This is a genomic window from Vibrio hepatarius, assembly GCF_018860525.1.
Taxonomy (GTDB): Bacteria; Pseudomonadota; Gammaproteobacteria; order Enterobacterales; family Vibrionaceae; genus Vibrio; species Vibrio hepatarius_B.
On the sequence record NZ_JAHKPM010000041.1, the window covers coordinates 1 to 44,704 of the forward strand.

A 44,704-nucleotide genomic window follows, 5' to 3' on the forward strand; every position below is an offset into this window, starting at 1 on the left:
AATTAACCCCACCAGTGGCGCCATCAGCTTAACCGCCGCGGGGGTCACAGCCTTTACCAATAATTTTGAGGCTCTTTCAAATATCCATAATATTGTAGTGACAGCAACAGAAGCTACTGGGTTTGGTGCTCAAAAATCTACAGATGTTAACGTTATGTTGTCAGAGGACAACGTTAATGAGTTACCCATTGCCGAAAGTTTTAGTATTGATGCTGACAATTTAATAACAGTACCTGTTATTTTCGATTCAAATGACGTTGCTTTGGACCGTATTTCGGACGAAGATGATGACTTTAATAGTGTTAAATTGAATGTGATGATCACATCGTTACCAACCAATGGCACTTTGCTTTACACAGAACAATCAGGTGATACTAGAGTGCTGACTGCGTCAGATCTTCACACAATTGGTCAGTCAGTTGATAATGAAAAATTATTGAATCCAGATAACATCAGCTATATCCCCGGTGCTGGTCCTTCATTTGAAATAGGCTATAGTGGTGATCCTGCTAATATTATGCTTAATAATGGTTTTTTCGGTTGGGGTGTTTATGTCAGTGATACAGAAAGACTGATAACTTTAGATAATGGTAATACTGTTGGAGTGAGTATTACTGGTAATAATGGCAAGCCGCTGAAACAGTACACAGGTAACGGTGGACATGTTGGTTGGGGGATTGGTGATACAGATGGTTCAGGTATGAATAAACAAGAAACCCTGATCATTGATTTGTCAGGTAATCCTCTTGATGTTGTGACATTTGGTTTGGATGGGTTAGGCGGAGCATTTACGGCCAATAGTAACGTTTATGTCGAAGTGACTTATACTTTTGTTGATAATACGACTCACGTTGAGCAATACCAAAAAGATCCAGGCCATACGGGCAACAGTCAAATTTTGTATGATTTTACCTATTCATCACCAAACAACCCTATAGTGTCTATGGAGCTTACATCTACAGGTGGTAGTTGGGAGCTTAGGTATCTTTCAGGAAGCCAACAAATAACAGAAGATGTAACTTTTGATTACATAGCAGTAGATTCTAATTCTTCAGTGAGTAGTGAAGCTACAGTAACTATTGATGTTAATGATTCTCCTCAATACGGAGTGATACCAGCTGTTAATGAGATAACTGCACAACTCGGGAATCAAATTTTGTTAGGTGATAGTAGTGATAATGTATTTAAGTGGCTAGACTCTACGTTAGATAGTGGTACTGACGTGATTAAAAACTTTGATCTTGGAACTGATTTGCTTGATTTTAGAGACATCTTAAATGATAACGATGTTGAAGTTGCAGACTTGATTAATAATATTGAACTTTCTGTTGATGAAAATGATGTAGTCTTAACAGTCAGTGATGACGGTACAGATCAAACTGTTATTCTAGAGGGGGTAATATCTTCATTTGAAGCTGCAGGTTTGATTGTCAATGATACTATTGTGAATGAACTCAATACGCTTACTCAAATTTTGAAAGTTGACAGTTGATTTAGCGTCTAGGGCTCTACACATTTACCATTTTTGAATAAAGCGCATAATTTTTTTGTTCGAATGTAACAAAAATCTTGCTTAGAGTTTTTAATATATGGTATTTTCGCGCGCAATCTCGGATCTGTCTTAACTTTGATACACTGGGGGATACGCGTGGTAAATATTCAGGCTGAGTGTTTCTCACGTAGGGTAGGTATCGACAAGTTCTTTTGTCGATAGACGGGATACTATTGTCGCCAACGCGGCATGTTGATGGGAAACCCAACATTGAACACACATAAAAAACACGCACTAATCAGCTTTGTTCTTCCTCAATGCCCTGTATTACAAAACAGTAGCATTACTGAACCTTGATTGTCTCTCGATAAACTACAGCCCATCTAAACGATGGAATACATTCGCATTTTCGTCATTTGATGGATCTGATGCGAAGGGATCACTGTATCTGTTATTCCGCTCTATGATTATAGAGGATATACAGAATATCGAAGGAGCTAGTCATGAGCACTGCCTTTGAAGTCGATAATTCGTTGAATGATAACAATATCGCAACCCCATTTTTGTCACAAATTCCAGCTGTTAACGGAGTCTACGATCTCACTCTAGATACTGTTTTACAGGAGCAAGAGGATCATGAATCTGCGGTACGTTCATATCCTCGCCGTCTGCCTATTGCAATTAGGCAAGCCTATGGCGCACTTGTTGAAGATACTCGAGGACAGATCTTCTTAGATTGTTTAGCGGGTGCTGGTACGCTTGCTCTTGGCTACAACCATCCAGAGATTAATCAAGCACTAAAACATCAGCTTGATTCAGGCCTTCCTTATCAGACTCTGGATATTACTACCCAAGTAAAGACACATTTTATCCAGTCAGTAAAACGCTTTCTTCCTCAAAAATTGGGAGAAAATTGTGTTATTCAGTTCTGTGGCCCTTCAGGTGCCGATGCTGTTGAAGCGGCGATTAAACTGGCTAAACAAACGACGGGAAGAAATACCATGTTTGCTTTCCGTGGTGCATATCATGGGATGACGAATGGTACTATGGGAATGATGGGCAATTTAGGTACCAAAGCTCGCCGAACAGGTTTGATGTCTGATGTCCACTTTATGCCATTTCCATATGATTTGCGCTGCCCATTTGGCTTGGGAGGTGATGAGGGTGCGCGAGCTGGTATTCGTTATATTGAACGTTTATTGAGCGATGATGAGGCTGGGATTATGAAGCCTGCAGCTATAATTGTCGAACCTGTTCAAGGTGAAGGTGGCGTTATTCCAGCTCCTGTATTCTGGCTACAAGAGCTTCGTCGAGTTTGTGACGAGCATAATATTCTATTGATTTTTGATGAAATCCAATGCGGAGTTGGTAAATCTGGTTACAATTTTGCTTTTGAAGAGGCAGAGATAGTCCCTGATATTCTGTGTTTATCGAAAGCAATTGGTGGCGGTTTACCCATGTCTTTGCTTGTAATAAATAAAAAATATGATACTTGGCTGCCCGGTGAACATACGGGGACTTTCCGTGGCAATCAATTAGCTATGGTATCAGGATCTAAAGCGCTTGAAATTATTGAACGAGATAACCTTGTTGAGCATGCCAATATTGCAGGTCAATATTTACGTTTAGGCTTGGAACATATCCAAAAGCGTGTTAGTTGTATTGCCGATGTACGCGGTAAAGGTTTAATGTTGGGTGTTGAAATTTGCAAACCCAATCAAGAGCGAAACAAATTTGGTGAACCCGCATCAGATGGAGATCTCACTTTAGCTATTCAGCGAGCTGCACTTGAAAGAGGGTTAATGGTTGAAAAAGGTGGACGCGATGGCTCAGTCATCCGCTTCCTGCCTCCATTAATCATTACTTTTGAACAGATTGACTTTGCTTTGCGTGTTCTTGAGGAAGCTATTCTCGCATCTGGCGGTAAAAATCAGCATACGAAAGAGTTCAATCAAAGCTGGAAGAAATACTTTATTCAGACTGGTTCTGGCGAATTAGAGAATGACGAATTTACTAAAGTCATGAATCATACTAATGCGACGATGAAAAAAGTGTTTGAGAAGGTTAGTGCGCCATATTCTGGTATCGATCCCCAGCGACTTGAGCAAGAGATCAACGCTGTTGATCTTAATAACCAACAATCAACTTTGATTGATGTAATTGGCCATACTGCTGAACTTGTTGCTAAGAATTCAATTTTTACTCAGCACCCCAATTGTATTGCTCACCTTCATACTCCTCCATTAATGTCTTCAGTAGTGGCGGAAACGATCATTGCCTCATTGAATCAGTCTATGGACTCGTGGGATCAGGCTTCAGCTGCAACTTATGTCGAACAGAAAGTGATTAGCTGGCTTTGTGATAAATATGAATTGGGTGAAGAGTCTGATGGTGTTTTCACCAGTGGTGGGACTCAGAGCAATCAAATGGGCTTAATGTTGGCTCGTGACTGGATTGCGGACAAAGTATCTGGCCATTCAGTTCGTCAACTTGGGCTTCCTGATTATGCAGACAAACTGAGAATTATTTGTTCGGATAAATCGCATTTTACCGTACATAAGTCAGCATCTTGGATGGGGCTTGGCGAGCAATCTATTTTGACCGTAGTAACAACTCCAGATGGCACCATGGATATCACCCAACTAGAAAAAGTAGTTTTAGAGGCAAAATCGGATGGCCTGATCCCATTTGCTATTGTGGGTACGGCGGGTACGACTGATCATGGTGCAATTGATGATTTGAATGCCATTGCAGATATAGCTGAAAATCACCAAATGTGGATGCATGTTGATGGTGCTTATGGAGGGGCTCTTATTTTAAGTAGTCACAAAGAGCGCTTATCAGGCATTGAACGAGCACATTCTGTAAGTGTTGATTTTCATAAACTATTCTATCAAACCATAAGCTGTGGTTCTTTATTGGTTAAAGATAAGGCTAATTTTAAGTACTTACTTCATCATGCTGACTACCTTAATCGAGAACACGACGACTTACCAAATTTGGTCGACAAATCAATTGCAACGACTAAACGATTTGATGCGCTGAAAGTATTTATGACGATGCAAAATGTTGGCCCTGACACGCTAGGAGCTATGTATGACCATCTTCTAGAGCAAACTCAGATGGTTGCAGAGTTAATTAACCGAGAAGAAAACTTAGAACTTTTATCTAAGCCATTATTGTCGACCGTGTTATTTAGAGTCAGTAATAAAAGCTCCGCAAATTTAAATGAGTTGAATAAAGTTGTACGACTAGAGGCTTTAACTCGTGGTGTCGCTGTATTGGGTGAAACTATTGTTGATGACAAAGTAGCACTCAAGTTTACGATTCTAAATCCGTGTTTAGTTATGTCCGACTTTGAATCTTTAATTTCAAAAATTAATAAACTAGCTAATGAACTAGTATAACTTAGGTAATAGAAAATTATGGCAATTTTACAGATTGGTGCAGGTGGTGTTGGCTGGGTAATAGCACACAAAGCAGCGCAAAATAATAAGGTGTTGGGCGATATTACGATTGCCTCACGAACGGTGAGTAAGTGTGAAAAAATCATTGCTTCAATTGATAAGAAAAATAACTTACAAGATCCAAATAAAAAACTTACAGCGCGTACAGTCAATGCAGACGACGTAGATGCTCTCGTTACTTTAATTCAAGAAGTCAATCCAGACTTGGTTATTAATGCTGGTCCTCCTTGGGTTAATATGACGATTATGGAGGCTTGTTATCAAGCAAAGGTGTCTTACCTAGATACATCTGTTGCCGTAGATTTATGTTCTGAAGGGCAGCAAGTACCGCAAGCTTATGATTGGCAGTGGGGTTACCGTGAGAAGTTTGTTGAGGCAGGAATCACTGGGATTTTGGGGGCAGGTTTTGACCCAGGTGTTGTTTCGGTGTTTGCAGCATATGCAATGAAGCATTTGTTTGATGAGATCGATACGATTGATGTTATGGACGTAAATGCTGGCGATCATGGTAAAAAGTTTGCTACTAACTTCGATCCAGAAACTAACATGCTGGAAATTCAAGGTGACTCTTTCTATTGGGAAAATGAACAGTGGAAGCAAGTTCCTTGTCACTCTCGAATGTTAGAGTTTGATTTCCCATTAGTTGGTAAGCATAAAGTTTACTCTATGGCTCATGATGAAGTGAGATCAATGCAAGAGTTCATACCCGCTAAGCGGATTGAGTTCTGGATGGGCTTTGGTGATCAATACCTTAATTATTTTAACTGTATGCGAGATATTGGGTTGCTAAGCCCTGAGCCACTGACCTTACATGATGGGACTAGTGTTCAGCCGTTACATGTTCTAAAAGCACTGCTACCAGATCCGACATCTCTTGCTCCTGGATATATAGGCAAGACGTGTATCGGGACTTGGGTACAAGGTAATAAGGATGGTAAAGAACGTAGCGTGTTCATCTACAACAATGCTGACCATCAAGTGGCGTATGAGGATGTAGAACATCAGGCCATCTCTTATACGACAGGTGTGCCTGCTATTACAGCCGCATTACAGTTTTTTAGTGGAAAATGGGCGGACAAAGGTGTATTCAATATGGAGCAACTTGATCCGGATCCATTTTTGGAAACCATGCCTGAAATTGGCCTTGATTGGCATGTTCAGGAATTGGACGTTGGGCAACCAGATATTCAAATTTTGAAATAATTCTAAGTCCAATTATTTACCCCAAAGCCGGTACTGAGTTATCGGCTTTATTCGATTTTATGGTAATTAGAAATGCAAAAAAGTGAATTAAAAACACCTTATTTTATGATCAATGAAGCCAAATTGATTGAGAATTTAGAACAGGCGAAGAAACTAAAAGAGATATCAGGCGCTAAATTGGTATTGGCTCTTAAATGTTTTTCAACTTGGGGGGTTTTTAATATCATTAAACCTTACTTGGATGGTACTACCAGCTCAGGTCCGTATGAAGTCAAACTTGGATATGAAACGTTTGGTGGAGAAACTCATGCTTACAGTGTGGGTTACAGCGAAGACGATGTTCGCGAGGTGGCAGACATTTGTGATAAGCTGATTTTTAATTCGCATAGTCAGTTAGCAGCTTATCATCATATTGTTGAAAGTAAGGCGTCAATTGGTCTTCGAATCAATCCAGGTGTTAGTTATGCAGGTCAGGACTTGGCAAACCCAGCAAGGCAGTTTTCTCGTTTAGGTGTGCAGTCGGATCATATAAATCCAGAAGCATTTAAAAGTATAGATGGTGTAATGTTCCACATGAATTGTGAGAACAAGGACGTGGATGCTTTCGTTGATTTGTTAGACTCAGTCTCTGAAACGTTTGGCCAATATCTAGATAAGCTATCTTGGGTTAGTTTAGGAGGTGGGGTATTCTTTACATGGCCGGGTTATGATATTGAAAAGTTAGGTTTGGCTCTTAAAGCTTTTGCACAAAGGCATGACATACAGGTTTATTTAGAGCCAGGCGAGGCGATAATTACCAATACAACTGATTTAGTCGTGACTGTGGTTGATGTTGTTGAGAATGGTATGAAAACGGCTATCGTTGACTCAGCAACAGAAGCACACCGCTTAGATACCCTGATTTATAATGAACCTGCATCTGTGCGAGAAGCTTCAAAGAGTGGTATTTATGAATATGTGATTGGGTCATGCTCGTGTCTTGCAGGCGATCAGTTTTGTATTGCCAATTTTGATCAGCCACTTAACGTTGGCCAGCGGTTACACATTGTAGATAGTGCTGGATACACCATGGTAAAGCTTAACTGGTTTAATGGCTTGAGAATGCCCACCGTGTATTGTGAGCGTTCAAATGGCCAGCTCCAAAAACTTAATGAGTTTGATTACTCAGACTTTAAGCGCTCTCTATCACAATGGAGTGTAAAATAAAGCTTAAGTATAATGGGTAGCAGTATAGAGCTACCCTAGTTATGACTCAACAATGACACGAATTTCGACACTAAGGGCTTCCAAATCTTTTACCACATCATCGATGATAATATTTTTAGGAATGCGAATAGCCATAGTAGAGGTGAACAAGCTTGAACTTATTCCACCGCCATCTGCAATAAAAACCCGCTGACAATCCATATCCAATATATTGATACCTTGTTGATCAAGCGTATGACTAATTTCGTTGACGATACCAGGTCGGTCGGTAGAGTCTAAACGTAGTTTATAGGTGGTTTCAATATTGTGGTCGTGGTTTTTAGATTCACTAAACTTAACAAGCAGGTCCTTGTTACTACAAAAAGCATTTTTAACTAACTCTTCGTTTTCCTGTGGTAATTCTACTTTTATTACAGCAGCAACTTGATTTTCAATAAAGTTCACTTTACTTACAAGCCACTTTCCGCCCTGTTCATGGGTAATACTAGCGAGCTGCCTGATTATTGCAGGTGTTGCCTTCCCTGAAAAACTGACGATAAAGATACTGTTCATAAAACCACCTGAGTAAAAACCTATCTCATCTATATAGTGTGATTGTAGAATTCGCTCGCAAGTGGGGGTTGATTTAGGTCAATATTTGAAGTCGAATTTATCTTATTTGACAAAAACGCCGTCTAATAAAGATATATATCACACCACTTAACTAGATAAATGATTGATCTGATTTTGGTAAGAATTTTCATGATTTTTCTGGTGATATTTACATTGGAATTGGCAATGTGAATTAATTGTTAAATTCCAATTAAGGATGATGATATGAAGTTGTCGGCACTAGGAAGAGTTTTTATTTCGCCACTCTATAATAAGGACTTAGCTGAGAGAAAACTTGAGGTTTTGTCTGTTTCACAAGCATCGGAGCACGGCAAAAGCCGCTCTGTTTCTCTACCATCCTTCAAGTTAGAGATTTTGCCTGAGAGTTGCCATAAACCTGTACAGCCAGAATTATTGAACATGACTTCGCCCGATAAATCAGCTTCAAAGAGCCAAGCGTATGAACTTGCGATACATGATCATCAAGAAACAGCAGCGCTTAAAAAACAAGCTGAAAGTAAATCATTAGATGGTATAAAGCGCTTATTGGTTATCGGTGATAGTCTATCGGATTCAGATGGACGTATGAAGTCAAAGACGTTGGGTATTATGCTGTCTTCGAGGCAGTACCATGAAGGGCGCTTTACGAATGGGTTTGTTTGGCCAGATTTTATATCCTCAGATGCTTACTTAAAAAAACATATCAAAGATAAAAATGTGCGCGATAACTTCAAATTATTCAATTATGCAGAGGGTGGGGCAGTCACAGCACGTTATTCAAAGCTGGACCCTACGTTTATTCTTATTTCCCATATGAGTCGGCAAATCCGAAAGCATGAAAAAAAGGAAGGATTTAAGGAAGGAGATATGGTGGTGCTATCGCTCAGTGCTAATGACTATATGACTTTTTCCAAGCGGGACATTAGAAAGGTTATGAACTGCTACCGAAATCAAATAACCAAATTGGTGGAGTCAAAAGGAGTAAAGCATATTCTTGTTACTGGTGTACCTGACTTGTCAACGACAGCCTTAGCGCAGAGAAAAGGGCAAGATTACCAACAGAAGATGGCAAAAATATCTCATGAGCATAATACGGAGATGCAAGCCATGTTAAATGAGATGAATGAGAAATATAAAGAAAAGAGAGTAGCAATAAAGTTTTTTGATTTTGGTGGAGAACTGAACAAGTTGATGGCAATGGCAAATAAAGTGGGGTATGACACAGTGACAGAAGAGCAAGCTGGTTATGTTGATTTACGGCGTTACTTTGGATTTAAAGGGAGTAGCCAGACATTTGATCCGGCACATCGGCGTGTATTTCATGATCAAGTTCATCCTAGCCAAGAAGTTCACCAAATCCTTGCTTCACGTATGTGTGACTTCATTGTCAAAGAATTTGGACAATGAAGTCACAGAGTCTTATCTAATATTTTATTTTATCTGGCTTAAATGCCCAATGGTTATTTCTTAGATGAGTTGAAGGGTAATTTACTATTCAGCTTAACTAGGATACATATCAAAGCTCGCAATATTGATGGTTTTTATTGAGTCTAAATTGTTGTGGTGTGAGATCAAAATAGGACTTAAATGCTTTAATATAGGAAGAATCATTCTTGTATCCAATGTTGTCTGCAATAACTTGAATGGGTAGCTTTTCGTCTAATAATGGCAGAGAGTATATAAGCCTTAAGTGTTGTCGCCAGCGTGGAAATGAGGTGTTGAACTCCTTAAAAAATAGCCGAGACAAGGTTCGCTCTGAAGCGCCAACTTTATCTCCCCAAATTTTCAGGGACCAGTCTAAGGTCGGTTTTTCTGAGAGTTGGTTAAAGATAAACCTTAGCCGTCTATCTTGGGGTAATAGCAACTGAAACGTCATCACTTCATCTGTATAAACCTGATCGTGCAATACATCGAGTAAACGAAGTATATTCTCGTGCATATTTTTATATGAGTATGTCCTACGTATTTCTTGTAGAAGCTGTTTAAGGAAGGGCGTTAGATATAAGGTCCTTAATCTGTTTTTATAGTCTCTGCTAAACGCAGGGTTGATATAAATGCCAATAAAAGTTGTGTCAGATAAAGCAATAGATTCATGCTCTAGAGTAGCCGGTACGAATAAAGCTGAAGTATGAGGCAGCAGGTATTGATAGTTATCGGACTGTGTTTGCAGTAACCCTTTAATCGGAAAAATAATTTGATGCCAGCTATGGTGGTGCATTTTGTCTACATATCCTTTAGGCATTTCTATCGTTTTAACTAATACTGGACAGTTAGGCTCCCTAGCGATGATTTCATTGGCAGGCAATAGACTTATATTCTGTAATTCTTGGCGGCTTGGCACGATAAGATGTCCTAATATCTCTATCTCGTCATTAGTTGAAGAGGTTAGCATAGTATTGTTAAACATCACAGGGGCGGACTATGCATATTCAATTTGTTATTCACGAGGCTTTTGAGGGACCTGGCTATTTCGAATACTGGGCGCTTAGGAACGGTTTTAAGACCAGTTATACTCGTCTTTATTGTGGGGATAGATTACCCGAAAATGTTCTAGGATTTGATATTTTGATTGTATTGGGAGGCCCTCAAAATCCATCAACGTCTAGAGATAAAAGTCCTCATTTTGATGCGATTGGAGAGAAGAAACTGATCAGTGAGGCAATCGCGCACAACAAAACGGTTATTGGAGTTTGCTTGGGCGCTCAGCTTATCGGAGAAGCTTTAGGGGCTGATTATACTACAAGCCCTGAGCCTGAAATTGGGTCATTTCCTATAACACTTACGGATCATGGGATAAATGACCCCCTACTTAGTAAGTTTAATGCTGAAGAAATGGTCGGTCACTGGCATAGTGACATGCCAGGCTTAACTAAAAATGCTGAAATACTGGCGTTTAGCCAGGGCTGCCCTAGACAAATTGTTCGTTATTCTCCATTAGTTTATGGTTTTCAGTGTCACCTCGAACTGACACCTTTTGAACTTCCTGATCTCTTAGAAAACAGTCGTGAATTGTTCAAAAATCGTAATGACCACAAGTTTATTCAATCTGAGCATGAAATTCTCGATATGCAAACTTCCCGGATGAATCATCTGCTCGAAAGTTTTCTCGATGGATTGGTTGAAAAATATTTGCAGAAGGGGATAAAGTGAGAAGAGTTTAATACTTATGTGATCTAAATATTCTCCTGAAGATGAGTATCAAACACAAATTTTTTATTCAGGTCGTGAAACTAGGTAGCTAAAGAGCACAGAAGGCAGTGTAGAAGTCCTCGCTGTCTTACCCAACTATGAGGCTGTTATCAATCGTTGAGCAACGAATTTTATTGAGGGAATCATGCGAGAGTTAGGTAGAGTAAACTCGGTACATATTGGCAAGGCTGTAGACTTTGCTTATGGAGCACGGAGCGCAATTGACAAGCAGATAGTTGATGGGCGTCATTACGTATCTTTCTTAGGACTCAGAGGTGATGAACAAGGAGATTTACGTGTTCATGGTGGAGTGGAAAAAGCGCTTCATATTTATCCCAGCGAACACTATGTGCAATGGATTAAAGAACTTGGCGAACGGGCTATTTTTCATCATATTGGGGCATTTGGCGAAAACATCAGTTCTACAGGCATCACTGAGAAAGACATATGCTTAGGTGATAAAATATGTATTGGTTCGGCAGTATTAGAAGTTTCTCAAGGCAGAATGCCTTGTTGGAAGCTAAATGTCCGTTTTGATCAGAAAAATATGGCAAAGCGGTTACAGGATTCTTTAAGAACTGGGTGGTATTTTAGAGTTATTCAAGAAGGTGAAATTGGTCAAGGTGATAAAGTGATTTTGTGTGAAAGGCCTTACCCAGATTGGCCACTCTCTAGAATTATGGGGTTGATATTCGAGGGCTGTCTTGAGGTTACTGAGTTACGAAAACTTGCTCAATTACCTTTGGTAGAGTCGTGGAAAAAACTTGTCCTTCGTAGGGTTAATGACCATGAACTTGAAGACTGGTCACCTAGATTAGAAGGGCCAAGTGTCAAACGAAAATAATTATGAAGCTAGTATGCCTATTAGTAGGCATACCTTACAATTGAATCAGTATCTAGAAAGTGATTTTCATTTCTACACCATAAAAGATGTCGTCATAACTAGCGCCTGAGTCGATTGCAAATTTAGCCGCATCTTGATTACCAAACCAAGGTTTACTATTAAACTGGAATTCTGCTGACCCCCCCCATGCGCTGCTTACCCAACCATGGATATGACCAACAGGATTAAGGAAGAACAAAGTCACACCGCCCATTGTTTCAGAACCCCAGACTTCACCACCACTGGCGACAATATCTTGCTCGGCACCAAACATCATCTCACCTACGACGGCCCCAAAGAAAGGTGTAATAAAAATATCTTGCCATGATGGGACTTCAGCAAATGCTTCAACACCGTATTCCCAAAAGAAAGTGGATAATGTCGCGGAGTAAAGGAAAGATTCGAATTCATTAAAACCAGCATGACGAGCTGCAGTGTAGTAAACGCCACCAAAGTATGGGTGCATGACATAGTTAAGAAAGTGGTCATCTCTGTCCCATTTAGGCCCTGAAGTGACATTATCTTTCCATTTAGAACCTAGACCACTTAAATCCCGATCTTCTTCATCCCACTTGGTAATTGATTCAGGAAGTAACGTCATTAAGCCTACAGTCGCAACACTGAGACCCAAAATAGTGTATGTTTGACCTTTAAGATAGTCCCAGTCTTTTTCATTTTGTACTGTGAGGTACTTGGGTAACTCAGGCTCTTCAAGCTTTAATTTACTTTCAGTCAGGCCTAAGTTATAGGTGCTAAGGGTTTTGTATGAATATGGGCTGTCGAAAAGGCTATAGTCTTGTGTGCTTTCTGTTGTGTATGAGAACTCGATACCCTTGGGAGTTTCGTAGATATCGGCATTTGTATAAGCAGAAGCCGATAACATCAAAAGTGTGATGCATTTTTTGTACACGGATAAACTCCACAGTATCGTTCTTAAAATGTCCTAGTTCATGATTATCCAACAAAGTAACTGGAATGAAAACCGTAACTTGTGCTAATTAAGTAAGTAATACTCTTAGCTACACTCAAACTATGACGGTGGTCGTCTATTATTGTTGTCAACTATGAGTAGAGACTCTGAATTTAGATATCATAGTCTGTATGCTTTCAGAACTAACATCAACATAGATAAGAAATACTCTGTGGAGTTGATGGGTTACCAAAGTGGTTCAAGATTTCCAAGAAGGAAAATAATTATGTTGAAAATAGCGATGTTAAGCACTGGTGAAGAGATACTCCATGGGGATATCGTTGATACTAATGCGGCTTGGTTATCTGGACAGTTTTTCAAGTATGGATTTTCTTTGTCGAAGCGTTCGACTGTCGGTGACAGTATGTCGGCATTGGTAGAAGAGTTGATGATGCTGAGTTTCAACTGTGACATCGTGGTGGTTAATGGTGGGCTGGGGCCTACAACGGATGATATGAGTGCTGAGGCAGTAGCACAGGCAGCAGGTTTAGATTTGGAACTTTATTCACAATGGATGGATAAACTAGAGAAGTTTTTTGCAGATCGCGGCATGGACATGCCTGAGAGTAATCGTAAACAAGCCATGTTACCTAAAGGAGCCGTTATTATAGATAACCCAATCGGTACTGCCTGTGGGTTCTCACTTAGCTTTAATGACTGCGACTTCTATTTTACACCGGGCGTTCCAAGTGAATTTCAACTGATGGTTGAGTCGCAAATTTTACCTCAACTGACTGAGCGTCATAGTGATATTGTCGGGTATGATTGTAGTAAATTATATACCTTTGGTCTGTCGGAATCTTATCTGTCGGATACGCTAGATAAAATTGATATGCCAGAAGGCTATGTATTAGGTTATCGCTCTCACTTGCCTTATATCGAAGTAAAACTATTTGGTCCCAAAGGCGATATTGATAATAGGGTTAAATTTCTAAAAATGATCCATAGCCTTATAGAAGCTAATGTTGTCAGTGTTGATGAGTCGATGGAAGAGTATGTTGCCCACCTAATTGTCGATAGGGCTCAATCCATTTCTACGGCAGAACAATCAACCTATGGACATCTTGCTAGGTGGTTAAATTCTAGTTATGAGGCGGCCTATTATTGCGAACACGGATGGGTTTTGGGGGAAAGTATAGATGTGGGTGACAATAACAATGATGCCTTGGCTGCCATACTAGCGCTTGCGGGAGCCACTAAAGAGAAATGCCACACTGGTATTGCACTTGCTACTGGGAAAATGAGAGAACAAACATTCTCTGTGGCTATTGCTACTCAAGAGGGAGAATGGGGACAAACATTAACCTTCAATCGGTCGTTAACTCGAGATGATCAAGTGACAATTATCACTACAGTTACCGCTGATATGCTTAGACGTTATTTTCTTGGTAAAGATATGTTTCCAAACTACGGTTCACTTCTCCGGAATAAAGAGATCTACGTCCCTAGAGAGTTTATCGGTGATACATAACCTTATATGTATCCGATAGTCTAATCTGATTATTCTGTCAAACGGCTACTGTATAGCATACAATGATAAGTGAATGAATATGTTTCTTATTTCATGAGTGCGTTGGTAAATATTTCTTAGAATAAAATCGTCTATAGCTTAAAGTGATGATTTTAAATAAATGGCAGAAGAGCGCCTCAATTGATACGTGCATTTGCTGGGATAGTGCTTAAAATGAAAGTTCGTCAGAGGTTTTACCTAGAGAGGTTAGCATGAGCCAGCATTCGCGGATTGTAGTGTGGTATCAAGTTGCGGGCCAAAAAGTTGTGCTAGGAGAATCACTTAGTGAAGGTGGGCAAGATGTCATCTCGATTTGGCTCAGTGTTCCGGAGGAGGAAAATCAAGGGAATTCATTGGGCTATCGCTTGTCCCTATTTGATGATGGTGGAAGAGAAATTGCTAGCAAATCAGTGTCTATGCTGACTGCAGATGAATTTCTAGCTCGTATTAAAATTCGAGTTTAACTCAAACCATTCAAAAAACCCGGCATGGTTAGCCGGGTTTTTGTTTTGAATAACTATGCACTTTTGTCTTTTAAAGTATAGGTGACATCTTCAATTTCTATATCTGTTTTTGCTTTGCAAATACAAGGCAAAATCTCATCATCTTGAGTATATGCCATAGCAAAACCAACGTACTCTATCTCCCCCTTGGCTAACTTGCAGCGGCAAGACCCACAGTGTCCATCTCGGCAGTTATACTCAGGTATTATTCCTGCCTTTTCCATTGTTTCAAGAATGGTATTGGATGGATTTGACTGGATAGAAGTAATACCGTTGATTTTAATATTGGGCATTATAGTTCGAAGTCCTTAAAGTCATCAGCTTGAACATCGCTATCGATTTGGCCAACTAGATAAGAAGATATTTCTGCTTCTTGTGGTGCAACCTGGACATTGTCTGACGACAACCATGCATTAATCCATGGGATTGGGTTAGATGTTGCTTCAGGATAAGCTATGCCTAAACCAACGGCTTGCATGCGAATATTAGTGATATATTCTACGTATTGGCAAAGGATGTCTTTATTAAGGCCTATCATAGAACCATCTTTAAACAGGTACTCAGCCCATTCTTTCTCTTGTTCAGCGGCTGCTTTAAACAAGTCGAAGCATTCTTGCCTACATTCTTCCGCAATCTGCATAAATGAGAAGTCATCTTGACCATTACGTAAGATATTGATCATATGCTGAGTACCCGTAAGATGAAGAGCTTCATCACGAGCGATCAGTTTAATGATTTTTGCATTGCCTTCCATGAGCTCTCGTTCGGCAAAGGCAAAAGAACATGCAAAGCTGACGTAAAATCGAATCGCTTCTAGTGCGTTTACCGACATAAGACAGACGTACAGCTTTTTCTTTAGATCGTGCAACTTAACTGTGATTTGTTCACCATTCACAGAATGAGTGCCCTCACCATAGCGATGGAAGTCATTTGTTAACTGAATCAAGTCATCGTAATATTGCGAGATATCTTCAGCACGCTTAAGGATATGCTCATTCTCAACGATATCATCGAAAACAATCGCAGGATCGTTGATAATGTTACGTATGATATGAGTGTATGAACGCGAGTGAATAGTTTCAGAGAATGCCCAAGTTTCTATCCAAGTCTCGACTTCCGGCAGTGAAACCAAGGGTAGTAAGGCTACATTTGGGCTACGCCCTTGAATTGAATCAAGCAGAGTCTGATATTTTAGATTAGATATGAAAATATGCTTCTCGTGTTCAGGTAGCTTGTTGTAGTCGATACGGTCACTAGACACGTCTACTTCTTCTGGACGCCAGAAAAATGAGAGCTGTTTCTCAATGAGCTTTTCAAATATTTCAAATTTTTGTTGGTCATAACGAGCAACATTAACGGATTGACCTAAGAACATTGGTTCTTTTAATTGGTCATTTTTATTTCGGTTAAAAGTACTGTAAGCCATGATGCCTCAATCCCTTTTAAGCCCCTCGTTAGAAGGGCAGATAATCTGTTAATTCTTTCTAATCACAAAGGCGATTAGAGGTTATATTTTACAACCACCGCCAGCGCAATCATCATCTTGCTCTTGAATAGCGTCTTTTTGGTCATCACTCGCACCATCACGAGTGTTGTGATAATAAAGCGTCTTTACACCATACTTATACGCAGTTAGCAGGTCTTGTAGTAGTTTTTTCATCGGGACCTTACCTTTATCAAAACGAGTCGGGTCATAGTTAGTGTTTGCAGAGATGGCTTGGTCAACAAATTTCTGCATAATTCCAACTAAGTGTAAATAACCATCATTAGAACCGATGTCCCAAAGCAGTTCATAGTTTTCCTTGTATTTTGTATATTCAGGCACCACCTGTTTTAGGATGCCGTCCTTAGATGCTTTAATTGAAACATAGCCTCTAGGCGGCTCAATTCCGTTGGTCGCGTTGGAAATCTGAGAAGAAGTTTCTGATGGCATTAAGGCTGTGAGTGTTGAGTTACGAAGTCCATGTAACATGATTTCTTCGCGTAATGTATCCCAATCGTAGTGTAGTGGCTCATCACAGACAGAATCGACGTCTTTTTTGTAAGTATCTATTGGTAACAAGCCTTTCGCATAGTTAGTTTCACCAAATGCAGGGCACTTACCTTGCTCTTTCGCTAACTCCACAGAAGCTTTTAATAGGTAATATTGCATTGCTTCAAAAGTGCGGTGAGTCAAACCACTTGCACTACCATCAGAGTATTTGACCCCATTTTTAGCTAAATAATACGCATAATTTATGACACCGACACCTAGGGTTCGTCGATTCATGGTCGACCTTTTCGCGGCTGGCAGAGGGTAATTTTGGTAATCAAGTAGGGCGTCGAGCGCTCTTACTACCAAATCCGACAGCTCTTCAAAATCATCAAGAGACTGAATTGCACCAAGATTAAATGCAGAAAGAGTACACAATGCAATTTCGCCAGATTCATCCTCAACATTAGTCAATGGCTTAGTAGGTAGTGCAATTTCTAAACATAAATTTGACTGACGTACTGGAGCGACTTTAGGATCAAAAGGACTATGAGTATTACAATGATCTACATTTTGAATATAGATACGACCAGTTGAAGCTCTTTCCTGCATTAGAATAGAGAAGAGTTCAATAGCTTTTACGGTTTCTTTTTTAATCGACGAATCGTTTTCATATTGAGTATATAAACGCTCAAATTCATCTTGATCTTCAAAGAAAGCGTCATACAAGTTCGGAACGTCTGAAGGTGAGAATAGAGTAATGTTTCCGCCTTCAACCAGACGCTGATACATAAGTCGATTTAGTTGAACCCCATAGTCCATGTGGCGTACACGGTTTTCTTCTACTCCTCGGTTGTTTTTCAATACCATTAAGGCTTGAGATTCACCGTGCCATAGCGGGTAGAAAACGGTTGCTGCACCACCCCGGACACCACCTTGAGAGCAGCATTTAACCGCTGTTTGGAAGTATTTATAGAATGGAATACAGCCAGTATGAAAAGCTTCTCCTCGTCGGATCTCTGAGCCTAGAGCACGGATCCGTCCAGCATTAACACCAATACCAGCTCGTTGAGAGACATAGCGAACTATGGAGCTTGCTGTGGCATTGATAGAGTCTAAGCTATCACCACATTCAATTAATACACATGAGCTAAATTGACGCGTTGGGGTGCGCACACCGGACATAATTGGTGTCGGCAAGGAAATTTTGAATGTTGATGTTGCGTCGTAAAAACGTTTTATATAGCTAAGACGCGTCGATTGCGGGTATTTTGCAAACAGACAGGCTGCAACGAGAATGTAAAGGAATTGAGCACTTTCGTATATCTCACCTGAGACGCGATTTTGAACAAAGTACTTACCCTCAAGCTGTTTAACGGCTGCATAGGAAAAATTTAGGTCACGTTTATGATCGATATAAGTATTGAGTTCGTCTAATTCTGATTTGGTATAATCTTGCAATATATTCTGATCATATTTACCCAAATCGACTAGACGAGCGGCATGATCGTATAGCTTCGGCGGTTCGTATTGACCATATGCTTTTTTACGCAAATGGAAAACAGCGAGTCGTGCAGCAAGATATTGATAATCTGGTGTTTCTTCTGAGATTAAATCGGCTGCTGACTTGATAATTGTTTCATGAATATCTGACGTCGTGATTCCATCATAAAACTGAATGTGAGCGCGAAGTTCCACTTGAGATACAGAGACATTGTCTAAGCCTTCTGCAGCCCAGGTGATTACTCTGTGGATCTTGTCCAGATCAATACTTTCTTTGCGTCCATCACGTTTAGTAACGGTGAGTTGTTGGTTCATTCTGCTTAATTTCCCTAACAAAACTGATAAAAGCCGTGTTTCTATGCAAATTGCTTCAAAAACGTTACAGCTTTGTGATCAAAGTCTATCTACATATTGTAGTGCAAACACAACATATAGGGGTACATTGCTATTCGACTTACAAGATAGTGCTATCTAGAAAGCTTTTCAAGTTGAAGAACTTGGATGACTTGTGGATAACTAACAAAATTGAAAATTTCAGTAAGTGGGTACTAACCGATGGAGATAGGAACCAATTGATTGTAAAAAATTGCTATTTTGGGATTGGTTTATTAGTAACCATATTTAAAAAAAAATTCCTTGATCTTTCGAACATTCTGAGCGTGAATTCTAAGTGCTCATTTTGGAACCAAAACAGTAAAAATAACCTTGAAATAAAAACAAAAACGGCAGCATGTGTGTGCTACCGCTGTGAGCATATCGTATTGGCGCTTGATGGAGACTTGGTTAAAACTTACTGGTACAGACTATGTAGTTGACGTCCACGTTTGTTCCAAGTTTGTAAGTGTCAGTGATGGGGTTGTACCTTAAGCCAGTTATTCCCACCTCAGTTAAGTCAGTAGTATCGATCATTTTAAGCAGTTCAGCAGGCCGAATAAATCTATCGTGATCATGAGTGCCTTCAGGCACAATACGCAGCAATTTTTCAGCTCCCACTATCGCAAATAAATACGATTTAAAATTACGATTGAGTGTTGAAAAAAACACATTCCCGCCTGGTTTAACTAATGCAGAGCAAGCAGTAATAACAGAATGGGGGTCAGGCACATGCTCTAGCATTTCCATGCAGGTAACAACATCATATTTACCTTGGTTTTCTTGTGCATGATCTTCAATAGTGCTTTGAATATAAGTGAGCTCTGTTCCTGTTTCGATCGCATGTAGCCTAGCCACGTCCAAAGGTTCTTTACCCATGTCTAAGCCCGTAACTATGGCACCTTCTTTCGCCATACTTTCAGCTAAAATACCGCCACCGCACCCTACATCAAGAACTTTCTTACCAAACAAGCCACCAACATTATCCAAGACATAATTCAAGCGTAGCGGATTGATTTGGTGAAGAGGTTTGAATTCTCCTTCCTTATCCCACCAGCGCGAGGCCATATCTTCAAATTTTTTAATTTCATTTGGATCGACATTTTTTGCAAGAGTCATAAGTGGTGTCTTTTCTCAGTAACTTCCATGAATAGGATAATATTATACTCTCTAACTGACTACACTCCATAGCTTGGGAGACTTTTCTGATGGAGTGGTGAAAATCTAGCCACTAAATCAGCGAGATAAAATAACAGTGTTTAATTTCTCAGCGTTTGATTCACTACCAAGCTCACAACCTGATAAAAGGTGAGGGAAAGTAATGCCGAACTTGGCATTTGTGTGTTATATTTTTGCGACTTAAACGTATTGTACATACGATCTATAAATAGAGGGATATTGGCTCTATGAGCGATCTAGCTAAAGAGATCACGCCCGTAAACATTGAAGATGAGCTAAGAGGTTCATACCTTGACTATGCGATGTCCGTTATCGTTGGTCGTGCTCTTCCAGATGTGCGTGATGGCCTAAAGCCTGTGCACCGTCGCGTATTGTTCGCGATGAATGTATTGGGCAATGACTGGAATAAACCATATAAAAAATCTGCCCGTGTTGTGGGCGACGTTATCGGTAAATATCACCCCCATGGTGATAGTGCAGTATACGATACGATTGTACGTATGGCTCAGCCGTTTTCACTGCGTTATATGCTTGTTGATGGTCAAGGTAACTTTGGTTCCATTGATGGTGATTCAGCAGCGGCAATGCGTTATACCGAAGTTCGAATGTCAAAAATTGCTCATGAGCTTTTGGCTGACCTCGAAAAGGAAACCGTTGATTACGTACCAAACTATGATGGCACTGAGCAAATCCCTGCGGTTTTGCCAACCAAGGTTCCTAATCTACTAGTCAATGGTGCTTCCGGTATTGCGGTAGGTATGGCAACCAACATCCCTCCACATAACCTTAGTGAAGTGATTGATGGCTGTTTTGCCTATATCAATAATGAAGATATCACTATTGATGAGTTGATGGATTATATTCCAGGCCCTGACTTCCCAACGGCTGCGCTAATCAGCGGTCGTAAAGGTATAGTTGATGCGTATAAAACGGGTCGCGGTAAAGTTTACATGCGCTCCAAAGCCAGTGTTGAAGCTGACAAAAACGGTAAAGAAACGATCATCGTTACTGAGATCCCTTACCAAGTTAACAAAGCTCGACTGGTTGAAAAAATTGCTGAGTTAGTTAAAGACAAGAAAGTTGAAGGTATTAGTGCACTGCGTGATGAGTCTGACAAAGACGGTATGCGCATTGTTGTTGAATGTAAACGTGATGCTGTCGGTGAGGTTGTGCTAAACAACCTTTATACGCATACTCAATTGCAGACTACTTTTGGTATTAATATGGTTGCGCTGAACAATGGTCAGCCACAACTGTTTAATCTCAAAGAGATGATCAAGTGCTTTGTTGATCATCGCCGCGAAGTGGTGACTCGTCGTACTATCTTTGAACTGCGTAAAGCTCGTGATCGCGCTCATATCCTTGAAGGCCTTGCTCTTGCACTGGCCAATATTGACGAAATTATCGAGCTTATTCGGCGTGCACCTTCACCTGCTGAAGCGAAAGCAGGCTTAGTTGCCCGTGGTTGGGATTTAGGTAATGTTACGACCATGCTTGAGCGTGCTGGTACAGATGCCGCTCGTCCTGATTGGCTAGAGCCTCAATTCGGTATTCGTAACAACCAATATTTTTTAACTGAGCAGCAAGCACAAGCTATTTTAGATCTACGCCTTCAAAAATTGACAGGCCTAGAGCATGAGAAAATTCTTGATGAATACAAACAGCTTCTAGAAGAAATTGCTGAGTTGATGCATATTCTGGCGAGCACTGAACGCTTGATGGAAGTGATTCGTGAAGAACTAGAAGCGGTTCGCAATGCCTTTGGTGATACACGTCGTACTGAGATTACTGCGGCTATCCATGATATCGATATGGAAGAGCTTATTGCTCGTGAAGATGTTGTTGTGACACTGTCTCATGAAGGCTACGTTAAGTATCAGCTGCTTCGTGACTATGAGTCTCAACGTCGTGGAGGAAAAGGTAAGAGTGCAACTAGGATGAAAGATGAAGACTACATTGAACGTCTTTTAGTTGCTAATACTCACGATAACATTTTATGCTTCTCCACTCGTGGTAAGACTTACCGCCTTAAAGTTTATCAACTGCCACAAGCATCGCGTACTGCTCGTGGTAAGCCCATTGTCAATGTGTTGCCTTTGGAAGAGAATGAACGCATTACGGCCATTTTGCCCGTGAGTGAATTTTCCCCTGACAAGTTTATCTTTATGGCAACAGGTGATGGTACCGTTAAGAAAACCTCTTTAGATCAATTTTCTAATGTTCGTTCAAATGGCCTTATTGCAGTAAACTTGCGTGATGATGATTCGCTGATCGGCGTTGATATTACAAACGGTGAGAGTGATATCATGTTGTTCTCGAAAGCGGGTAAAGTGGTCCGCTTCACCGAAGACAAGGTTAGAGCAATGGGACGTACCGCTGCTGGTGTACGCGGTATGAAGTTAGCTAATGACGATCAAGTCGTATCACTGATTGTTCCTTCTAATGAAGGTGATATTTTGACGGTGACACAAAACGGCTACGGTAAACGTACTGAGTTGGCTGAATATCCAACTAAAGGACGTGCAACTCAAGGTGTTGTCTCAATTAAGGTTTCTGAGAGAAATGGCAGTGTTGTTGGTGCTGTTCAAGTCGAAGAAGGTGATGAGATGATGATGATCACTGACGCAGGAACCTTAGTCCGTACTCGAGTTGCAGAAGTGAGTCAAGTTGGACGTAATACCTTAGGTGTGACCTTGATTCGAACTGCTGCCGATGAAAATGTTGTTGGCCTTCAGCGAATTGATGAGATTGAAGAATCTGAATTGCTTCAGGATGAAGGAGAGGAGGCGAGTGCTAGCGTAGAGCTGACTGAGTCAGAATCAAATTCAGATAGTGAAGAACAGCAGTAATATATTTGCTTTATTAGAAAAAAGCCGAGCATTAAGCTCGGCTTTTTGTTTTCTATCATTCAATAGATTAGTTAATATACCCCTTCCGCTGGCAATCAGAAAAAATATTTAAGTGATCAGGAAAATCGGTCGCTTATATATAAAAGTTGCTAAGAAATGTAGCCATTATAGCGGCTCAAAAAATACTTTATTACAAATAGTTACAAGCAAGTGATATTTTAATAATATTACGTGCAACGAGAAAAATTTGTCGATAAAATTAAAGACTTCAGTCTATTCCTATATGAATATAAAAATCATGAAATTGTCTCTAAAACAAAAACTCATAGGTGCCAGCTTATTAGCTGTATTGCTAATGGCTGGAGTACTTACTTGGCTTTCCGCTGATCAGCTTTTTAAACAAACTCGTAATGGCGTTATTGCTAGGGCAGATAGCTTGACCAAAACCGCCTCAGAAGGTATTTCGGATTGGATTAAAATTCGTAAAGATATCGCCCAAGCATTTAATGGCAATGCCCAACAAAGTGATGTGGTACCTTTTTTACAACAAGCGCGCCAGGCTGGTGGGTTTGATGACATTTTCCTAGGCACGCCCAGGGGAGAGATGCTCCGTTCACATCCTGAGAGAAATCGTGCAGATTATGATCCTCGAGTTCGTCCTTGGTATCAAGATGCGAATAATGCCGGCCACCAGATTATTACTACAGCTTATCAAGACGCCATAACTAATGCATTGCTTGTCACTATTGCCGAACCCGTTCGTCAAAATGGCGCCTTTATTGGCGTAGTTGGGGCTGATGTGCTGATTGATCAGTTGATCAATGATGTGATTAATCTTGATGCAGGTGATAACTCTTATGCAATGCTTATTGATACCCAAGATGGAACATTTTTAGCGCACCCCAATAAAGAGCTGTTACTAAAACCCGTCTCAACTCTTGCAGGCGAGTTAACCATGGCTTCAATTACGCGATCGGCTAAAGAAGGTTCAATGAGTATTGTTGAACGTAATGGCCAAGACAAGTTTTACTTCTTCAAAAGGGTGCCAGGTACTGAATGGATTTTCGCTCTAGAAATGGACCGTCAAACAGAAGAAGCCAGTCATTCAGCATTACTTCAAGACTTGATACTAACAGCGCTTATCGTCACTCTTTTGGTTTTTGCTGTTGTCTCTTGGTTAGTAAACTTCTTATTTCGCGATCTTGGGCGGGTATCTAAGGCTCTTGAAGAGATTGCTTCAGGTGAAGGGGATTTAACGCAACGTCTTGAACCGAGAAGTGATGATGAAGTGGGTCAATTGGCAGAAAACTTTAACACCTTCGTTGGTCACATGCATGCTATGGTCTCAAAATTGAGCAAGGTCTCAGCATCCCTGTCTGATCAGTCGAAGCAAACGGCTTCACAAGCAGAAGAACGTAGTGCGCGGATTCGTTTGCAACAGGATGAAATCAACATGGTTGCGACAGCTATCAATGAAATGGCTGCTGCGACTCAAGAAATTGCGGGCAATGCAGATAACACCGCTCAGAATTCGACAGAAGCTGTGACGGCGTGTGTTCATGGTGGACAGAAGGTGGTACAAACGCAGAGTTCGATTCAGAATCTAGCGCAGGAAGTCGAAGTTGCCACTGAAGTGATTCAGGAACTTGAAGTGCATGGCAATAGCATCAGCACCATTCTTTCTACCATTCAAAACATTGCTGAACAAACAAACTTACTCGCATTGAATGCAGCAATTGAAGCCGCACGTGCAGGAGAGCAAGGACGTGGATTCGCAGTGGTTGCCGATGAGGTTAGAGTACTGAGTCAACGCACTCATGCCTCAACCAAAGAAATCCAGCAAATGATTGAAACATTACAAAGTACAACAGGCAAAGCAGTCACTATCATGAGTGATAGCCGCCAGTTGGCTGATACTAGTGTTAGCGATGCGGACTCTGCGGCAATTAGTCTTAATCAAATTCAGTCGGCCGTAGAGCAAATTAGTGATATGGCGACGCAAATAGCCTCTGCTGCGGAAGAGCAAGCCTCTGTGACCTCGGAAGTTACTCGCAATACCGTTGGTATACGAGATGTTTCTGATGAGTTAGCAGGTGAAGCGCACGACGCTGCTGCGCAAGCAGCCCAGCTTTCTGAGCTTTCTTACCAACTGGAGCAAGAAATTGGTCGCTTTAAGCTTTAACAACTTAGCTAAATAAAGCGATTAACTCAGAGTGTCTATATAAAGTGGCTTAACTAAGGGTAAGTTATGCCACTTTAGCTTTAACCTAAAATGGACTATGAGTCTCTTTTTTTACATTGAACTAACACTATTGAAAGGGCTTGTACTGTATTGTTAGAGCGATCGTAAGAATGAATGAAGTTTATGTTTAAAATTACTTTAGCGTTTTTAAGTGCTGCTATCAGCTTTCATGCTTTTGCATCGGATGATGTAGTAAAACCTCTCCAATTTAAAAAAATTACTAATAATGTTTTTTTAGTAAAATCTTTCCGTGAATTTAAAAATCTACAGGATCCAGATAAACCAATTTTAATGGACGCTAACTCATTATTGTATGTTGATGGAAAGGATGCGTATTTAATTGATACACCATGGAATGCATCCAATATGCCCCAACTGATGACGTGGATTGAAAACAAAGGTCTAGAGCTAAAGAAAACAGTATTTTCTCACTTTCATGAAGATCGAACCGGTGGTTTAGAATACCTACAAGCGCATAACTTTGAGACATATGCTTCTGTATTAACGAATACATTTTTACGATCTGATCATAAAAAAGCCACTAATCATCAATTTTCAGATGATAACTTTGTGCTGCTAGAAAATAAGATTGAAGTATTTTACCCAGGGGCTGGCCATACCAAAGACAATACGGTTATTTGGCTGCCAAAAGAGCAGGTTTTACTTGGTGGGTGTTTAATTCGAGCCGGTGAAGTTAACACTATCGGATGGACTGGTGATGCTGTTAAAAAAGAATGGGCAAACTCGGCTAAAAAAGTACTAAGTAAGTACCCTGAGGCTCGATTCGTTGTTCCTGGGCATGGCAGTGTTGGTGAGGGGACAGACAGTATTACCCATACTATCGGTATCGCAGAAGGTTTATAAATTCACTCCCATAGGTGCCCCCAATGGGGGGCTGTCATGTTTTCTGCCAAGGAATAAAAGCTAACCAGTACCGATTGGTTGACATAACAATTGACGTAACCCCTTAGCTGTGAAAATAATCTTATATTTGATGGGAGTGAAGCGTAATTTTATCTTTAATTGTTTGTTAATGATGCTGATTCTTTAGCCTGTGAGTAAATCTTTGATTTTGAGATCCTCAATTGACGCCCTAAGATATATTCTAATGCTTTATCAGCATTGACCAATCCTAATCCCGTATTGAATGAACTTAAATAAGAAGGGCGTGTACTTATTTTGAGTGCTTGGGCTACCTTATTGGCTGCATGTGGAACTTGTTGAGGATGGTGCTCTAGATAAGCTTGCCATAATAGAGCACTTATAGCTGCTAATTGCGGGGCAGCAAAAGAGCTTCCTGATTCGAAATTACCAGTGGACCAAGAGTATACCGCATCCGCTGGCGTACTCAGACTTCTTGATATTGCCAAAGTATTATGGCCAGGAATTGTGGCACTTATTGCTATTTGTTGAGCAAAAGTATCTATATTAATAGCCAGTAATAAGTGATCGGTATAAGCGTTAATAGTTGGCAAAAACTCTTTAATTAATGCTAAGTCATAGGAGAATAAATTTCCGGTAGCCTCTAACCCAAGACTTTGCCTTAATGGTGTCACATTCTCATCTAAGTCAGTTCCTGTATTACCAAGAGATTTGGTGACGATTGTACGACTGAGTATATTTGTTAGTTGTTGTGAAAACAGTGGATCTAACTCGTTATCTACAGCAAGGAATGCTCGACTCATATTGATGATGTTGATATCGATTCTACTTTCAAGGTAAGCCATGGCTTGATGGTAGGTATTTGATTCCGCGCTTATGGGTATAATTGTGGCCTGAGGAGCAATAGCAAGAATAACATCAATCACCGAGTTGCCATGGTTAAGTTCTACCGGATCGCCAAAGTTCTGTATTGCTCGTATATTGGCATTAGAATAGTGCTCTATTTGTTTGGCAAGTAACACAGGATCAAATAAGTCAAATACTGCTATTTTTATATTTGATCCTTTATATATATTTGTAAGAGAGTGATAGTTTAAATTAAAACTCGGATGCACGCTGAGTACGATCTGATTGATAGTGTACCTAAGATTATTAATGATGGATTTAGCTTGCTCGAATTCAAGTTGATTGCTTTTCTGGTACTCTTCTGATTGAAATGATAGTAACAATGTTGCCAAGTCTAAAAATTCTGTTATTTCTTGTCCCCAACGATGCATGTTAATCTCATTAATAACATAATTTGCACTTATGTTTTCGTAGTCGATGTTATTATAGTCTTGTAATAATGCAGAGACCTCTTCTTCCCACGTCCAAAATGTAATACGCTTTAATGTATCTAGAGCTACTTGATTTTCAAGATGATTATTTGAAGACGGATATTCAGCTGCCGATAAGGGAAACATATTAAATAACAAAAATGATACTAATATTTTAATGATATTATTAATTTTATTATTCTTTGATTTATAGTTCATGCACTTTATCCTTGTGTTTTATAAGTTAAAGTATATTATACATTTGTGTTAAGTTTTAAAAATAAAATATGAAATATTAACTATATCCTGCAATCAGACTTTTAAAATTAACATTATATATTTAGTTGCTCCCTGCTCTAATTTGATCTGTCACTTAAAAATTGGCATCATATTTAAAAGGATTGTGCAATGAATATAAATTATAATACAAGATATGCTGTTAGGAATCAGTCTGAAATGTCTTGTATCTATAGTGTTAGACAACGGCCAAGACGATACTTTAATTTCATATCAGTCAATAACGACAACCAAGTACAGTAACACTTTAGCCCTTGGAATGTAGGTGAAGTGAGTCGCCCAAACTTAGTGAGGGTAGGTGACTTCAACATTACGCAACAAGTCAATTTTTAAGGGTAAACACGCTATATCAACATGTTTAAAAGTAGTCGCTGTCACTTCAAGTGAGTATTTATCCTGTTAGTTGACAATCGCTAACCTGAAGTAATATAAGTGATTTATTGAAAGAACCAGACATATAGGATAGCAAAATGTACTTTGCAAACTTGAAGTATAAGTCTTCGTTTAGTTTCTGATTTGTACCTTTGTTCCTCGCTCATTTTGCAAGGGGTACTTTTTCAGGTTCTTAAACTGGGTTCTCTATCCAGTGAGACAGTTGTTTAGCTTGCTTAAACGAGTTAAAACTCTGCTCTATTCTTGTTCTTGACCTGATTCCCAATTCTGTTTTGTCTTGTCTGCTCAATTTCGCAAAATGTTCAATGGCTTCTCTTAATTCTTTGACGCTTTTTTCGTTGACCAAAAATCCGGTATCTGGAGTGACGATTTCCTTACAACCCATTATGTTGGTGGTAATGACGGGAGTTCCAACGGCCATTGCTTCTTTAAGTACCAGTGGGCCTGTGTCCACACAACCAGTATTCGAGAAACAGAATGGTGCGATCAAACTATCGTAGTTCGGTAGATTATCTTTTACCCACTCATGTGACTTTGCTCCCATAAAGGTGACGTGTCGAGTTAAACCTTGTTGCTCAACTTGCAACTTTAGTTGCTGCTCTAACTCTCCTGTTCCGATGACATCTAAATGAATATTAAGTGGCTTAGCAATCGGTGCCAGCGCATCTATCAGGTAGTGAAGTCCTTTTTGTTCGACGAGTCGACCAAGGAAAGCGAAATGTAGGTGTTTCACTTTTTTTTGTGGGTACAATTGAAATTGTTGGGTATTGACACCGCAATGAAGGAGCTTAACGTTGCCTTTTGCTATGCGATTGAAATCTGTGAGCATGTCTTTGCAGACGGCGACTACAAAGTCACTCGATGAAATCTTATGTTCAAGATCGTAAGCGAACTCGTAAACATCATGGCCATGTGCGACGAATGAGCAGGTAATGTTTAGAAGCTTTGCAGCGACAATCGCATGGGAGGCGGTATGTTGGCAGAAATGTGCATGAACATGGTCAATGTCTTTTTCAGCGAGTTGCAGAGCCAGTTTTACTCCATAAGCGAATAACGATTTCCTAGGTAGGCCAGTTTGCTTAGAAATAAAGGAGATTGCCGTGAAAAAACCGAGCCAATTAACTTTGGCTATCTGACTTAATTTAGCATTCTGGCCAATCTTGATAATGTCATATTCAAACGACTTATCACTGTTTTCTATCTCAAATGCCAACACGCAGACATCATGTCCGCAGGCTTTAACAGAGTCTACTTCTGTTTGGATAAATGTCTCACTAAGTACAGGATAAGTTGGTGCTATAAACGCTACTTTTTTCATTTTTTGATTCTTTGACCAAGACAATTAGAGTCTATTAAGCAAAATATGAACCAGAATTATATGGTGTTTCAAATCTACTATTTTGCTTAATTTCTCATGTTTATCATTTTGTTTTCTCAAAATGACAATCAAATTTGTGTTTTGATCTTATCTATCGAGCCGGTTAATCGTCATTTTGCGAATTAAATATGTAGGTAGCTGAAAATAAAACTAATCTCCTAGAACAAATTATCGGCATAGAACATGCTTAGCTAGGTTACAGAGTATAATATTGAGAACATTATTATGGCTAGAGTCAGTGCGATTATCCCGACGTACAATTGTTTGAAATACCTACCGAAGGCAATAAACAGCGTGCTTAAGCAAACTCATCAAGATATTGAGCTAATCATTATTAATGATAATAGTGATGATGGAACGTCGGCTTACCTAGAAACGATAGATGACGAACGCATTGTTACGATATCGACCTCGGGCGTAGGCGCTCCACAAGCAAGGAACCTGGGTATTGAAAAAGCCACAGGAGAATATATCGCTTTTTTAGATGCAGATGACTTTTGGTTTCCAGAAAAAATCCAGCACCAGCTCGAGTTTCATCAGCGTAATCCAAATCTTGCGATGAGTTTTACTAACTATGACCATCTGACAGAAGACTACAAAGTGATTATTGACTGCTTTAGTTATTGGTCGCAGTTTCAAGATCAGGATGGAATGTTCATCAACATTGAAAATCCGCTAGAATTTATTATTGCAAATAACGTTATTGGTACTTCGACAGTCATGGTGAAAACCGATGTTTTTTCTCAAGTAGGTAGTTTTAACGCGGATATCAAGTATGGGGAAGATTGGGAGTTGTGGCTCCGTCTTAGCGAATCCCATCAGGTTGGTGTAATGAATTCGGTGCAGGTTGGGTACCTCATGAGAGCGAGCTCAGTGACTCAAACTGAAAGCCTAAAATTACGCAATTTACAATCCATAGAATCCATTCTTCAATATTATCAAAATGAGAGAGAACGTTGGAATTTGTCGCCAACCACGTTCAAAATAGCTAAGGCGAGAATCTTAGAAGGGTATGCTGATTACTACCGAGGTTTACAACAAAACCGATTAGCCATCACTTACAATATGCACTCTTTAGTTCTGGCTCCGCAAAAGCGCACACTAAGACACTTAATTGGGGACTGTAAAAACCTCCTAAATCCGATTTTTTAAGAGATAGGCAACTATATGGGCTCATTAAAACAGTCGGTTTATTACGCTATTGGCATATTGATGATGAAAGGAATCTCACTGGTGATGATTCCATATATTACTCACAAAATGACGTTAGCAGAGTACGGTTCTCTAGAGGTGATTGTGCTGTTGGCCGATATCGGTACGATATTATTTAGCTTTGGTATCGTAGACGCAATGTATCGTTATGTGGGTGTCGCCGGTGATGATAACAAGAAAAAACTCGTGTCGAACTGCTTCACGTTAAGCGTTTTAGTGTGTGTGGTTGGAGGTTTATTAATGGCACTTAGCATGCCCTTAATAATACTCATGTTGCCCGTTGAGTTCCAGCCTTATCAAATATTACTTCTGCTTTTGCCTACGATGCTCGACGGGGTTATTTCCATCCCACTCACCTTAATGCGAATGAATGCGATGGCGAAGCGTTTTTGCCTGCTTAATGTGATGAAGGCTGGTGTTCAGGCCATTATGACTTTCGTGTTGCTTGAAGCCGGATATGGCATTGATGGGGTATTAATCTCAGCTGCGGTGTCTAGTGTGTTACTCATGGTTTGTATAGTGCGCTATCAATGGCAAGAGATGGGAACATTTGGTTGTTTCAAATACTCAGCAAAAATCCTGAAATTTGGGCTACCTACATTGGTGGGTGGAGCTTCAATATACATGATTACAGGACTAGACCGCTGGGTGATGGCGAACTTTATTGGTGTCGAAGAGCTAGCGATTTATGCTGTCAGTGGTAAGTTTGCTTTAATTCTTGGTTTGCTGCTACAACCTTACGCGCTTTGGTGGTTTCCGAATCGGGTTGCTATGCTTCAGCAACCCGATGGACATAAAGTGTGCGCCGATAGAGCACTTATCGGCGTAATCCTTGCTATTGTTTTGGGCGCGTTGATGATTCTTACCGTACCTGGTTTTATCGCTTTGATTCTGCCAAGTAGTTATCAATATGCGGGTACTATTGTTGTTGCATTGCTTGCAATTGGCGTTATTAAGAGCGCAGGCGATTATTTGAATTTGGGTTGTTTTAGTGGCGATTCAAGTCAATCACAAATGTGGATGCAAGGTGGATGTGCGATTTTTGCTGCTATTGGTTACTTTTCAGTAGCACCAATCTATGGAGTATGGGGGGTTGTTGGGGTACTTTCTATTACGTATGTTCTTCGATTAATGCTGCTCTATTTCGTCAGTCAAAAGATGGAATATCTTCCTTATGACCACAGTAAGTGGATAACCGCTGTCAGCATTGCTGCCGTTGCAATTGTTTGTGATCATCTTTTGGGTTTGGTGTTCGTTAACGTCCATGAGTTTGTTTTAGGTACGTGTGTTTCTTTAATGATGCTGTTGGCTTTCTTAAAATACTCAGTGATCGGACTGACAGGACAAGCAGGACAGGCTAGGACAGGCAACGTATCACTATAGGCAACTATATAGCTGCTCTGATAAAATTTAGGGCAAATATTGATAACAGAAAAATGACAATTACTGACAGGGGTTATATATAAAACTAATCACTTTAAAAATAAGATGCTCCTAGTATCTATATATTGTGGAGTTACCTTGAAATCTTTATTACCAGTCTTTATGTCAGTGGTGGCCTTAGCGGGTTGTCAGTCTAGACCTGAATATCAAAAACCTTACGTATTTCAATCAGATTGTGCAGAGGCGAGAGAGGCCAGTGTGATGCCACTGACTTTTGTTGTCGATAAAAACCTATCTCAAGCAAGTGTCAACGGTGAGATTTGTTCGGGGTCGTATCAAGCGTTTCAGTCAATGACGGAATTTTATCCTGATATAAAACTTCTCCGTTTGCAAAATGTGCCAGGCTCACTGGATGATGAAACCAATTTGCGTTTGGCAACCAAAATTCATGATATGGGTATAAGTACTCAGCTCGAAAGCGATAGTAAAGTCGAATCCGGTGGTACAGACTTATTTTTGTCAGGTGTTGAACGTAAAGTGGAACAAGGCGCAAAAGTTGGGGTTCATTCATGGGCGAGGGATGACGGAAATGGCAAGATTGTAGAGGGCGCAGATGTCCCAGCTGAGGCCCCACAGCACCAAAAATACATTGATTATTATCATAAAGTTGAGTTAAGCAAGCCAGAAGAGTTTTATTGGTTTACTATTTACTCTGCGTCTTCTGATGACATGCACTATTTATCTCAAGATGAGTTGAAGTATTTTGGTGTTAATACACCTACTTTCGCTTTCTAAGTCATTTTTTAATAGGTAAAAAATTAATGTTGATAGAGTGCTATTAACAAAAAAGGGCATACATCCATAGATGCCCTTTATTTTTGTATTTAAATTAAGAATGGAGCTGAAAATTCTAATGGTTCTTTAGTGTGGATATGTAATATGAATGGAGTGTAGACAGTAATGAACCAGGAAGTCGGCATGCAGTTTACAATAATTAGTCTTATGATTGGAAGAAAGGTGCCCGTTCAGAAACAGAAAGTGCTTATGCTTTTTGCGTACCTCACTCATGTTCCTTAAATAGAGTCTTGCCCTATAGAAAATACCGCGAATTTTAAACACTGTTTTTATAAAAAATGATGTAGACCACAGGGCCGACATCAATTTTGTTTAAAACGTAGTAAAGGCTTTGAACCCAATATTAAATATTTAGTCTATTAGACCGTAAGCGTTGCTTAGTATATTAATAATTTCTTGCTTTGGATTGTTAGATAATGAAATGGCTTTACCGGTTATTTTTTCTGCAATATTAATATAAGTTCTAGAGATATCCATTAGAGCTTCAGATGGTAGTTCGTTATCTCTTGCTAGAGCTTCTCGTTCAGCCATTCGTTCTTTGTTGAGCAAAATATCTGGGTCAGGGAAGTAGCTGAGTAGAAATTGACGGAAATCTTCTTTGGAATTTTCAACAATACGACCACTTTGGTACTCGTATTTATCCCAGATACGTGATGAATCAGGAGTACCGACCTCATCCATGTAAATGAGCTTCTCGTTACCTGACGCATCGTGAACGTAACCAAATTCAAACTTGGTATCAACGAAAATTTGGTTAACTTCCGATAGAGCTTTGTTGATTACACTAAATCCTTCACTGAGTAATTTTTCATAGAGTCTAATATCTCTAATGCTAGAAAAATTGAACGCTGCAAAGTTATCTTCGATATTTTTCCGGGTAATATTCACATCGTCAGCTTCTGGTACTCCTGGAATGTTTTTTAAGATCCCCTTTGTTGAAGGTGTCATCAGTAGTTCTGGTAAGCGAGAATCTTTTTTTAGCCCTTCTGGCAACTCTATCCCACAGAAATGACGTTCGCCTTTCTCATATGCGCGCCACATTGATCCGGTAATGTATTGACGACATATAGCTTCAATCTTAATGGGCTTAGCTTTTTGAACGATCCACACTAGCGGATGAGGGATATCTAGTATGTGGCTGTCAGCTAGATTATTTTGTTGAAACAGGCTAAACCAGTGGTTTGATATAGCATTAAGTGCTGCACCTTTGCCCGGTACACCTTTCAAGCCATCTTGTCCGTGCCAAATACAGTCAAATGCAGAAATGCGATCGCTGATCACCATGATAGCAAGTGGGGCATCCGGTGCGACATCATAGCTTTTCTCTTCAATGAGGCGTCGACTATCTTGCTCTGTTAACCAGTAAACGGAACGAACTTTACCATTATGAACTGGTTGATTTGTACGAATGGGGAGGTCATCATTTATAGCAAGAACTTGATCAGCAAGCGTCATCGGGATAATCCTATCTGAGTCAGAAACCTAAGGTCGTAATAATAGATACAACCGTTTGGGGTTGAATCATACCAGAAAAAATTCTGGGTGCCACCAAAAGCAAACGTTTGCATTGCGAGGGAAGATAATAGAAGAAACGTTAGGAACTGTTTAGATGACAGCACTTAGTGATAGTGGTCAGTTCCTTTTTCAATGAATAAGACTTCACAATGATACTCAACAGCTAAATGATGCAGTATTTTTTGATCAAACCGGCTGACTTTATTAGAAGCGACAATAGCACTTGCATTACGTGATTTGATCGCTTTTTCAACAATGTCACGTTCACACAAAATCTTTGAAGGCTTCATATGGATAATATTGTTACAGCTAACTTTATAAGCCATGAATAACTCTAGGCTTGGTCTGGGGCATTCAGAAGTAAACAAGATCCATTGTTTTTGGCTAGATAGCCCAGCTAACCGTTTAATAGATTCTTTCTGCTTTTGCCAATGAAAATGAGTAGTAGCCAAGTTATTGGCTGTGTGTAAATGAAACATAAATACTGCCCTCACATATATGCTGTATGTATATACAGTAGTTGTTTTATTTACACTGATCAAGAAAAACCTCATGATATTGATTGCTCTCTATCCATAAGATATAAAAAGAATATTTAAATCAATTATTTATAATAACAATGTTGATTTTTATGACGGGAAGATAATAAAAAGAATCAGTGATGATGGTATCTTACACAGTGCTTTATACTGTGTTAACTGATTAGGAAGTCGCAAACAAATCACGACTTTATCTATTGCTCTAAAAAACGTGCGGGAAAATCACTGAAAATGCCATCCAAATAGCCAAGGTGCTGAATGTCTGAAGGTTGATTAACAGTATAACACCAGACTTGAAAGCCTTGTTTTTGAAGAAGGCTAACCTCTCTTTTGGTCGCAAACTTGTAATTAAGATTACAGCCAAATGCCGAAATTGTTTGTAGCAATTGGGTATCTTTTGGGCTTAATTTTTCAGTCAGTACAGCAATTTGATAGTTGGGTAATACGACATGTAACTCAAGTAAAGTGTCGTGGTCAAAACTGGAGAGCAGGATTGACTGACAGCTGAGTTGAGAAGATTGTAAATCATGCTTTAAGAGCTGAGCCACGTGGGTTTTGTCATGTTGGTCAACTTTTAATTCCAAATTGAGCTTTAGGTTTAAATCACTAGCCAGTGATAGTAGCTCGGAAAGCGTCATAATGGGTTGTGTGTAGGTTCGATCGCCAAACCTAGCAGCAAAGTTAAATTGACGGAGTTCTTCTAATGTTTTTTCATCAATGCGTCCAGAGCCGTTACTGCATCGATCAATGGTATGATCGTGACAAATAACAAGAATATTGTCTTTGGTGGGTTGTACGTCGACTTCGACCCACTCAACTCCCAGTTTAGCCGCTGCTTCTATACTCACTTTGGTGTTTTCAGGGTAATCACCTGCTACACCACGATGGCCAATAATCTTCATTAATTTACCTATATTCCAATATTAAAGTCAGGCTTTTTCATCGCAATTGCAAACCAAATCTGACACTATCTCAAATCATAATTTAGCAGATTAGCTTTCAAAGAGTAGAGATATTGAACGCAGAGAATAAAGCGATTTGTATTTTAGTGGCGACGACTGCATTAGCAGGGCTAGGGTGGATTTTTTCTAAGCAGACAATTCAAGGTTTACCGCCATTTGGTTTTGTTGGACTGAGGTTTTTGGTCGCGTCTGTTTGTCTGTTCCCTTTTTGCTACAAATCACTCTTACAATTTTCAGCGAGACAAGTTCTACATGCGCTAAGCGCGGGTAGTATATTGGCCGCTGCGCTGCTAGCTTGGATCCATGCGATTACCCTAAGCGCTACTCTTGGCGAGGGTGCTTTTATCGTAAGCTTGTCGATGATCATCGTGCCGATTGTTGCGTGGGCCATATACAAGGAACGACCCAAACGAGCATTCTGGATTTCTATGCCAATTGCAGTTTCAGGGCTGGCACTTTTATCTTTGCAAGGGGGGTGGAAGAGTTCTCCCGGACAACTTTGGTTCTTAACTAACGCATGTTTATTGGCTTTACATTTTAATGTTAATAGCCGTTTAGTACAAAAACTCCCAGTACTTATGCTGACATGTATACAGCTATTTGCTACAGGGATTATTGCCTTGCTAGTCTCGGCTTGTGTGGAGGCAATGCCTCAAAATGTTGATATCAATATTTGGGCATGGTTTGCAGCAAGTGTAATACTGGCAACCAGCCTTCGATATGTTATGCAAACACTTGGCCAGAAGCACTGTAATCCAGCGAATGCCGCGCTAATTATGTTACTTGAACCCATCTGGACCGTGATACTAAGTATTCTTTGGTATGGTGAGCAGTTATCCACCAATAAGTTATTGGGATGTGGTCTTATCTTGCTCTCGTTGATCTTTTATCGGACCGATGGGCGATTGTTCAGTTTTAAAGTCTCTAAGTAACGTAAATAATAACTGGTCTGACTTCACGGTATGGGCCTTACATGCTTCTCAATTAAGAACGGGTTGCTAAGTTGAATAGATTGATATTTTTTATCATTGTGTTAATAAAATGAAGCTGCATTCCATTAATGGATATATTCAAAAAATTTATCTTGTCGAATACTCGGGCAAACTCTTGTTACTTGATGGGGCGAGTAGGGCCGATATTCCTTATATAGAACACTATATTACAGAGGTGATTGAGCAGCCTTTTACTAACTTAACAGTGGTTATCGTGACACACATGCACCCTGATCATGCTGGTGCAGCTCATAAGCTAAGGGATTTAACCGGTTGTATATTGGTGTCGGCAGATAAAAGCAAGCAGTGGTATAGTGGACTTGATGGTATGCTAATGCATTTCACCGATTTGGTTCTTGCTCGGTGGGTTGCAGGAAGATTAAAAAAGCCCAAAAGGAGACTCTGGTATCCGAGATTTTTGCAACCTGATGTGACCTTGAATGATGGCCAGCCAATCCCTTACTTTGAAGATTGGGTTGTATTGGAAACACCAGGCCATACAGACCGAGATTTATCAGTTTATCATAAGCAACAAGGTATTCTTTATATTGCTGACTTGATTGTTGAAGTTAAACAGCGCCTCATCGCGCCTTTCCCTATTTTCCACCCTAATAAATACCGTCAATCGCTACAACGTGTTTATGACATGGCGCCCACTACGTTGTTACTGGCACACAGTGGTGAGGTAACTTTAGACGAAAGAGCATACCAACACCTTGTCAATAGTGCACCTTGCACACCAACAACTCACTGGCGGGCCACTAAAGTAAAACTTCGAAGCTTGCTCAGTTCTATTTGGTCATTTGGACTCGCGGATAAGTAATGTGGTTTTATCACTGCCATTACTTTGTCCTTCCTTAACAATTTGCGGTAAAATTGTCCAATTGTGAGTATTTGAACATTTATATTGAGTAGTAAACGGATAGTTGATTGAATTTTTTGATAATCACGTTAACATGTCCTCAAATGTAAATGAGATTGCGTCTCAATAGTGAATTGGCCACCTAAAAATAGATATACTATGAATTTAATAAAACCTTACTTTGCGTTTCTCATGGCATCATTTAGCGCAAATACTGTCGCGACCAATTTTGATAATGCGCAGTCCATCCAACGTAGCACCAATGCGATTTCGGCTTCCAGCCAGAAACGTATAAATACCGTTGCTGAAAATTCATTAAACCTGCAAGCGCAAGTCGAACAACTTCAAGAAGAGATTAAAAATTTAGAGATTTATCAACGTCATCTGTTGGCATTGATGGACAGCCAGTCAAAAGAGGCATTACACCTTGAGTCTCAGATTGAAGAGATAAACAATACGCGTAAAGGTATCGTACCTTTGATGTACCAAATGATATCTGGGTTAAAAGTATTAGTAGAAGAAGATCTCCCCATAAAACATGAAGCACGATTAGAGCGAATAGAAAAACTCGACAACATGATGGTACGTGCAGACGTCAGTGATGCTGAAAAATATCGTCGTATTCTTGAAGCGTATCAGATAGAACTTGATTATGGTGTCAAACTTGGTGTGTACCAGAGCCAAATCTCTGTTGAAAAAAGTGTCCGTGAAGCGCAAGTTCTTCACCTTGGACGCGTTTCTTTAGTGGCACGTAGTTTAGACGGAAGTAAATCTTGGACATGGGATCAGTCACAAAAGCATTGGCAGCCACTTGATAGTGCGCTAAAACCGAATCTAGATAGAGCATTCGATGTTGCTAATAAACAAGCCACTCCAAGTTTACTGACTTTACCTCTTACGCTAAATGTATCGGAGGCAAAATAAATGAAATTTCCGTTGATAATTTGTCTTTTAAGCCTATCTGTTTTGCCGTTTACCGCCCATTCGAGCGATGAGCTTATTACTCAAGCAAAAGCTGAAAATGCTCGACAAGAGCAGCATAGCCTTGAACGTGAATCGGCTTTCCGAAAAACTGAAAATGAGCTCAAATCAATAAAAGCCTCTCTTCTTAAACAGCGGAATGGTTTACAAGCTCGCAATGACCAGCTTGCTGCTCAATTTGCAGAAAATGAAAAAAAACTCGCCCAGTTAGAAGAAAAGCTTCGCCTTGAAACGGGAAGTCTTGGTGAAGTATTTGGCGTAGTTCGGCAAAATGCCAAGCAGTTAGAATCTGAGTTAGATAGTTCAGTTACTTCCGCTGATGCGCAACATTATACAGAGCTTGTCAAAAGTGTAGTAGCGGCAACTGAATTGCCTTCAATGCAACAACTCACTGGCTTGTGGAAAGCACTTGAAGAGCAAATACAAGCAAGTAGACAACTTGTGCCTACCACTGTGAGTTTTGTTAATGGTGAAGGAATGATTAAATCTGAACTTGCTCTTAGGATTGGTTCATTAGGTTTGATTTCACAAGCAGGCTATTTAAAGTGGAATGCAACAAAGGCCGAAGCGCAGCTTTATTCAAAGCAACCTGAAAATACTCCAACTCTATCTTTATTAAGCTCTGGTCAGATAAATAAAATCGTACTTGATCCAACTCGTGGTGTGCTACTTGAACAACTAGCTCATAGCCCAAGCTTCATGGACAGGCTAGCCTCGGCTGGTGTTGTAGGGCAAGTTATTCTTGGTTTACTTTTGGTTGGTCTTGTCATTGCTATTGTGCGTGGCGTGAGTTTATTGACCACTCGACAAAAGATTCGAGTTCAACTCAAATCCCCGCAAACACCGGGTATAAATCCACTTGGACGTATTTTATCTGTCTACAGAAAAGATAAAGGTTTGACTGTTGAAGCTCTTGAGTTGCGTTTGCTTGAGGCGGTGGTTGATGAACAAGCAAGACTTGAAAAGGGTTTATCTATGCTCAAGTTGTTAGCTGCTTTAGCACCTATGTTGGGATTATTGGGTACTGTAATTGGCATGATAGAAACATTCCAAGTGATTACTCAGTTTGGAAATGGTGATCCTAAAATAATGGCTGGTGGAATTTCAATGGCTCTAATGACAACAGTCCTTGGTTTAATTGCCGCCATGCCACTTTTGCTTGCGCACAATATTCTTAGTTCACAGGCAGAGCTTATTCGCAACATTCTCGAAAAGCAGGGCATTTCTTTGGTTGCTCAGCAAGCCGAGAAAGACTCTATGGCGAATGAGGCACCTCTGGAGAGAGTGGCTTAATGGATATATTCACCGCAATGCTGCCCGATTTAATTATTGAAAATCAGCTAATTATATCTTTGCAGAGTTTTATGCATCAGGGAGGCCAATTACTGTGGTGGTTATTTGGGGTGGTTGCTTTGTGTTGGATATTAATGATTGAGCGGATGATTTATCTGTTTGTTGAGTTTCCCACCCAAAAATCAAATTGGATTAGAGCTTGGCATGAAAGATCTGAGCAGCAGTCATGGTACGCACGTTCAATACGAGAAGGGTGGTTAGCTCAAGCACATGCAAAACTCTATCAAAACTTAAATATCATCAAAGTGTTAGTTGCAATTTGCCCAATGCTAGGGCTTTTGGGAACCGTGACTGGAATGATTTCAGTATTTGATGTGATGGCAAACCAGGGAAGTAGTAATCCGAAGTTAATGGCTTCTGGGATTTCGTTAGCGACTTTACCCACTATGGCAGGAATGGTGGCAGCCTTGTTTGGTATGTTTTTCCATGCTCGTTTGCTTAAAGCCTGCCAAGTTAGAGAAATTAAATTAGAAAAATCGTTAAGGAGTCAGCGATGAGACTGGGCCGACGTCATCATAAACAGGAAGAAGCTCAAGTTGATCTGACTTCTATGCTTGATATCGTTTTTATTATGCTGATTTTCTTTATTGTGACCAGTTCATTTGTCAGGGAATCTGGTGTTGAAGTTAATCGTCCGCAGGCAAGCAGCGCTGTTAGTCAAAAAGATGCTGGTATTTTTGTCGCAATAACTTCGTCTAACGACATATATATTGATAAGCGGATTATTGATGTGGAACGGGTTCAAGCTGTGCTGGAACATGTGCTTTTGGATAAACCTGACGCAGCCCTTGTCATTCAGGCTGATGAGCATGCGTATAATGGGACAGTAGTTAAAGTTATGGACGCTGCGAAAGAAGCAGGGGTTAAAAATATCGCACTGGCAGCGGAGAAAAAGTAATGGTGCGATGGTTAATCGCTGTTCCAATGGCCGGAATATGTACTTTGACCGTTTTCGCCTTAATGGCATGGATGGTTAATATTAGTGACGGACAGACCTTAGGTGATGATGCACCGTTTCGCTTTGATATGCTTGTTGTTGAGAACGAGACAGAAACTCAACGTCGTCAGCGCAGTGTCCCAGAACAGCCTAAGATGCCTAAAATGCCCAAACAGGTACCAGTGTCGAGTGTTGATACTAATCACACTAGTATTTCTGATACACTTAAGCCAACGCTTGGTCTTGATAACAGTATTGATGGCTTGGCAATTAATGCGCCTGAATTTGGTGATTTCGGTATTCAGCAGCAAGCGATGCCTATTTACCGAGTTGAACCTCGTTACCCTCCCAAGGCTGTAAAGCGCCAAGTGGAAGGTTATGTGTTAGTTAGGTTTACTATAGACCCAACAGGTAAGCCTGTTGATATTCAAGTTCAAAAATCACAGCCTAAGTATATGTTTGATCGAGAAGCAATTTATGCAATTAAAAAGTGGAAATATCAGCCAAAGATTGTTAATGGGAAAGCGGTTTCTCAGCAAGGTCAGACGGTAAAATTGGAGTTTACATTATCAAAATGATTAAACAATTTGCTCTGATTGCTATGATTTTTTTCTCATCGTTAGGTGTTACTCGTGAAATCAGTCATTATACTGCTGGGCGTTTGCAGCAGGCGAACCAGCTAGCTCAGAATGATAAACTTAAACAAGCTATCGAAGTGTTACATGAAACCAAGGCATCATTTGACTACGACAAAGCCTTTGTTGCACGCGTTATGGCCGTGTTTTATTGGCAAGATGGAAAACCCAAGCAAGCGATTGAAAAAATGAGGTATGCTGTTGCCAGTGGTTTATTACAAGATGAACAGGCTTGGGTTAGCCAGCGTATGCTCGCAGACCTTTATCTTACTGAGCATGATTTTAAACAAGCATTAAAGCATTATTATCAACTGGTTAAAGTGATTCCACCAACTCAACAGAAAGATGATATTTGGTTGCGTATTGCTCAATCTCACTATCAGCTAGAGCAGTGGCGTGATGTAATAGTGGCAACTGATCGTTATTTGAGTGCTGATAGTAATGATCGCCTGCAACCGCTTTCTCTCAAGTTAGGGGCTCAATTAGCGCTAAAATTTTCACATGATGCGATCGGTACACTCGGGCAGCTCATTGCGATAGAACCTAATAAGCTCCAATGGTGGCGACAATTATCTGTGTTACAAACCCAAATAGGGCAAGGAAAACAAGCTCTTGGAACTCTTTCATTGGCTAAGCTTAAAGGACTGCCGCTGAGTCAAAATGATCGCCGTATATTAGCTCAGCTTTATTCCAAGCATGGTATACCTGAAAAAGCTGCAATCGAAATTAGTGAGCTAGAAGAAGCTCAAACGGATATCAAACTACTTGTCGAGCAGGCAACATATTGGCAACTTGCGAAAGAGTGGGATTCAGCGATTTCAGTCTGGAAAAAAGCTGCGCGAATAGAACCAAGATATAATTGGAATCTTGCTCAGCTTCTTGTTCAGCAAGGGCACTATAGGGCATCCATCCCTGTTCTTGATAATATTAAAGATAAGAAGGCGGATGTCGCTCTAGTCAAAACTCGTGCTTTTTATAAGCTCAATCAGTTAGATAAAGCTTTATATCAAGCCAAGCAATCTGATAGTTTTGAACCTTCAATTCAGGCTAAAAACTGGATAAAGTTCCTTTCTCAGGTTCGTGGATCATCAAACAGTAATCAATCAGATGTATAGGGAAGGTGTGCATTAGATACGCACCTTTTTTATGATTTTACTTGGCTTGGGCATATAAACTCAGCTCGCCACAACAAACTTCTAGAAGACTTAATAGTTGTAAGCAGCTCTTCTCCAGATAGCTGCGGGTACGAGCACATGACTTTTACACCATCGCTGTATTTAGACTTTTTATAAGCTCTAACATGAGTGAAAGTGCTGGACAAGTTGTGCGATAGCATAGATTTAGACAGGCAAATACCGAACATATCCCGTTTCATTTTCCTTCCTTCCTTCTGACATTGTTTAAATATTATTTTTTAGTTTTATTCTTATCTGTAACTTAGTGCATATACATTGTACATCAAAGATTGCATTTGATTAAATAACGAACAAAATGAAATTGATCTTGATCTAAAATATTACCAATTCTGATGTTTCACCAACCATGCACCATTTTTTATTTTTACTATACTCAATAGGAGGTTTTTCGATAAATATTATTTTATATGAATCCAGTGTCTTAATTTTTGCTGTTTGGATCGTTTTGGTTTTCGAGAGAGAGGTTAAGGTAATGAAAAAATATCAGTTTTACTTGGACCAATAGCTTGCATAGTAATATGAATACTGTTTAGTATCTCCTCTGGAATAAGGATCACACCGGCTTTCCTAAATGTGGTATGAAATGTGCTTAATTGCATTTATGTCATACCTTTGACTGGCTAGAGATTAGTAAGAATTGGAGGTGTCATGGATGTCAAGCCATATCTAGCGACGAATAAATTATCTGCAGGTCAGACGGTTATCATTGGGCGAGATGGTAATGTTCGTGTAGCAAGTACAATTGATGAAACGTCACCTGGTGAAGTATTCATATCCAATTCTCAACTTGATTCTGAAAATGCCAATATTAATATTGGATTTGCCGACGATAATTCAAATATTTTAGATATCACTTCAGACATAGATGATATTATTGACGCGTTAGAAGCTGGAGATGATCCTACTGAGTTAGGTGATGAATTCGCTACTGCTTCCGGTAGTCAAATTGGTTCTAGTCCATCGACAATTGGTTCTGTGGCGAGAACAGCAGAGCAAACATCCCCCAGAACAGCGTTTGATACTGAAGGTTTAATCGGTGAGCTTGGTTTAACCCGAACTCAGAGTTTATCTCTTGTTGATCAATTTCGCGAATTTCAGCAATCGCCTATTTTAACAGATTCCAACCAATCACCTTTGGCTGGTAATTTATTTGTTGTAACTGATGAAGATAGTGCTGTTAGCGGCCAGATTTTTGCAACTGATCCAAATCCTCAAGATGCATTATCATTCGTAATTTCAACGAGCCCTACAAATGGCGAAGTCTTCATCAACTCAGTGAGTGGTATTTGGGTTTACACGCCAAATACAAATTATGATGGCGGAGATGCATTTGAAATAACGGTTGACGATGGTAACGGTGGAACCGATACAGCCATTGTGAATATTGAGGTTACACCTATCCCAGAGGTTTCACTTACTGGGCCAAACCAAGTTAATGAAGGTGATTCTGCAATCTATGTTGCTACCTTTGATAAGCCATCCACGCAAGTGACACAAATAAACCTATCATTGTCACCTAACTCCGCTGAGTTAGGTGATCTATCATCGATTACGGTCACAACCGCTGATGGTTTAATACTTGTTGTTGAATCTGACGGAACCGTAAATGTGCCAGCAAGTGTGACTTCGCTAAATATTTCGGTTGGCACTACAGATGATGATGTATTTGAAGGTAGTGAAGATTTCCAACTAGACATAACGCCTGGATTTGGCACCGTAGGTGGTGGTCAACTAACAACGACTATCCAAGATGCTGATACGCCAGAGTTAAGTGTCAGCTCAGACAGTGTGGTGGAAGGCGGCGCCGCGGTATTTGATGTTGAGCTTTCAAATGATGTTGATGGGGATGTGACGTATGAGTTTGCGCTGAGCTTAGATGGTCAAA

37 protein-coding genes and 1 pseudogene are annotated in these 44,704 nt (G+C 40.1%); 24 read left to right on the plus strand and 14 right to left on the minus strand.

Translation table 11 applies throughout. The annotated features are described in order from the left end of the window. The 4 genes and pseudogenes from KO511_RS11720 to nspC all read left to right on the plus strand — a co-directional run. Nucleotides 1-1,492: pseudogene (locus tag KO511_RS11720) on the plus strand (M10 family metallopeptidase C-terminal domain-containing protein); the annotation flags it as partial. Between the two features lie 503 nt (nucleotides 1,493-1,995). Beyond that, on the plus strand, nucleotides 1,996-4,899 hold the full coding sequence (locus KO511_RS11725) for a pyridoxal phosphate-dependent class III aminotransferase (protein ID WP_215987610.1): 2,904 nt from the start codon (nucleotides 1,996-1,998) through the stop codon (nucleotides 4,897-4,899). A gap of 18 nt (nucleotides 4,900-4,917) precedes the next feature. Then, nucleotides 4,918-6,162 carry a carboxynorspermidine synthase gene (locus KO511_RS11730; RefSeq protein WP_215987611.1) on the plus strand — a complete coding sequence of 415 codons (1,245 nt, stop codon included), beginning with the start codon at nucleotides 4,918-4,920 and terminating at the stop codon, nucleotides 6,160-6,162. A gap of 72 nt (nucleotides 6,163-6,234) precedes the next feature. Next, the gene (gene nspC, locus KO511_RS11735) at nucleotides 6,235-7,368 is read left to right on the plus strand and encodes a carboxynorspermidine decarboxylase (RefSeq protein ID WP_215987612.1); all 1,134 of its coding nucleotides are present in this window, start codon (nucleotides 6,235-6,237) and stop codon (nucleotides 7,366-7,368) included. A 39-nt stretch (nucleotides 7,369-7,407) separates the two neighbouring features. Here the strand turns inward: nspC and KO511_RS11740 are convergent, their stop codons facing one another. Then, a complete protein-coding gene (locus KO511_RS11740) occupies nucleotides 7,408-7,920 on the minus strand; it encodes a glycine cleavage system protein R (RefSeq protein ID WP_215987613.1) in 513 nt (170 codons plus the stop codon). Between the two features lie 264 nt (nucleotides 7,921-8,184). On the opposite strand from KO511_RS11740, the gene KO511_RS11745 reads away from it, so the two are divergent. Continuing rightward, entirely contained in the window at nucleotides 8,185-9,366 is a 1,182-nt protein-coding gene (locus KO511_RS11745) for an SGNH/GDSL hydrolase family protein (protein ID WP_215987614.1), read from the plus strand. 109 nt (nucleotides 9,367-9,475) lie between these two features. Here the strand turns inward: KO511_RS11745 and KO511_RS11750 are convergent, their stop codons facing one another. After that, nucleotides 9,476-10,303, minus strand: a complete 828-nt coding sequence (locus KO511_RS11750) for an AraC family transcriptional regulator (protein WP_215987644.1) — start codon at nucleotides 10,301-10,303, stop codon at nucleotides 9,476-9,478. A 77-nt stretch (nucleotides 10,304-10,380) separates the two neighbouring features. On the opposite strand from KO511_RS11750, the gene KO511_RS11755 reads away from it, so the two are divergent. Further along, a complete protein-coding gene (locus KO511_RS11755) occupies nucleotides 10,381-11,109 on the plus strand; it encodes a glutamine amidotransferase-related protein (protein ID WP_215987615.1) in 729 nt (242 codons plus the stop codon). 184 nt (nucleotides 11,110-11,293) lie between these two features. Continuing rightward, nucleotides 11,294-11,992 (plus strand): MOSC domain-containing protein, encoded by a 699-nt coding sequence (locus KO511_RS11760; RefSeq protein ID WP_215987616.1) that lies wholly within the window; start codon nucleotides 11,294-11,296, stop codon nucleotides 11,990-11,992. A gap of 52 nt (nucleotides 11,993-12,044) precedes the next feature. On the opposite strand, the gene KO511_RS11765 is transcribed toward KO511_RS11760, so the two are convergent. Beyond that, nucleotides 12,045-12,941 (minus strand): DUF3943 domain-containing protein, encoded by an 897-nt coding sequence (locus KO511_RS11765; RefSeq protein ID WP_215987617.1) that lies wholly within the window; start codon nucleotides 12,939-12,941, stop codon nucleotides 12,045-12,047. 286 nt (nucleotides 12,942-13,227) lie between these two features. On the opposite strand from KO511_RS11765, the gene KO511_RS11770 reads away from it, so the two are divergent. Then, on the plus strand, nucleotides 13,228-14,472 hold the full coding sequence (locus KO511_RS11770) for a CinA family nicotinamide mononucleotide deamidase-related protein (RefSeq protein ID WP_215987618.1): 1,245 nt from the start codon (nucleotides 13,228-13,230) through the stop codon (nucleotides 14,470-14,472). Between the two features lie 251 nt (nucleotides 14,473-14,723). Next, the gene (locus tag KO511_RS11775) at nucleotides 14,724-14,975 is read left to right on the plus strand and encodes a hypothetical protein (RefSeq protein WP_215987619.1); all 252 of its coding nucleotides are present in this window, start codon (nucleotides 14,724-14,726) and stop codon (nucleotides 14,973-14,975) included. 53 nt (nucleotides 14,976-15,028) lie between these two features. Here KO511_RS11775 and yfaE read toward each other — a convergent pair whose 3' ends face one another. The 4 genes from yfaE to ubiG all read right to left on the minus strand — a co-directional run bounded on the left by yfaE (nucleotide 15,029) and on the right by ubiG (nucleotide 19,980). Next, nucleotides 15,029-15,307: a class I ribonucleotide reductase maintenance protein YfaE gene (gene yfaE, locus KO511_RS11780; protein WP_215987620.1), complete on the minus strand. Its 279-nt coding sequence runs from the start codon at nucleotides 15,305-15,307 to the stop codon at nucleotides 15,029-15,031. Further along, on the minus strand, nucleotides 15,307-16,440 hold the full coding sequence (nrdB, locus tag KO511_RS11785) for a class Ia ribonucleoside-diphosphate reductase subunit beta (protein ID WP_215987621.1): 1,134 nt from the start codon (nucleotides 16,438-16,440) through the stop codon (nucleotides 15,307-15,309). The genes yfaE and nrdB overlap by 1 nt, the downstream gene beginning before the upstream one ends. 81 nt (nucleotides 16,441-16,521) lie before the next feature. After that, complete coding sequence (nrdA, locus tag KO511_RS11790; RefSeq protein WP_215987622.1) at nucleotides 16,522-18,804, minus strand: class 1a ribonucleoside-diphosphate reductase subunit alpha; 2,283 nt, start codon at nucleotides 18,802-18,804, stop codon at nucleotides 16,522-16,524. Between the two features lie 468 nt (nucleotides 18,805-19,272). Next, on the minus strand, nucleotides 19,273-19,980 hold the full coding sequence (gene ubiG, locus KO511_RS11795; protein WP_215987623.1) for a bifunctional 2-polyprenyl-6-hydroxyphenol methylase/3-demethylubiquinol 3-O-methyltransferase UbiG: 708 nt from the start codon (nucleotides 19,978-19,980) through the stop codon (nucleotides 19,273-19,275). A gap of 287 nt (nucleotides 19,981-20,267) precedes the next feature. Here ubiG and gyrA point away from each other — a divergent pair, with 287 nt between their 5' ends. From gyrA to blaALI, 3 genes are all read left to right on the plus strand, one after another. Further along, nucleotides 20,268-22,889: a DNA topoisomerase (ATP-hydrolyzing) subunit A gene (gyrA, locus tag KO511_RS11800; protein WP_215987624.1), complete on the plus strand. Its 2,622-nt coding sequence runs from the start codon at nucleotides 20,268-20,270 to the stop codon at nucleotides 22,887-22,889. A 298-nt stretch (nucleotides 22,890-23,187) separates the two neighbouring features. Next, nucleotides 23,188-25,071, plus strand: a complete 1,884-nt coding sequence (locus tag KO511_RS11805; RefSeq protein WP_215987625.1) for a methyl-accepting chemotaxis protein — start codon at nucleotides 23,188-23,190, stop codon at nucleotides 25,069-25,071. Between the two features lie 183 nt (nucleotides 25,072-25,254). Next, a complete protein-coding gene (blaALI, locus tag KO511_RS11810) occupies nucleotides 25,255-25,995 on the plus strand; it encodes an ALI family subclass B1 metallo-beta-lactamase (RefSeq protein ID WP_252724340.1) in 741 nt (246 codons plus the stop codon). Nucleotides 25,996-26,150: 155 nt separating this feature from the next. On the opposite strand, the gene KO511_RS11815 is transcribed toward blaALI, so the two are convergent. Together KO511_RS11815 and KO511_RS11820 are read right to left on the minus strand one after the other, a co-directional pair. Then, nucleotides 26,151-27,548, minus strand: a complete 1,398-nt coding sequence (locus KO511_RS11815; RefSeq protein ID WP_215987627.1) for a S8 family serine peptidase — start codon at nucleotides 27,546-27,548, stop codon at nucleotides 26,151-26,153. A 643-nt stretch (nucleotides 27,549-28,191) separates the two neighbouring features. Next, entirely contained in the window at nucleotides 28,192-29,337 is a 1,146-nt protein-coding gene (locus KO511_RS11820) for a glycosyltransferase (protein WP_215987628.1), read from the minus strand. 285 nt (nucleotides 29,338-29,622) lie between these two features. Here KO511_RS11820 and KO511_RS11825 point away from each other — a divergent pair, with 285 nt between their 5' ends. From KO511_RS11825 to KO511_RS11835, 3 genes are all read left to right on the plus strand, one after another. Then, nucleotides 29,623-30,549: a glycosyltransferase family 2 protein gene (locus KO511_RS11825; RefSeq protein ID WP_215987629.1), complete on the plus strand. Its 927-nt coding sequence runs from the start codon at nucleotides 29,623-29,625 to the stop codon at nucleotides 30,547-30,549. Nucleotides 30,550-30,564: 15 nt separating this feature from the next. Next, entirely contained in the window at nucleotides 30,565-31,992 is a 1,428-nt protein-coding gene (locus KO511_RS11830; protein WP_215987630.1) for a lipopolysaccharide biosynthesis protein, read from the plus strand. 138 nt (nucleotides 31,993-32,130) lie between these two features. Continuing rightward, nucleotides 32,131-32,787 (plus strand): hypothetical protein, encoded by a 657-nt coding sequence (locus tag KO511_RS11835; protein WP_252724341.1) that lies wholly within the window; start codon nucleotides 32,131-32,133, stop codon nucleotides 32,785-32,787. Nucleotides 32,788-33,198: 411 nt separating this feature from the next. Here KO511_RS11835 and KO511_RS11840 read toward each other — a convergent pair whose 3' ends face one another. The 3 genes from KO511_RS11840 to KO511_RS11850 form a co-directional block, all read right to left on the minus strand. Beyond that, on the minus strand, nucleotides 33,199-34,302 hold the full coding sequence (locus KO511_RS11840; protein WP_215987631.1) for a phosphoribosylaminoimidazolesuccinocarboxamide synthase: 1,104 nt from the start codon (nucleotides 34,300-34,302) through the stop codon (nucleotides 33,199-33,201). A 164-nt stretch (nucleotides 34,303-34,466) separates the two neighbouring features. Next, nucleotides 34,467-34,841 (minus strand): hypothetical protein, encoded by a 375-nt coding sequence (locus KO511_RS11845; RefSeq protein WP_215987632.1) that lies wholly within the window; start codon nucleotides 34,839-34,841, stop codon nucleotides 34,467-34,469. 254 nt (nucleotides 34,842-35,095) lie between these two features. Then, on the minus strand, nucleotides 35,096-35,803 hold the full coding sequence (locus KO511_RS11850) for a glycerophosphodiester phosphodiesterase family protein (protein WP_215987633.1): 708 nt from the start codon (nucleotides 35,801-35,803) through the stop codon (nucleotides 35,096-35,098). Nucleotides 35,804-35,916: 113 nt separating this feature from the next. Here KO511_RS11850 and KO511_RS11855 point away from each other — a divergent pair, with 113 nt between their 5' ends. The 8 genes from KO511_RS11855 to KO511_RS11890 all read left to right on the plus strand — a co-directional run bounded on the left by KO511_RS11855 (nucleotide 35,917) and on the right by KO511_RS11890 (nucleotide 42,738). Further along, the gene (locus KO511_RS11855) at nucleotides 35,917-36,795 is read left to right on the plus strand and encodes a DMT family transporter (protein WP_215987634.1); all 879 of its coding nucleotides are present in this window, start codon (nucleotides 35,917-35,919) and stop codon (nucleotides 36,793-36,795) included. Between the two features lie 109 nt (nucleotides 36,796-36,904). Next, nucleotides 36,905-37,678: an MBL fold metallo-hydrolase gene (locus tag KO511_RS11860; RefSeq protein WP_215987635.1), complete on the plus strand. Its 774-nt coding sequence runs from the start codon at nucleotides 36,905-36,907 to the stop codon at nucleotides 37,676-37,678. A gap of 198 nt (nucleotides 37,679-37,876) precedes the next feature. Continuing rightward, nucleotides 37,877-38,641 carry a DUF3450 domain-containing protein gene (locus KO511_RS11865; RefSeq protein WP_215987636.1) on the plus strand — a complete coding sequence of 255 codons (765 nt, stop codon included), beginning with the start codon at nucleotides 37,877-37,879 and terminating at the stop codon, nucleotides 38,639-38,641. Then, nucleotides 38,642-39,991 (plus strand): MotA/TolQ/ExbB proton channel family protein, encoded by a 1,350-nt coding sequence (locus KO511_RS11870; protein ID WP_215987637.1) that lies wholly within the window; start codon nucleotides 38,642-38,644, stop codon nucleotides 39,989-39,991. Continuing rightward, nucleotides 39,991-40,548, plus strand: a complete 558-nt coding sequence (locus KO511_RS11875; RefSeq protein ID WP_215987638.1) for a MotA/TolQ/ExbB proton channel family protein — start codon at nucleotides 39,991-39,993, stop codon at nucleotides 40,546-40,548. Before KO511_RS11870 ends, KO511_RS11875 begins: the two co-directional genes overlap by 1 nt. Continuing rightward, nucleotides 40,545-40,949, plus strand: coding sequence for an ExbD/TolR family protein (locus KO511_RS11880; RefSeq protein ID WP_215987639.1), 405 nt, complete (start codon nucleotides 40,545-40,547; stop codon nucleotides 40,947-40,949). The genes KO511_RS11875 and KO511_RS11880 overlap by 4 nt, the downstream gene beginning before the upstream one ends. Then, the gene (locus KO511_RS11885) at nucleotides 40,949-41,566 is read left to right on the plus strand and encodes an energy transducer TonB (RefSeq protein ID WP_215987640.1); all 618 of its coding nucleotides are present in this window, start codon (nucleotides 40,949-40,951) and stop codon (nucleotides 41,564-41,566) included. Before KO511_RS11880 ends, KO511_RS11885 begins: the two co-directional genes overlap by 1 nt. Beyond that, nucleotides 41,563-42,738, plus strand: a complete 1,176-nt coding sequence (locus KO511_RS11890) for a tetratricopeptide repeat protein (protein WP_215987641.1) — start codon at nucleotides 41,563-41,565, stop codon at nucleotides 42,736-42,738. Before KO511_RS11885 ends, KO511_RS11890 begins: the two co-directional genes overlap by 4 nt. Nucleotides 42,739-42,767: 29 nt before the next feature. On the opposite strand, the gene KO511_RS11895 is transcribed toward KO511_RS11890, so the two are convergent. Then, nucleotides 42,768-42,998: a hypothetical protein gene (locus KO511_RS11895; protein WP_215987642.1), complete on the minus strand. Its 231-nt coding sequence runs from the start codon at nucleotides 42,996-42,998 to the stop codon at nucleotides 42,768-42,770. 285 nt (nucleotides 42,999-43,283) lie between these two features. Then, nucleotides 43,284-43,418 carry a hypothetical protein gene (locus tag KO511_RS22440; RefSeq protein WP_289847787.1) on the minus strand — a complete coding sequence of 45 codons (135 nt, stop codon included), beginning with the start codon at nucleotides 43,416-43,418 and terminating at the stop codon, nucleotides 43,284-43,286. Between the two features lie 49 nt (nucleotides 43,419-43,467). On the opposite strand from KO511_RS22440, the gene KO511_RS11900 reads away from it, so the two are divergent. Continuing rightward, a partial coding sequence (locus KO511_RS11900) for an Ig-like domain-containing protein (RefSeq protein WP_215987643.1) occupies nucleotides 43,468-44,704 on the plus strand: 1,237 nt, incomplete at its 3' end.

Bases quoted from the DNA above. Each gene is read 5' to 3' on its own strand.
- KO511_RS11740 (WP_215987613.1), bottom strand. From the start codon at position 7,920: ATGAACAGTATCTTTATCGTCAGTTTTTCAGGGAAGGCAACACCTGCA.
- KO511_RS11725 (WP_215987610.1), top strand. From the start codon at position 1,996: ATGAGCACTGCCTTTGAAGTCGATAATTCGTTGAATGATAACAATATC.
- KO511_RS11860 (WP_215987635.1), top strand. From the start codon at position 36,905: ATGAAGCTGCATTCCATTAATGGATATATTCAAAAAATTTATCTTGTC.
- KO511_RS11820 (WP_215987628.1), bottom strand. From the start codon at position 29,337: ATGAAAAAAGTAGCGTTTATAGCACCAACTTATCCTGTACTTAGTGAG.
- KO511_RS11880 (WP_215987639.1), top strand. From the start codon at position 40,545: ATGAGACTGGGCCGACGTCATCATAAACAGGAAGAAGCTCAAGTTGAT.
- KO511_RS11805 (WP_215987625.1), top strand. From the start codon at position 23,188: ATGAAATTGTCTCTAAAACAAAAACTCATAGGTGCCAGCTTATTAGCT.
- nspC (WP_215987612.1), top strand. From the start codon at position 6,235: ATGCAAAAAAGTGAATTAAAAACACCTTATTTTATGATCAATGAAGCC.
- KO511_RS11890 (WP_215987641.1), top strand. From the start codon at position 41,563: ATGATTAAACAATTTGCTCTGATTGCTATGATTTTTTTCTCATCGTTA.
- yfaE (WP_215987620.1), bottom strand. From the start codon at position 15,307: ATGCCCAATATTAAAATCAACGGTATTACTTCTATCCAGTCAAATCCA.
- KO511_RS11815 (WP_215987627.1), bottom strand. From the start codon at position 27,548: ATGAACTATAAATCAAAGAATAATAAAATTAATAATATCATTAAAATA.
- KO511_RS11875 (WP_215987638.1), top strand. From the start codon at position 39,991: ATGGATATATTCACCGCAATGCTGCCCGATTTAATTATTGAAAATCAG.
- KO511_RS11870 (WP_215987637.1), top strand. From the start codon at position 38,642: ATGAAATTTCCGTTGATAATTTGTCTTTTAAGCCTATCTGTTTTGCCG.
- KO511_RS11840 (WP_215987631.1), bottom strand. From the start codon at position 34,302: ATGACGCTTGCTGATCAAGTTCTTGCTATAAATGATGACCTCCCCATT.
- KO511_RS22440 (WP_289847787.1), bottom strand. From the start codon at position 43,418: ATGCAATTAAGCACATTTCATACCACATTTAGGAAAGCCGGTGTGATC.
- KO511_RS11770 (WP_215987618.1), top strand. From the start codon at position 13,228: ATGTTGAAAATAGCGATGTTAAGCACTGGTGAAGAGATACTCCATGGG.
- KO511_RS11850 (WP_215987633.1), bottom strand. From the start codon at position 35,803: ATGAAGATTATTGGCCATCGTGGTGTAGCAGGTGATTACCCTGAAAAC.
- KO511_RS11775 (WP_215987619.1), top strand. From the start codon at position 14,724: ATGAGCCAGCATTCGCGGATTGTAGTGTGGTATCAAGTTGCGGGCCAA.
- KO511_RS11885 (WP_215987640.1), top strand. From the start codon at position 40,949: ATGGTGCGATGGTTAATCGCTGTTCCAATGGCCGGAATATGTACTTTG.
- KO511_RS11895 (WP_215987642.1), bottom strand. From the start codon at position 42,998: ATGAAACGGGATATGTTCGGTATTTGCCTGTCTAAATCTATGCTATCG.
- KO511_RS11745 (WP_215987614.1), top strand. From the start codon at position 8,185: ATGAAGTTGTCGGCACTAGGAAGAGTTTTTATTTCGCCACTCTATAAT.
- ubiG (WP_215987623.1), bottom strand. From the start codon at position 19,980: ATGACTCTTGCAAAAAATGTCGATCCAAATGAAATTAAAAAATTTGAA.
- gyrA (WP_215987624.1), top strand. From the start codon at position 20,268: ATGAGCGATCTAGCTAAAGAGATCACGCCCGTAAACATTGAAGATGAG.
- KO511_RS11825 (WP_215987629.1), top strand. From the start codon at position 29,623: ATGGCTAGAGTCAGTGCGATTATCCCGACGTACAATTGTTTGAAATAC.
- KO511_RS11760 (WP_215987616.1), top strand. From the start codon at position 11,294: ATGCGAGAGTTAGGTAGAGTAAACTCGGTACATATTGGCAAGGCTGTA.
- KO511_RS11845 (WP_215987632.1), bottom strand. From the start codon at position 34,841: ATGTTTCATTTACACACAGCCAATAACTTGGCTACTACTCATTTTCAT.
- blaALI (WP_252724340.1), top strand. From the start codon at position 25,255: ATGTTTAAAATTACTTTAGCGTTTTTAAGTGCTGCTATCAGCTTTCAT.
- nrdB (WP_215987621.1), bottom strand. From the start codon at position 16,440: ATGGCTTACAGTACTTTTAACCGAAATAAAAATGACCAATTAAAAGAA.
- nrdA (WP_215987622.1), bottom strand. From the start codon at position 18,804: ATGAACCAACAACTCACCGTTACTAAACGTGATGGACGCAAAGAAAGT.
- KO511_RS11830 (WP_215987630.1), top strand. From the start codon at position 30,565: ATGGGCTCATTAAAACAGTCGGTTTATTACGCTATTGGCATATTGATG.
- KO511_RS11865 (WP_215987636.1), top strand. From the start codon at position 37,877: ATGAATTTAATAAAACCTTACTTTGCGTTTCTCATGGCATCATTTAGC.
- KO511_RS11730 (WP_215987611.1), top strand. From the start codon at position 4,918: ATGGCAATTTTACAGATTGGTGCAGGTGGTGTTGGCTGGGTAATAGCA.
- KO511_RS11755 (WP_215987615.1), top strand. From the start codon at position 10,381: ATGCATATTCAATTTGTTATTCACGAGGCTTTTGAGGGACCTGGCTAT.